55 protein-coding genes and 3 tRNA genes (1 of these 58 only partly in view) are annotated in these 56,727 nt (G+C 70.3%); 26 read left to right on the top strand and 32 right to left on the bottom strand.

Going from position 1 to position 56,727, the window contains the following annotated elements; translation table 11 throughout:
* Positions 1-153: 153 nt before the first annotated feature.
* From ABZ565_RS29695 to ABZ565_RS29705, 3 genes are read right to left on the bottom strand one after another with little or no spacing between them, the layout of a single operon-like run.
* Positions 154-849: a TrmH family RNA methyltransferase gene (locus ABZ565_RS29695; protein WP_361033515.1), complete on the bottom strand. Its 696-nt coding sequence runs from the start codon at positions 847-849 to the stop codon at positions 154-156.
* Positions 846-2,090: an HTTM domain-containing protein gene (locus ABZ565_RS29700; RefSeq protein ID WP_361033518.1), complete on the bottom strand. Its 1,245-nt coding sequence runs from the start codon at positions 2,088-2,090 to the stop codon at positions 846-848. The genes ABZ565_RS29695 and ABZ565_RS29700 overlap by 4 nt, the downstream gene beginning before the upstream one ends.
* Entirely contained in the window at positions 2,087-2,797 is a 711-nt protein-coding gene (locus tag ABZ565_RS29705; RefSeq protein WP_361033521.1) for a DUF5819 family protein, read from the bottom strand. The genes ABZ565_RS29700 and ABZ565_RS29705 overlap by 4 nt, the downstream gene beginning before the upstream one ends.
* Positions 2,798-2,900: 103 nt before the next feature.
* Here ABZ565_RS29705 and paaA point away from each other — a divergent pair, with 103 nt between their 5' ends.
* The 5 genes from paaA to ABZ565_RS29730 are packed head-to-tail and all read left to right on the top strand — an operon-like array spanning position 2,901 to position 6,458.
* Positions 2,901-3,920 carry a 1,2-phenylacetyl-CoA epoxidase subunit PaaA gene (gene paaA / locus ABZ565_RS29710; RefSeq protein ID WP_361033524.1) on the top strand — a complete coding sequence of 340 codons (1,020 nt, stop codon included), beginning with the start codon at positions 2,901-2,903 and terminating at the stop codon, positions 3,918-3,920.
* Positions 3,917-4,207 carry a 1,2-phenylacetyl-CoA epoxidase subunit PaaB gene (gene paaB, locus ABZ565_RS29715; RefSeq protein WP_073966613.1) on the top strand — a complete coding sequence of 97 codons (291 nt, stop codon included), beginning with the start codon at positions 3,917-3,919 and terminating at the stop codon, positions 4,205-4,207. Before paaA ends, paaB begins: the two co-directional genes overlap by 4 nt.
* Positions 4,204-4,905: a 1,2-phenylacetyl-CoA epoxidase subunit PaaC gene (gene paaC / locus ABZ565_RS29720; protein WP_361033527.1), complete on the top strand. Its 702-nt coding sequence runs from the start codon at positions 4,204-4,206 to the stop codon at positions 4,903-4,905. The genes paaB and paaC overlap by 4 nt, the downstream gene beginning before the upstream one ends.
* Positions 4,899-5,399 (top strand): 1,2-phenylacetyl-CoA epoxidase subunit PaaD, encoded by a 501-nt coding sequence (gene paaD / locus ABZ565_RS29725; RefSeq protein WP_361033530.1) that lies wholly within the window; start codon positions 4,899-4,901, stop codon positions 5,397-5,399. The genes paaC and paaD overlap by 7 nt, the downstream gene beginning before the upstream one ends.
* Positions 5,400-6,458, top strand: a complete 1,059-nt coding sequence (locus tag ABZ565_RS29730; protein WP_361033533.1) for a 2Fe-2S iron-sulfur cluster-binding protein — start codon at positions 5,400-5,402, stop codon at positions 6,456-6,458.
* 34 nt (positions 6,459-6,492) lie between these two features.
* Here ABZ565_RS29730 and ABZ565_RS29735 read toward each other — a convergent pair whose 3' ends face one another.
* The 4 genes from ABZ565_RS29735 to ABZ565_RS29750 form a co-directional block, all read right to left on the bottom strand.
* A complete protein-coding gene (locus tag ABZ565_RS29735; protein WP_361033536.1) occupies positions 6,493-6,837 on the bottom strand; it encodes a rhodanese-like domain-containing protein in 345 nt (114 codons plus the stop codon).
* A 68-nt stretch (positions 6,838-6,905) separates the two neighbouring features.
* Entirely contained in the window at positions 6,906-7,913 is a 1,008-nt protein-coding gene (locus ABZ565_RS29740) for a hypothetical protein (protein ID WP_361033539.1), read from the bottom strand.
* Positions 7,914-8,084: 171 nt separating this feature from the next.
* Positions 8,085-9,584 carry a DUF2252 domain-containing protein gene (locus ABZ565_RS29745; protein ID WP_361033542.1) on the bottom strand — a complete coding sequence of 500 codons (1,500 nt, stop codon included), beginning with the start codon at positions 9,582-9,584 and terminating at the stop codon, positions 8,085-8,087.
* 140 nt (positions 9,585-9,724) lie between these two features.
* A complete protein-coding gene (locus ABZ565_RS29750) occupies positions 9,725-10,831 on the bottom strand; it encodes a hypothetical protein (protein WP_361033545.1) in 1,107 nt (368 codons plus the stop codon).
* Between the two features lie 110 nt (positions 10,832-10,941).
* Here ABZ565_RS29750 and ABZ565_RS29755 point away from each other — a divergent pair, with 110 nt between their 5' ends.
* Positions 10,942-11,391, top strand: coding sequence for a MarR family winged helix-turn-helix transcriptional regulator (locus ABZ565_RS29755; RefSeq protein ID WP_361033548.1), 450 nt, complete (start codon positions 10,942-10,944; stop codon positions 11,389-11,391).
* Between the two features lie 97 nt (positions 11,392-11,488).
* Here the strand turns inward: ABZ565_RS29755 and ABZ565_RS29760 are convergent.
* A tRNA-Leu gene (locus tag ABZ565_RS29760) sits at positions 11,489-11,571 on the bottom strand.
* A 359-nt stretch (positions 11,572-11,930) separates the two neighbouring features.
* Between ABZ565_RS29760 and ABZ565_RS29765 the strand changes: the two genes are divergently transcribed.
* The 6 genes from ABZ565_RS29765 to pknB all read left to right on the top strand — a co-directional run bounded on the left by ABZ565_RS29765 (position 11,931) and on the right by pknB (position 20,019).
* The gene (locus ABZ565_RS29765; protein WP_361033551.1) at positions 11,931-12,803 is read left to right on the top strand and encodes a DUF3662 and FHA domain-containing protein; all 873 of its coding nucleotides are present in this window, start codon (positions 11,931-11,933) and stop codon (positions 12,801-12,803) included.
* Positions 12,804-12,813: 10 nt separating this feature from the next.
* On the top strand, positions 12,814-13,326 hold the full coding sequence (locus ABZ565_RS29770; protein WP_018101923.1) for an FHA domain-containing protein: 513 nt from the start codon (positions 12,814-12,816) through the stop codon (positions 13,324-13,326).
* Between the two features lie 129 nt (positions 13,327-13,455).
* The gene (locus ABZ565_RS29775) at positions 13,456-14,964 is read left to right on the top strand and encodes a Stp1/IreP family PP2C-type Ser/Thr phosphatase (protein WP_361033555.1); all 1,509 of its coding nucleotides are present in this window, start codon (positions 13,456-13,458) and stop codon (positions 14,962-14,964) included.
* 23 nt (positions 14,965-14,987) lie between these two features.
* Positions 14,988-16,400, top strand: a complete 1,413-nt coding sequence (locus tag ABZ565_RS29780; RefSeq protein WP_361033558.1) for an FtsW/RodA/SpoVE family cell cycle protein — start codon at positions 14,988-14,990, stop codon at positions 16,398-16,400.
* Positions 16,397-17,860: a penicillin-binding transpeptidase domain-containing protein gene (locus tag ABZ565_RS29785; protein ID WP_361033561.1), complete on the top strand. Its 1,464-nt coding sequence runs from the start codon at positions 16,397-16,399 to the stop codon at positions 17,858-17,860. Before ABZ565_RS29780 ends, ABZ565_RS29785 begins: the two co-directional genes overlap by 4 nt.
* 167 nt (positions 17,861-18,027) lie before the next feature.
* Positions 18,028-20,019, top strand: coding sequence for a Stk1 family PASTA domain-containing Ser/Thr kinase (gene pknB, locus ABZ565_RS29790; RefSeq protein WP_361033564.1), 1,992 nt, complete (start codon positions 18,028-18,030; stop codon positions 20,017-20,019).
* Positions 20,020-20,096: 77 nt separating this feature from the next.
* Here the strand turns inward: pknB and ABZ565_RS29795 are convergent, their stop codons facing one another.
* The 5 genes from ABZ565_RS29795 to ABZ565_RS29815 all read right to left on the bottom strand — a co-directional run bounded on the left by ABZ565_RS29795 (position 20,097) and on the right by ABZ565_RS29815 (position 23,845).
* Positions 20,097-20,825 carry a class E sortase gene (locus ABZ565_RS29795; RefSeq protein ID WP_361033567.1) on the bottom strand — a complete coding sequence of 243 codons (729 nt, stop codon included), beginning with the start codon at positions 20,823-20,825 and terminating at the stop codon, positions 20,097-20,099.
* 33 nt (positions 20,826-20,858) lie between these two features.
* A complete protein-coding gene (locus ABZ565_RS29800) occupies positions 20,859-22,166 on the bottom strand; it encodes a class E sortase (RefSeq protein WP_361033570.1) in 1,308 nt (435 codons plus the stop codon).
* A complete protein-coding gene (locus ABZ565_RS29805) occupies positions 22,163-22,801 on the bottom strand; it encodes an aminodeoxychorismate/anthranilate synthase component II (protein ID WP_164399256.1) in 639 nt (212 codons plus the stop codon). The genes ABZ565_RS29800 and ABZ565_RS29805 overlap by 4 nt, the downstream gene beginning before the upstream one ends.
* Positions 22,798-22,983 carry a hypothetical protein gene (locus tag ABZ565_RS29810; protein WP_073966629.1) on the bottom strand — a complete coding sequence of 62 codons (186 nt, stop codon included), beginning with the start codon at positions 22,981-22,983 and terminating at the stop codon, positions 22,798-22,800. Before ABZ565_RS29810 ends, ABZ565_RS29805 begins: the two co-directional genes overlap by 4 nt.
* Before the next feature lie 94 nt (positions 22,984-23,077).
* Positions 23,078-23,845, bottom strand: a complete 768-nt coding sequence (locus ABZ565_RS29815; RefSeq protein WP_361033575.1) for a DUF881 domain-containing protein — start codon at positions 23,843-23,845, stop codon at positions 23,078-23,080.
* Between the two features lie 141 nt (positions 23,846-23,986).
* Between ABZ565_RS29815 and crgA the strand changes: the two genes are divergently transcribed.
* Positions 23,987-24,241 carry a cell division protein CrgA gene (gene crgA / locus ABZ565_RS29820; protein WP_361033578.1) on the top strand — a complete coding sequence of 85 codons (255 nt, stop codon included), beginning with the start codon at positions 23,987-23,989 and terminating at the stop codon, positions 24,239-24,241.
* A gap of 306 nt (positions 24,242-24,547) precedes the next feature.
* Here the strand turns inward: crgA and ABZ565_RS29825 are convergent, their stop codons facing one another.
* Positions 24,548-25,447 (bottom strand): rhomboid family intramembrane serine protease, encoded by a 900-nt coding sequence (locus ABZ565_RS29825; RefSeq protein ID WP_361033677.1) that lies wholly within the window; start codon positions 25,445-25,447, stop codon positions 24,548-24,550.
* A 155-nt stretch (positions 25,448-25,602) separates the two neighbouring features.
* Positions 25,603-26,130, bottom strand: a complete 528-nt coding sequence (locus ABZ565_RS29830; RefSeq protein WP_361033581.1) for a peptidylprolyl isomerase — start codon at positions 26,128-26,130, stop codon at positions 25,603-25,605.
* Positions 26,131-26,464: 334 nt separating this feature from the next.
* Between ABZ565_RS29830 and ABZ565_RS29835 the strand changes: the two genes are divergently transcribed.
* Together ABZ565_RS29835 and ABZ565_RS29840 are read left to right on the top strand one after the other, a co-directional pair.
* Positions 26,465-27,205: a DUF5324 family protein gene (locus ABZ565_RS29835; protein ID WP_361033584.1), complete on the top strand. Its 741-nt coding sequence runs from the start codon at positions 26,465-26,467 to the stop codon at positions 27,203-27,205.
* A 163-nt stretch (positions 27,206-27,368) separates the two neighbouring features.
* Positions 27,369-28,076: a response regulator transcription factor gene (locus ABZ565_RS29840; protein ID WP_361033587.1), complete on the top strand. Its 708-nt coding sequence runs from the start codon at positions 27,369-27,371 to the stop codon at positions 28,074-28,076.
* Here ABZ565_RS29840 and ABZ565_RS29845 read toward each other — a convergent pair.
* From ABZ565_RS29845 to ABZ565_RS29870, 6 genes are all read right to left on the bottom strand, one after another.
* A complete protein-coding gene (locus ABZ565_RS29845; protein ID WP_361033590.1) occupies positions 28,062-29,720 on the bottom strand; it encodes an ATP-binding protein in 1,659 nt (552 codons plus the stop codon). The two genes, ABZ565_RS29840 and ABZ565_RS29845, sit on opposite strands and share 15 nt — an antisense overlap.
* A gap of 14 nt (positions 29,721-29,734) precedes the next feature.
* Entirely contained in the window at positions 29,735-31,021 is a 1,287-nt protein-coding gene (locus tag ABZ565_RS29850) for an ABC transporter permease (RefSeq protein ID WP_361033593.1), read from the bottom strand.
* Positions 31,018-31,704 (bottom strand): ABC transporter ATP-binding protein, encoded by a 687-nt coding sequence (locus ABZ565_RS29855; RefSeq protein WP_361033596.1) that lies wholly within the window; start codon positions 31,702-31,704, stop codon positions 31,018-31,020. The genes ABZ565_RS29850 and ABZ565_RS29855 overlap by 4 nt, the downstream gene beginning before the upstream one ends.
* Before the next feature lie 167 nt (positions 31,705-31,871).
* Positions 31,872-33,059, bottom strand: a complete 1,188-nt coding sequence (locus tag ABZ565_RS29860; RefSeq protein WP_361033599.1) for a peptidoglycan-binding domain-containing protein — start codon at positions 33,057-33,059, stop codon at positions 31,872-31,874.
* A 12-nt stretch (positions 33,060-33,071) separates the two neighbouring features.
* Positions 33,072-33,644 (bottom strand): hypothetical protein, encoded by a 573-nt coding sequence (locus tag ABZ565_RS29865; protein ID WP_361033602.1) that lies wholly within the window; start codon positions 33,642-33,644, stop codon positions 33,072-33,074.
* A 176-nt stretch (positions 33,645-33,820) separates the two neighbouring features.
* Positions 33,821-33,893 (bottom strand) — tRNA-Ala (locus ABZ565_RS29870).
* Between the two features lie 168 nt (positions 33,894-34,061).
* Between ABZ565_RS29870 and ABZ565_RS29875 the strand changes: the two genes are divergently transcribed.
* The gene (locus ABZ565_RS29875; protein ID WP_143622091.1) at positions 34,062-34,610 is read left to right on the top strand and encodes a helix-turn-helix transcriptional regulator; all 549 of its coding nucleotides are present in this window, start codon (positions 34,062-34,064) and stop codon (positions 34,608-34,610) included.
* Between the two features lie 57 nt (positions 34,611-34,667).
* Positions 34,668-36,050: a serine/threonine-protein kinase gene (locus tag ABZ565_RS29880; protein WP_361033605.1), complete on the top strand. Its 1,383-nt coding sequence runs from the start codon at positions 34,668-34,670 to the stop codon at positions 36,048-36,050.
* Positions 36,051-36,089: 39 nt separating this feature from the next.
* On the opposite strand, the gene ABZ565_RS29885 is transcribed toward ABZ565_RS29880, so the two are convergent.
* Both ABZ565_RS29885 and ABZ565_RS29890 read right to left on the bottom strand, forming a co-directional pair.
* Positions 36,090-37,406, bottom strand: coding sequence for a hypothetical protein (locus tag ABZ565_RS29885; protein WP_361033680.1), 1,317 nt, complete (start codon positions 37,404-37,406; stop codon positions 36,090-36,092).
* Between the two features lie 345 nt (positions 37,407-37,751).
* Complete coding sequence (locus tag ABZ565_RS29890; protein ID WP_221939369.1) at positions 37,752-37,886, bottom strand: DLW-39 family protein; 135 nt, start codon at positions 37,884-37,886, stop codon at positions 37,752-37,754.
* Positions 37,887-38,181: 295 nt separating this feature from the next.
* Here ABZ565_RS29890 and ABZ565_RS29895 point away from each other — a divergent pair, with 295 nt between their 5' ends.
* Both ABZ565_RS29895 and ABZ565_RS29900 read left to right on the top strand, forming a co-directional pair.
* Positions 38,182-38,565, top strand: coding sequence for a DUF6344 domain-containing protein (locus ABZ565_RS29895; protein WP_361033608.1), 384 nt, complete (start codon positions 38,182-38,184; stop codon positions 38,563-38,565).
* 171 nt (positions 38,566-38,736) lie between these two features.
* Complete coding sequence (locus ABZ565_RS29900) at positions 38,737-39,060, top strand: hypothetical protein (protein WP_361033611.1); 324 nt, start codon at positions 38,737-38,739, stop codon at positions 39,058-39,060.
* Positions 39,061-39,135: 75 nt separating this feature from the next.
* Here the strand turns inward: ABZ565_RS29900 and ABZ565_RS29905 are convergent.
* The 9 genes from ABZ565_RS29905 to dnaA all read right to left on the bottom strand — a co-directional run bounded on the left by ABZ565_RS29905 (position 39,136) and on the right by dnaA (position 51,797).
* Positions 39,136-39,212, bottom strand: a tRNA-Ile gene (locus ABZ565_RS29905).
* Between the two features lie 76 nt (positions 39,213-39,288).
* Positions 39,289-39,888: a DUF3566 domain-containing protein gene (locus ABZ565_RS29910; protein WP_361033614.1), complete on the bottom strand. Its 600-nt coding sequence runs from the start codon at positions 39,886-39,888 to the stop codon at positions 39,289-39,291.
* A 93-nt stretch (positions 39,889-39,981) separates the two neighbouring features.
* Positions 39,982-42,636, bottom strand: a complete 2,655-nt coding sequence (gene gyrA, locus ABZ565_RS29915; RefSeq protein WP_361033616.1) for a DNA gyrase subunit A — start codon at positions 42,634-42,636, stop codon at positions 39,982-39,984.
* Positions 42,637-42,682: 46 nt separating this feature from the next.
* Positions 42,683-44,770, bottom strand: coding sequence for a DNA topoisomerase (ATP-hydrolyzing) subunit B (gene gyrB / locus ABZ565_RS29920; protein WP_361033619.1), 2,088 nt, complete (start codon positions 44,768-44,770; stop codon positions 42,683-42,685).
* 377 nt (positions 44,771-45,147) lie between these two features.
* The gene (locus ABZ565_RS29925; protein WP_361033622.1) at positions 45,148-45,711 is read right to left on the bottom strand and encodes a DciA family protein; all 564 of its coding nucleotides are present in this window, start codon (positions 45,709-45,711) and stop codon (positions 45,148-45,150) included.
* On the bottom strand, positions 45,708-46,838 hold the full coding sequence (gene recF, locus ABZ565_RS29930) for a DNA replication/repair protein RecF (protein ID WP_361033625.1): 1,131 nt from the start codon (positions 46,836-46,838) through the stop codon (positions 45,708-45,710). The genes ABZ565_RS29925 and recF overlap by 4 nt, the downstream gene beginning before the upstream one ends.
* Before the next feature lie 82 nt (positions 46,839-46,920).
* Positions 46,921-47,799 (bottom strand): phosphogluconate dehydrogenase (NAD(+)-dependent, decarboxylating), encoded by an 879-nt coding sequence (gene gnd / locus ABZ565_RS29935; protein WP_361033628.1) that lies wholly within the window; start codon positions 47,797-47,799, stop codon positions 46,921-46,923.
* A gap of 128 nt (positions 47,800-47,927) precedes the next feature.
* Complete coding sequence (gene dnaN, locus ABZ565_RS29940; RefSeq protein WP_018101898.1) at positions 47,928-49,058, bottom strand: DNA polymerase III subunit beta; 1,131 nt, start codon at positions 49,056-49,058, stop codon at positions 47,928-47,930.
* A gap of 936 nt (positions 49,059-49,994) precedes the next feature.
* Positions 49,995-51,797, bottom strand: coding sequence for a chromosomal replication initiator protein DnaA (gene dnaA, locus ABZ565_RS29945; RefSeq protein WP_361033632.1), 1,803 nt, complete (start codon positions 51,795-51,797; stop codon positions 49,995-49,997).
* Between the two features lie 382 nt (positions 51,798-52,179).
* On the opposite strand from dnaA, the gene rpmH reads away from it, so the two are divergent.
* The 7 genes from rpmH to ABZ565_RS29980 all read left to right on the top strand — a co-directional run.
* Complete coding sequence (gene rpmH, locus ABZ565_RS29950; protein ID WP_006348049.1) at positions 52,180-52,317, top strand: 50S ribosomal protein L34; 138 nt, start codon at positions 52,180-52,182, stop codon at positions 52,315-52,317.
* A gap of 21 nt (positions 52,318-52,338) precedes the next feature.
* Positions 52,339-52,710: a ribonuclease P protein component gene (rnpA, locus tag ABZ565_RS29955; RefSeq protein WP_143622322.1), complete on the top strand. Its 372-nt coding sequence runs from the start codon at positions 52,339-52,341 to the stop codon at positions 52,708-52,710.
* Positions 52,707-53,066 (top strand): membrane protein insertion efficiency factor YidD, encoded by a 360-nt coding sequence (yidD, locus tag ABZ565_RS29960; RefSeq protein WP_361033636.1) that lies wholly within the window; start codon positions 52,707-52,709, stop codon positions 53,064-53,066. Before rnpA ends, yidD begins: the two co-directional genes overlap by 4 nt.
* Before the next feature lie 3 nt (positions 53,067-53,069).
* Entirely contained in the window at positions 53,070-54,332 is a 1,263-nt protein-coding gene (gene yidC / locus ABZ565_RS29965; protein ID WP_361033639.1) for a membrane protein insertase YidC, read from the top strand.
* Between the two features lie 14 nt (positions 54,333-54,346).
* The gene (locus tag ABZ565_RS29970) at positions 54,347-54,856 is read left to right on the top strand and encodes a R3H domain-containing nucleic acid-binding protein (RefSeq protein ID WP_361033642.1); all 510 of its coding nucleotides are present in this window, start codon (positions 54,347-54,349) and stop codon (positions 54,854-54,856) included.
* Positions 54,857-54,966: 110 nt separating this feature from the next.
* Entirely contained in the window at positions 54,967-55,683 is a 717-nt protein-coding gene (rsmG, locus tag ABZ565_RS29975; RefSeq protein WP_073966654.1) for a 16S rRNA (guanine(527)-N(7))-methyltransferase RsmG, read from the top strand.
* Positions 55,684-55,892: 209 nt separating this feature from the next.
* Positions 55,893-56,727, top strand: the 5' portion of a protein-coding gene (locus ABZ565_RS29980; RefSeq protein WP_361033683.1) for a ParA family protein. The gene runs 242 nt beyond the window's last position; only the first 835 of its 1,077 coding nucleotides appear in the window; it begins with the start codon at positions 55,893-55,895; its stop codon lies off the right edge, out of view.

Here is a 56,727-nt window from a genome sequence, read left to right on the forward strand (position 1 = left end):
GGTCCATCCCGCCCACCCGGGGTATAATCCCAGCCTCGCCGGCGTTTGAGGCGCGGGGTCCGGGGCGGAGCCCCGGTTACGGGAAGGGGCGGGTAGGGGAAACGGCCCGCCGCAGGCGCACCCACCCCCACCCCGCCCCGACCCGCCCCCACCTCACCCAGGAATCACCGCATACCGCGCCACCCACGCATGCATGGCAATCGCGGCGGCCGCCCCCGCATTGATCGACCGCGTGGACCCGAACTGCGCGATGGAGCACACCACCTCCGCACACCGCCGAGCCTCCTCCGTCAACCCGGGCCCCTCCTGCCCGAACAGGAGGACACACCGCCGAGGCAGCACCGTCCGCTCCAACGGCACCGCCCCCGGCAGGTTGTCGATCCCAACGATCGGCAGGCCCTCCGCCGCCGCCCAGGCGGTCAGGCTCGCGGTGTCGGGGTGGTGCCGGACGTGCTGGTAGCGGTCGGTGACCATCGCCCCGCGCCGGTTCCAGCGCCGCCGCCCGACGATGTGCACCTCCTTGGCCAGGAACGCGTTCGCGGTCCGCACGACGGACCCGATGTTGAAGTCGTGGCCCCAGTTCTCCACGGCCACGTGGAAATCGTGGCGGCGCAGATCGAGGTCGGCGACGATCGCCTCACGGGTCCAGTAGCGGTACCGGTCGCCGACGTTGCGCCGGTCGCCACCGGCCAGCAGCTCGGGGTCGTACCGCTCGTCCTCGGGCCAGGGCAGCGGATGCGGCCCGACGCCGATCTCCGTCCCGAACCCCTCGTCGTACTGCACGGGCTCGTCGCCCACGGGCGCGCCGTTGCCGCTGGTCTCACCGGTGCTGCCGGTCTCACTGCTCACCCGACGAGGGTATGGCTCCCGTCGCCGTCGGGCTCCGGTGCCTCCGGGCCGTCGGCGGCGCGCGGCGCCGGCACCCGCCCCCGCCGCCGGAACAACCGCTCATGCCCGGTGGCCACCCGCCCGCCGAGCCACACCAGGAAGGCGGTCGGCAGGAAGACGGCGTCCGCGGTGATCATGGCCATCGAGAAGAACGGCAGCCCCAGCAGGAGCGCGATCCCCGCGTGCTCACAGATCATGGCGCCGAGCAGGAAGTTCTTCACGCGCCGGTTGAAGAGGGTGAACGGGAAGGCCACCTGCACGATGACCGTGGCGTACGACAGCACCATGACCATGACGCCGCTGGAGGACAGCAGGTCCGACAGGGCGGGCCACGGGGTGAAGTACTCCAGTTTGAGCGGGTAGTACAGCGCGGTCCCGTCCTGCCAGCGCGAGCCCTGGATCTTGTACCAGCCGGCCGTCGCGTAGATCAGGCAGACCTCGGCCATGATCACGACGAGAGTGGCGTTGTGGGCGAGGTTGGCGATGACGTCGAGAAGGGTGCGGAGCTCGTTGCCCGGCGCGTACCGGTTCGCGGCCCACCAGGCGCCCTGGCCGATCCACAGGCACCACAGGAGGAGCGGCAGCCACACGGTGCCACCCAGACCACCCGCCACCGTGGCCCCCACCAGGACGGCCCCGAGCACCACCCACAGCACGATCCCGGCCCGCTCCCCGGGCACCCGCCGCCCACCGGCCTCCTGGCCGGCGTACACCGACGCGCGGCCCCGCGCCCGCCGGGCGTCCAGCGACCAGACCTGCCCGCAGCGGGTCAGCACCAGGTAGATGGACATCAGGTGGATGACGTTGTCGCCGCCGTCGCCCATGAAGATGCTGCGGTTCTGCAGCGAGAGCACTCCGGCCATGAAGACCACGGAGACGGCGCGGGTGTGCCAGCCGAGCATCAGCAGGAGGGACGAGAGCAGCGCCAGCGCGTAGACGATCTCGAACCAGAGGGCGCTGTCCGACCACATGAGGGTCGTGAACGCCTGGTTCCCGGATATCAGCTGCCGCGCCAGGTCCCAGCGCCAGGGCGCGTCGGGGCCGTACATCTCGTGCCGGTGGGGCAGCTCACGGAGCAGGAACATCAGGAAGGTGGCCGAGAAGCCGATACGGATGACGGCGCTCTGGTACGGGCCGAGGGCCGAGGCCGTGACGCGCTGGATGGAGCCGGCGAGGCCGCGGCCCGGCTGAGGGGTGCTCACTGTCCCGCCCCCTCGGGCAGGTCGTCGGCGCTGACCTTCCACCAGGGCAGGACGCGATAGGACGGACCGGTACTGATCTTCTCGTCGCTCCACTCGGGCGCCGCGACGGCCCGCACTTCGGACCTGACCTGAATCCTCAGGATGGTCCCGCCGTCGTCCTGGCCGCCGAGACGCAGCATCACGAGGCGGCGGACGTACTTCTCGGACAGGGTGCCGCGCAGGCCGTTGGCCCGGTTCTTGTCGTCGTGCGATCCGACGTAGAAGTCCCAGGCCCGGCGGAGTTCGTTCTGCTGGACGTGGCTGGGCAGCGGATTGCCGCGTATCGCCCGGCCGTCCTCGGCGGAGAGATCCCGCCACGCCGTCGTACGGGGGCCTTCGGGGCCGGCCGTCTCGGTGCGCACCTGAACGGCCACGTTCTGCTGCAGCGGGTTGGGAGCGAAGAGCTTCCAGTTCTGCTCGAACTCGGGGTACACCCAGTCGTCCACCGCCGCGCCGTGCTGCTTGGTCAGCGTGTTGGAGGGGGCGACGTGCAGAAAGACCATGGCCAGCTGCATGCAGGCGAGCACCCCGAAGGCGGCGAGCGCCACAGCGGCGACGATCTGGTACGGAAACGAGAGCCCGGCCATTCCGCCGGGCGCCGCGGCCGCCTCGACGGCGGGAGCGGGTCCGCCCCCGCCGCGGGCGTCCCTGTCGTCGTCCGAATCCATCCCGCCCCGATCGCGTCGGTTATCCACAGGGTTGACACCCTACGGGCCCCGGACTCACCATTGAAGACGTTGAACCGAACGATCGGTCGGTAGGGAGTCCGGGATGGCGGCAGGGACTGCGAGCCAGACAGCGCAGACGGCAGCAGGCGGCGATGCGGGGCCCGACGCGGCCCTCCAGGCCGCCTTCGACGCGGCGGTGGCGGCCGACGAGCGCATCGAGCCGCGTGACTGGATGCCCGACGCGTATCGCGCCTCGCTGGTCAGGCAGATGGCCCAGCACGCCCACTCCGAGATCATCGGCATGCAGCCGGAGGCCAACTGGATCACCCGAGCCCCCTCGCTGCGCCGCAAGGCGATCCTCATGGCCAAGGTGCAGGACGAGGCGGGCCACGGCCTGTATCTGTACAGCGCGGCCGAGACCCTGGGCACCGGTCGCGACGAGCTGCTCGACAAGCTCCACGCGGGGCGCCAGCGCTATTCGTCGATCTTCAACTACCCGACGCTGACCTGGGCGGACGTGGGCGCCATCGGCTGGCTCGTGGACGGCGCCGCGATCACCAACCAGGTGCCCCTCTGCCGCTGCTCCTACGGTCCCTACGCCCGCGCGATGGTCCGCATCTGCAAGGAGGAGTCGTTCCACCAGCGCCAGGGTTACGAACTGCTCCTCGCGCTGAGCAACGGCACCCCCGCACAGCACGAGATGGCCCAGGACGCGGTGAACCGCTGGTGGTGGCCCTCCCTGATGATGTTCGGCCCGCCGGACGACGCCTCGGCCCACTCGGCGCAGTCGATGGCCTGGAAGATCAAGCGGCATTCCAACGACGAGCTGCGGCAGCGGTTCGTGGACATCTGCGTCCCCCAGGCCGAGGCGCTCGGCCTGGCCCTCCCCGACCCGGACATCCGGTGGAACGAGGAACGCGGCAGGCACGACTTCGGCGCGATCGACTGGACCGAGTTCCAGGAGGTGCTGAAGGGCAACGGACCGTGCAACGAGCAGCGCCTCACCCAGCGCCGCCGGGCGCACGAGGAAGGCGCCTGGGTCCGCGAAGCCGCCGCCGCATACGCCCGCAAGCACACGCCCGGCGCGGACCCGGCCGTACGGAACGGAAAGGCGACAGCATGAGCAGCTCGACGGACTGGCCGCTGTGGGAGGTGTTCGTCCGCTCGCGGCGCGGGCTCTCCCACACCCACGCCGGCAGCCTCCACGCGCCGGACGCCGAAATGGCCCTGCGCAACGCGCGCGACCTCTACACCCGCCGGTCCGAGGGGGTCTCCCTGTGGGTCGTGCCCTCCTCCCAGATCACGGCCTCCTCGCCGGACGAGAAGGACTCGTTCTTCGAACCGGCCGGGGACAAGCCCTACCGGCACCCCACGTTCTACGAGATCCCGGACGGGGTGAAGCACCTGTGACCGCGGCCCTCGCCCTGGGCGACGACGCGCTGGTGCTGTCGCACCGGCTGGGGGAGTGGGCCGGCCACGCCCCGGTGCTGGAGGAGGAGGTCGCCCTCGCCAACATCGCCCTCGACCTGCTGGGCCAGGCCCGCCTGCTGCTGTCGCTCGCTGGGGACGAGGACGAACTGGCCTACCTCCGCGAGGAGCGCGCCTTCCGCAACGTCCAGCTGGTCGAGCAGCCGAACGGCGACTTCGCCCACACCATCGCCCGGCAGCTCTTCTTCTCGGTCCACCAGCAGGGGCTGTACGAGCAGCTGGCGGCCGGCGCGGGCCCGTTCGCGGGGATAGCCGCCAAGGCGGTCAAGGAGGTGGCCTACCACCGGGACCACGCCGAGCAGTGGACGCTGCGCCTCGGTGACGGGACGGACGAGAGCCACGAGCGGATGCAGCGGGCGGCGGACGCGCTGTGGCGCTTCACCGGCGAGCTGTTCCAGCCGGTCGAAGGCGTCGACATCGACTGGCAGGCGCTGCACAGCCGCTGGCTGGAGGCCGTCACCGATGTCCTCGGCCGGGCCACCCTGGCCGTGCCGACGGGCCCGCAGTCCGGCGCTTGGACGGCGGGCGCGGGCCGGCAGGGCATCCACACGGAGTCCTTCGGCCGGATGCTCGCCGAGATGCAGCACCTGCATCGCAGCCACCCGGGGGCGTCATGGTGACCTGGACCTCCGTCGAGGAGGAGCTGCTGAGCATCGCGGGCTCCGTTCCGGACCCGGAGCTGCCCGTGCTGACCCTGGAGGACCTGGGTGTGGTCCGGGGCGTGGAGGTGCACGACCCGGACCGCGTCACGGTCAGGCTCACGCCGACGTACACCGGCTGCCCGGCGATCGAGGCGATGTCCGCGGACATCGAGCGCGTATTGCACGACCACGGCGTGGCACAGGTGTCCGTGGAGACGGTCCTGGCGCCCGCCTGGTCGACGGACGACATCAGTGCCGAAGGGCGCCGGAAGCTGGCGGAGTTCGGCATAGCCCCGCCCCGGCCGCACGACACCGCGTCCGGCGGTCCGGTGCCGTTGGCCCTGTCCGTGCGCTGCCCGCACTGCGGCTCCACCGAGACGGAGCTGCTGAGCCGGTTCTCCTCCACGGCGTGCAAGGCGCTCCGGCGCTGTGTGGCCTGCCAGGAGCCGTTCGACCACTTCAAGGAGTTGTAGATGTTCCATCCGCTCCGGGTCAGCGGGATCGAGCGGCTCACGGACGATTCGGTGGCCGTCACCCTCGCCGTCCCGCCCGGTCTGCACGAGACCTTCCGGCACAAGCCCGGCCAGCATCTCAACGTCCGCTACACCGTGGGCGGCGAGGAGGTGCGCCGCTCGTACTCCATCTGCGCACCGGCCCCCGAGCCCTCGGCCGGTCCGGCGCTGCGGGTAGGCATCCGCCTCGTGGACGGCGGCGCGTTCTCCACGTACGCCCTCAAGGAGCTGCTGGTCGGGGACACGATCGAGGCGATGCCCCCGATGGGGCGCTTCGTTCTGACGCCCCGCGCCGGGCAGTTCGCGGCGATCGTCGGCGGAAGCGGCATCACCCCGGTGCTGTCCATGGCGGCCACTCTGCTCGCCCGGGAGCCGAACGCCACGTTCTGCCTGGTCCGCAGCGACCGGACGGCTGCCTCGACGATGTTCCTGGACGAGGTCGCCGACCTGAAGGACCGCTATCCGGACCGCTTCCAGCTGGTCACCGCCCTGTCCCGGGAGGAGCAGCAGGCCGGTCTGCCCTCGGGCCGGCTGGACGGCGAACGGCTCTCCGGACTGCTGCCGGCGTTGCTGCCGGTGGCGGAGATCGACGGCTGGTTCCTGTGCGGGCCGCTGGGCCTGGTCCGGGCCGCCGAGGTCGCGCTGCACGGGCTGGGCGTGGACCGCTCCCGCATCCACCAGGAGATCTTCCACGTCGAGGACACCCCCGCCGCGCCCGCGGGGCCCCGGGTCGAGACGCCCGTCGGCGGCACCCTGACGGCGACGCTCGACGGCCGGTCCGGCACCTGGCCGGTGGAAGGGGGCGAGTCGCTGCTGGAGACGGTGCTGCGCAGCCGCTCGGACGCTCCGTACGCGTGCAAGGGCGGCGTCTGCGGTACCTGCCGGGCGTTCCTGGTCTCCGGCGAGGTGCGGATGGACCGCAACTACGCCTTGGAGCCGGAGGAGACGGGCGCGGGTTACGTGCTGGCCTGCCAGTCCCATCCGGTCACCGAGGAGGTGGAGCTCGACTTCGACCGCTGACGCCTCCGGCGCCGGAGGACCGGGGCGGGCCGCGTCAGGCGACGAAGGCCGGGGTGCCGTTGTCGGTGACCATCGGGCGGCCCGCGCCGTCCCAGGCGAGCATGCCGCCGTCGATGTTGACGGCGTCGATCCCCTGCTGCACCAGGTACTGGGTGACCTGGGCGGACCGGCCGCCAACCCGGCACATCACATGCACGCGCCGGCCGTCCTCCACCGCCTCGGTCAGCTCACCGAAGCGGCCCACGAAGTCGCTCATGGGGATGTGCAGGGCGCCCTCGACGTGTCCGGCCGCCCACTCGTCGTTCTCCCGGACGTCCAGCACGAGGCCATCCGCCGGGACGGACGCGACATCGACCGTGGGAAGCGGGCCGAAATTCATGGGTCATGCCTTCTCTCGTCAGTGCGCTCACGGTCACCGAATCAGTGCGCTCGGGGCCACCGAAAACGCTACTGCACCAGAGCCGCGAGCTCCGCTTCCCGCTGCGAGACCTCGCCCAGCAGCTGTTCGGCGATCTGTTCCAGCAGCTGGTCCGGGTCGTCGGGTGCCATCCGCAGCATGGCGCCGATCGCACTCTCCTCCAGCTCGTGGGCCCACTCCGTCAGCAGCTCCTTGCGCCGGGTCAGCCAGTCCAGCCGGGCGTAGAGCTCGTCGGCCTCGCTCAGTTCCTGCCGCGGCGCGGCGGGTCCCGCCGCCCACTCCTCGGCCAGTTCGTTGAGCAGGGCCTCGTCCCCGCGGCCGTAGGCGGCGTTGACGCGTGCGATGAACTCGTCCCGCCTGACCCGCTCCGTCTCGTCCTGGGCCAGGTCCGGATGCGCCTTGCGGACCAGGTCGCGGTACAGCTTGCGCGCCTCGTCGGTGGGGCGCACCCGCTTGGGCGGGCGCACCGTCTGATCGGTCAGCATGGCCGACGCCTCGGGGGACAGGCCCTCGGAGTCCATCCAGTCGTGGAACAGCTCGTCCACGCCCGGCATGGGCATCACGACCGACCGTGCTTCCTCCGCCTTGCGCAGGTCCTCGGGGTCACCGGTCTTCGCCGCCCGCGCCTCGGCGATCTGCGCGTCGAGCTCGTCCAGCCGCGCGTACATCGGGCCCAGCCGCTGATGGTGCAGCCGGGAGAAGTTCTCCACCTCGACCCGGAACGTCTCCACCGCGATCTCGAACTCGATCAGCGCCTGCTCGGCCGCCCGCACCGCCTGGGCGAGCCGCGCCTCGGGCCGCTCCCGCGCCCCGCCCCCGGACGAGCCGTCCCCGGCCTCACCGGCCCCCGACGAGGCGCTCCCGGCCTCACCAGTGCCGGCGCCGGCCTCCGCCTCGTCCCCGCGGCCGGCGTCCCGCACCGCGTCCGGCACCGCATCCCGCACCGCGTCGTCCGGCCGGCCGGCGTCCGGCCGTGCCTCGTCCTGCGGGTCATCGTCGTTCCCGGAGATCGGCACCCCGGCGGCTTCGTGGCTCACCCGCCCAGCGTATGGCCCCGGCCCGCCACCGGGACACGCGGTCACCGCAGCAGGCGCCCCGCTCAGGCTGCAGGCGGCCGGGCAACCCGTCGGCAACCGGGCCGCCAGGGCACCCTCGCCGCCCCGTCACACACCCGCCGTGCCCCCCGCCACGCGCCCGCCACGCCCCTGCTACACGCCCCGCTCCGCCCCGATCCGCCCCGCCCCGATCGCCCGCACCAGCTCCCCGTGGTCCGCCTCCGTGCGGTCCGCGTAGGTCACCGCGAAGGCCGCCACCGCCTCGTCCAGCTCGTCGTTCTTGCCGCAGTAGCCCGCCAGCAGCCTCGGGTCCGCGCTGTGGGCATGGGCCCGGGCCAGCAGCGCCCCGGTCATCCGGCCGTAGTCGTCGACCTGGTCGGCGGCCAGGGCGGCGGGGTCGACGCTGCCCTTGCGGTTCCTGAACTGCCGTACCTGGAAGGGCCGGCCGTCCACGGTCGTCCAGCCCAGCAGATGGTCACTGACGACCTGCATCCGCTTCTGCCCGAGCACCACGCGCCGCCCCTCGTGCGCGACCTCCGGCACCCCGAACCCCACGGCGGCCAGATGCGGGCCGAGCACCGAGGGCCTGGCCTCCTTCACCTGGAGCACCAGCGCCTCCCCCCGGTGGTCCAGCAGCAGCACCACGTACGAGCGGGTGCCCACGCTGCCGGTGCCGACCACCCGGAACGCGACGTCATGGATCGCGTACCGGGCCAGCAGCGACAGCCGGTCCTCGGAGACGGTCCCCAGATAGTCCCCCAGCCCCGCCGCCACGGCCGCGGCCTCCACGTCCCCGACCCGGCGCAGCACCGGCGGCGCGTCCACGAAGCGGCGGCCACCGTCCTCGCAGGCCTCCGTGGACTTGGCCGCGAAGCGGGCACTGGTGTTGTTGCGGGCCTTCTCGGAGACCCGCTCCAGGGTGCCGAGCAGATCCCGCGCGTCGGTGTGGGAGACGAGTTCCTCGTCCGCGATGGCGTTCCACGCGTCGAGCGCGGGCATCCGGGCCAGCAGCCGCATCGTCCGCCGGTAGGCGCCCACGGTGTCGTACGCGGCCCTGCGGCAGGTGTCCTCGTCGGCCCCGGCCTCCCGGCCCGCGAGTACCAGGGAGGTCGCCAGGCGCTTGAGGTCCCACTCCCAGGGCCCGGCCACGGTCTCGTCGAAGTCGTTCAGGTCGATGACGAGGCCGCCCCGCGCATCGCCGTACAACCCGAAGTTCGCCGCGTGCGCGTCGCCGCAGAGCTGGGCGGCGACCCCGGTGACCGGGGTGCCCACCAGGTCATGGGCCATCAGCCCGGCCGCGCCGCGCAGGAAGGCGAAGGGGGTGGCGGCCATCCGGCCCACCCGTATCGGCGTCAGCTCCGGCACCCGGCCCCGGTTGGACTCCTCCACCGCGCGCACCGCGTCCGGCCGCCCGGCCGGCAGCTCCAGCGTCGCGTGCGCGGACCGGGGCACCCTCGCCCGCAGCGCCTTGCCCTTCCGCTTCGGCGTCCCCGCGGTGTCCACGTGTGCCTTGTCCGTACGGCGTGCGAAGCCCGGCACGGCCGGTATGCGCGGCCCGCCCGCGTGCGCCGGGCGCACGGCCACCGCCACCGCGTCCACACCGCTGAGCCCGGTCCGCTGTTCCGGCGGCAGTGCCGTCCCGGTTCCGTCCATGGCGCGCAGCCTCCCCCGCCCGGCACGAGCGCCGGGTACCTGCCTCACATCAACTGCCGCCGACGGTACCGCCACACACCGAACGCCGTCTGCCCCTGTGGACGACCCCGGGCGAGAGCCCTTCCCCGCTGGTCAGCCGCTCAGACGCCCACCGCTTCTTCCATCTCCTCTTCCTCCTCGGCCGACGACCGCACCGGAACGGAGGAGGGGACAGTGGAAGGGGTAGTGGAAGGGGCGTCGGAGGCGGGAGAGACGGCAGCCCTTCGACGCTTCCCCTCGGCCAGCCCGGCGAGCCCCGTCATGACCACACCCGCGGCGAACCAGAGGGCCAGCACCAGCACATGCCCGCCCAGCGCGTGCCCGCCGAAGTACACATGGCTGCGTACGCCCTCGACGAAGCCTGCCCCGTTCCAGAAGGAATGCAGCGCCCCGAAGAATCCGGGCTGGAGCTCGGGGCGGAAGATCCCGCCGGAGCTGGTGAAGTTGAGCATGACGAAGAGCACCATCACCCCGAGCGTGGTCCACCGCTTGAGGAAGGTGTGCAGGCCCACACCGATCAGCAGAATGCCCGCCGAGTAGAGCCACGCCATGGCCCAGAGCCCACCGAGGCCGTGCTCGACGAGTCCGAACAGCGGCCCCGCGAACACCGCCCCGATCGCGCTGACCACGAGCGAGGCGCCCAGGGCGAGCGCCGCGCGCATCCGGAGGCGCAGAACCGCTCCGGCCCCGCCGATCACGGCGACGGATGCGTAGGAGCCGATGCTGACGGCGACCAGCAGGAAGAAGATGCCCTGGCCGGTCGGGTCGCCATGGGCCGTGGGGGCGGTGTCCGTCACCTTCAGCGGGGCGCCCTGTCCGGCCGCGACCTGGGTGAAGACCTTCTCGACCGCTGTCGCGCTGGTGTCGGAGGAGGCGGAGGCGACGAGCAGTTCGGGGGCCGCGCCGGGGACGTAGGCGCCGTAGCTGTCCTGCGTGCGCAGGTGCTCGGCCGCGGTGCCGCGGTCGGGGACGGTACGCACGCTCAGCGCCCCGTCCCCCTTGTCCTGGAGGGTCTGCGCCAGCACCTGCGCGGACGGTCCCGAACCGACCACGTCGACCCGCAGGTCATGCGGTTGCGGAGCGTGGAAAGCGCCCAGGTAGGCGAGGCCCATGCCGATGCACATCAGCAACGGGGTGACGAGGTGGCTCAGTACGTGACGCAGCGCGCCCGCCGGAGAACCGGCGGCGGCGCTCGGGCCTGCGGACATGAGGGCTCCAGACGATCGGCCAGGTGGTTGGCTTTTACAACCCAACTAGTTGGCTTTTACAACTCCACTTTCGTTGTACTATACAACTGAACTTACGAGGAAGGCGACCCGTGCCAGACACCCCCGGAGAACGCGAGGAGTCGCTGGACGTCATCCAGCGCGAACTGACCGCCTTCGCCCGTCGCGCGCGGGCCGCCGCTGCCCGCCTCCACCCCGAACTGCCACTCGTCTCCTACACGCTGCTGGCGCACATCGACGACCAGCAGGGGTGCCGCGCGACCGACCTGGCGGCGCACTACATGCTCGACAAGTCCACCGTCAGCCGGCAGATCGGCGCCCTGGAGAGGCTCGGTCTTGTCGAGCGCCACCCCGACCCGGCCGACCACCGCATCCAGGTCCTTCACCCCACCGAAGCCGGGACGCAGGCCCTAGCCGCCACTCAGGCCAGCCGACGCGCCGCGTATCAGGAGCGCCTTGCGGACTGGACGGAGGACGACCTCGCCCGGTTCGCCGCGTACCTCCTGCGCTACAACACGACGGGCGACGCCCCGCACTCGTAAATCGGGCGTTTCACGTGAAACCAAACACACAGGGAAAGGACCGGCCGGACAAACCGAAGAAGCCCCCCAGGCCGAGGCCTGGGAGGCTTCCTTCTTGTGCGCGAGGGGGGATTTGAACCCCCACGTCCCTAAGGACACTGGCACCTGAAGCCAGCGCGTCTGCCGTTCCGCCACTCGCGCAAGAGTGGTGTTCCGGGCTCTCCCACTTTTCGGTGCGAGCGCCTGGCGACATCCGGAAGATTAGCACGCTGGACAGGGTGGATTCACATCCGTTGTTTCGCCGCCCGATCCCCGGGCACTCGCCGCACGCTCGGCCGACGTCGGCAGAACGTCCGAAAGGAACCGGGAACCCCCAGGGGTCGCCCCCCACTCCTCCTGAGTGCGCCCAAGGTGCGGGACACTGTGAGGAGGCCACCTCTACGATCCGTGTGAGGGGGGACACTCATCCACAGGGCAGACAAGGGGAACCAGCCGATTTCCCGACGCGTGGATACGATCAGTAAGCAGTACAGGGACGACGACACCGGAGGAGGTGCCCCATGGGAGTGATGAAGCGTTTCGAGCAGCGTCTCGAAGGCCTGGTCAACGGCACTTTCGCCAAGGTCTTCAAGTCCGAGGTCCAGCCGGTCGAGATCGCGGGTGCCCTCCAGCGGGAGTGCGACAACAACGCCACCATCTGGAACCGTGAGCGCACCGTCGTCCCCAACGACTTCATCGTCGAACTCAGCGCCCCCGACTACGAGCGCCTGAGCCCGTACTCCGGCCAGCTGGGCGACGAGCTCTCCGGCCTGGTCCGGGACTACGCCAAGCAGCAGCGGTACACGTTCATGGGGCCCATCAAGGTGCACCTGGAGAAGGCCGAGGACCTCGACACCGGTCTCTACCGGGTCCGCAGCCGCACCCTGGCGTCGAGTTCGTCACAGGGGCAGGGCACAGGCCAGGGCCAGAGCTACGGCGGCCAGTCCCCCCAGCAGGGGTATCCCAGCCGTCCCGCCCCGCAGGCCCCCGGCGGTTATGGCTACCCTCCCACCGCCGCCCCGCCCATGCCCGCCGGCCCGCCGCCGGGCGCCGGGCGCCACGGCGGTCCCGACCGGCGTCCGCCGGCCACCCCCGCCTCCCCGCCGAACGTGCAGGTGCGGCGCTGGATCGAGATCAACGGCACCCGCCACCAGATCTCTCGCCCGACGCTGGTCATGGGCCGCAGCACCGACGCCGATGTGCGGATCGACGACCCCGGCGTCTCCCGCCGGCACTGTGAGATCAGGACCGGAACGCCCTCGACGATCCAGGATCTCGGGTCTACCAACGGCATCGTGGTAGACGGGCAGCACACCACCCGCGCTACGCTCCGCGACGGCTCGCGGATCGTCGTGGGCAGCACCACAATCGTTTACCGGCAAGCCGAAGGGTGAAGCGGGGGCAATGTCAGAGCTGACCCTGACGGTCATGCGGCTAGGTTTCCTGGCTGTTCTGTGGCTGTTCGTGATCGTGGCCGTCCAGGTCATTCGCAGCGACCTGTTCGGAACGCGCGTCACGCAACGCGGCTCACGCCGCACCGCGAACGACGCGCGTCCGCCCCAGGGACGCCAGAACGCGGCACCGCCGCAGCAGCGCCAGCAGCCCGGGCGCCAGCGCCGGGGCGCGCCGACCAAGCTGGTCGTCTCCGAGGGCACGCTCACCGGCACCACGGTGGCGCTCCAGGGGCAGACCATCACGCTGGGCCGTGCCCATGATTCAACGATCGTGCTGGACGACGACTACGCGTCCAGCAGGCATGCCAGGATCTACCCCGACCGTGACGGCCAGTGGATCGTCGAGGATCTCGGGTCCACCAACGGCACGTACCTGGACCGGACCCGCCTCACCACCCCGACGCCCGTTCCGCTGGGCGCGCCGATCCGGATCGGCAAGACCGTCATCGAGCTGCGGAAGTAGTACGACAATGAGCGAGCGGAGCGAGCGAGCCGCGGGGGTCCGGGCATCGGACCAGGCCAGGCTCCCGACCGGAGGGTGGGCAGTGTGGCTCGAGACCGGCTGTACCCCGAACCGACGGGTGAGGTGCGCATGAGTCTGTCCCTGCGCTTCGCCGCCGGATCGCACAAGGGCATGATCCGGGAGGGCAACGAGGACTCCGGCTATGCCGGCCCCCGCCTTCTCGCGATCGCCGACGGCATGGGCGGCCAGGCGGCCGGTGAGGTCGCCAGTTCCGAGGTGATCTCCACCCTCGTCCAGCTCGACGACGACGTCCCGGGCTCCGACATCCTCACCTCGCTCGGTACGGCGGTCCAGCGGGCCAACGACCAACTGCGGATGATGGTCGAGGAGGACCCTCAGCTGGAGGGCATGGGCACCACGCTCACCGCCCTGCTCTGGACCGGCCAGCGCCTGGGCCTGGTGCACGTCGGCGACTCGCGCGCGTACCTGCTGCGCGACGGCGTGCTCACCCAGATCACGCAGGACCACACCTGGGTCCAGCGGCTGGTGGACGAGGGCCGGATCACCGAGGAGGAGGCCACCACCCACCCGCAGCGCTCCCTGCTGATGCGCGCACTGGGCAGTGGCGACCACGTCGAACCCGACCTCTCCATCCGTGAGGTCCGGGCCGGCGACCGCTACCTGATCTGCTCCGACGGGCTCTCCGGCGTCGTCTCCCACCAGACGATGGAGGAGACGCTCGCCAGCTACCAGGGCCCGCAGGAGACCATCCAGGACCTGATCCAGCTCGCCCTGCGCGGCGGCGGACCGGACAACATCACCTGCATCGTCGCCGATGTCTTCGACGTCGACAGCAACGACACCCTGGCCGGGCAGCTCAATGACACCCCGGTCGTCGTCGGCGCGGTCGCCGAGAACCAGGCGGCCCAGCTGAACGACGGCGGCGCGATGCAGACGCCCGCGGGCCGTGCGGCCGGCCTCGGCCGTCCCGTACCGCCGCCCTCCGGCAGCTTCGGCCCGCCCGGCAGCGGCGACGACTCCGGCTACGACGGGGTGCCCGAGGGGTCCTTCGGGTCGTACTCCGACGACGACTTCGTCAAGCGCGGCGGCGGGCGCAAGTGGCTCAAGCGGTCCCTGTTCGTGGTGCTCGCGCTGGCCGTCGTCGGCGGCGGGCTCTACGGCGGCTACCGCTGGACCCAGACCCAGTACTACGTCGGCGCGAAGAACGACAACGTCGCGCTGTACCGGGGCATCAGCCAGGATCTCGGCTGGCTCTCGCTCTCGAAGGTCGAGACCGACCATCCCGAGATCGAACTCAAGTACCTCCCGCCCTACCAGCGCAAGAAGGTCGAGGCGACGATCGCCGAGGGCAGCCTCGCCGACGCCCGCGAGAAGATCACCGAGCTCTCCGTCCAGGCGTCCGCCTGCAAGAAGGACGAGCAGCGCCGCGCAGCCGAGAAGGCGCACGGCGACGAGGGACAGGCACAGGGCACGGACACCGACGCCACCAAGGCGTCCAAGTCCGGCAAGACATCCGGTGGCGACACCAAGTCCGAGCAGACTTCCACGACTCCCACTCCTGGGCCCAGCCTCTCGGAGGAAGAGAAGAAGCTGGTCCCGCAGTGCGGTAAGAAGTAGAGCCGTAGGGGGCCTTCAGCACCATGAGCGTTGTCACCAACACGACCACGATCGGCGCGATCGACGCGCCGAGCCGGCGCAACACCGAACTGATGTTGATGGTCTTCGCCATCGCCATCTCGGTGTTCGCCTACGCCAACGTGGGCCTGGCCATGGACGGCAAGCTGCCGTCGGGCATGTTCGGCTACGGGGCGGGGCTCATCCTGCTCGGCGGTGTCGCCCATCTCGTGGTGCGGAAGTTCGCCCGGTACGCCGACCCGCTGCTGCTGCCACTGGCGACGCTGCTCAACGGGCTGGGGCTGGTGCTGATCTGGCGGCTGGACCAGTCGCCGAAGCTGATCAGGGACGCCAAGAGCGCCTTCGGGGTGTTCACCCCGTCCGCCCCCCGGCAGCTGATGTACTCGGCGGTCGGTGTGGCGCTGTTCGTCGGCGTGCTGCTGCTGCTGAAGGATCACCGCATCCTGCAGCGCTACACGTACATCTCGATGGCGGTCGCGCTGTTCCTGCTGATCCTTCCGATGTTCTTTCCGGCCAAGTTCGGAGCGAGGATCTGGATCAACATCGCCGGTTTCTCCATCCAGCCCGGGGAGTTCGCGAAGATCATCATCGCGGTCTTCTTCGCCGGCTATCTCATGGTCAAACGTGACGCGCTGGCGCTCGCCAGCCGCCGCTTCATGGGACTGTACCTGCCGCGCGGACGCGACCTGGGTCCCATCCTGGTCATCTGGGCGCTGTCGATCCTGATCCTGGTCTTCGAGACCGACCTCGGTACGTCGCTGCTGTTCTTCGGCCTCTTCGTGATCATGCTGTACGTCGCCACCGAGCGGACCAGCTGGATCGTCTTCGGCCTCCTGATGTCGGCGGCCGGAGCCGTGGGCGTCGCGACCTTCGAACCGCACGTAGAGGCCCGTGTGACCGCCTGGCAGGACCCGTTCAAGTGCTTCCAGACGAACAACGCCTGCGAGCAGATCGGCAACGCCATCATGTCGTTCGGGTCGGGTGGCACGATCGGCACCGGCTGGGGCCAGGGCCACTCCGACCTGATCGGCTTCGCGGCCAACGCCGACTTCATCCTCTCCACCGTCGGTGAAGAGCTCGGCCTGGCCGGGATGATGGCCGTCCTGCTGATCTACGGCCTCATCGTGGAACGCGGTGTCCGCACGGCGCTCGCCGCCCGCGACCCGTTCGGCAAGCTCCTCGCGATCGGCCTCTCCGGCGCCTTCGCGATCCAGGTCTTCGTCGTCGCCGGCGGCGTCATGGGCCTGATCCCGCTCACCGGTATGACGATGCCGTTCCTCGCGGCCGGCGGTTCGTCCGTGATCGCCAACTGGGCCCTGATCGGCATCCTCATCCGTATCAGCGACACCGCCCGGCGCCCCGCGCCCGCCCCCGCACCCTCGACCGACGCCGAGATGACCCAGGTGGTCCGCCCGTGAACAAGCCACTGCGCCGGATCGCGATCTTCTGCGGCGTCCTGATCTTCGCTCTGCTCGCGCGGACCAACTACCTGCAGTACGTGAAGGCCGACGACCTCAACACCCGCGACGAGAACCGCCGCGTGCGCATCGAGCGGTACGCCCATGAGCGCGGCAACATCATCGTGGACGGCAAGTCGATCACCGGGTCCGCCGAGACCAAGGGCAGCGACTTCAAGTACAAGCGGGTCTGGAAGGACGGCCCCATGTGGGCCCCCGTGACCGGCTACTCCTCGCAGGCGTTCGGCGCCACCCAGCTGGAGAACCTCGAGGACGGCATCCTCACCGGCAACGACGACCAGCTCTTCTTCAACCGGACGATGTCGATGTTCACCGGGGAGGAGAGGACGGGCGGCAACGTCGTCACCACGCTCAACGGCGCGGCCCAGAAGGCCGCCTTCGAGGGTCTCGGCAAGAAGAAGGGCGCCGTCGCAGCCCTCGACCCGCGCACCGGCGCCATCCTGGCGCTCGCCAGCACCCCGTCGTACGACCCCTCGTCCTTCGCGGGCAACGGTCAGTCCGACAGCAAGGCGTGGCAGTCCCTGAAGGACGACAAGAACAAGCCCATGCTCAACCGGGCGCTGCGCGAGACCTACCCGCCGGGCTCGACGTTCAAGGTCGTCACCGCCGCCGCCGCCCTGGAGAACGGGCTCTACACGGACATCGACGCGGCCACGAAGTCGCCGCTGCCCTGGAACCTCCCGCTGACCAGCCCCCCTCAGCCCCTGCCCAACGAGGGCAGCATCCCCTGCGAGAACGCCTCGCTCCGCGAGGCGCTGCGCTACTCCTGCAACACCGTCTTCGGCAAGATCAGCGATGACCTGGGCAACCAGAAGATGATCGACGAGGCCGGCAAGTTCGGCTTCAACAAGGAGATCTTCACTCCGGTCCGCTCGAACGCCAGCGTGTATCCCGAGGACAACCGGCCGCAGAACGCCATGGCCGGCATCGGCCAGGCGTCCAACCGCGCCACCCCGCTCCAGATGGCGATGGTCGCCGCCGCCGTCGCCAACGACGGCAAGCTCATGCAGCCGTACATGGTCGCCGAGCGCAAGGCGCCCAACCTGGACGTGATCTACACGCACGAGAAGGAAGAGTTCAGCCGGCCCCTCTCGGCGGAGAATGCCCAGAAGCTCCAGGAAATGATGAAGACCGTCGTCAAGGAGGGCACCGGCAAGAACGCCCAGATCCCGGGCGTCACGGTCGGCGGCAAAACCGGCACCGCCCAGCACGGCGTGAAGAACAGAGAGAACCCGTACGCGTGGTTCATCTCGTACGCGAAGACCGACTCCGGTTCGCCGGTGGCCGTAGCCGTCGTCGTGGAGGACAGCGACGCCACCCGCGACGACATCTCCGGTGGCGGCCTGGCCGCCCCGATTGCGAAGGCGGTCATGAAGGCGGTCATCGACAGCGAGAAGTGACACCGCTCACACTCGGCCGCGAAAGCGCCTCTGTGGATACCGGTCGGATATCAGGTATCGCCTCCCGGCCGATCAGCTGATGCGCGGCCGGTAGCGTATGCGCGAACAGCACACCGCCGGACCGCACACCGGTGCGGTCAGGACTGACGGAGAGGGCTGGAACAGTTATGGAAGAGCCGCGTCGCCTCGGCGGCCGGTACGAGCTGGGCTCGGTGCTCGGCCGTGGTGGCATGGCCGAGGTCTACCTCGCCCACGACACCCGGCTCGGCCGCACCGTCGCCGTGAAGACGCTCCGGGCGGACCTCGCCCGCGACCCGTCCTTCCAGGCCCGGTTCCGCCGTGAGGCCCAGTCCGCCGCCTCGCTCAACCATCCGGCGATCGTCGCGGTGTACGACACCGGCGAGGACTACGTCGACGGGGTCTCCATCCCGTACATCGTCATGGAGTACGTCGACGGCTCGACGCTCCGCGAGCTGCTGCACTCGGGACGCAGGCTGCTGCCCGAGCGGACGCTCGAAATGACGGTGGGCATCCTCCAGGCGCTGGAGTACTCGCACCGCGCGGGCATCGTGCACCGGGACATCAAGCCGGCCAACGTCATGCTGACCCGGACCGGACAGGTCAAGGTCATGGACTTCGGCATCGCCCGCGCCATGGGCGACTCCGGTATGACGATGACCCAGACCGCCGCCGTCATCGGCACCGCCCAGTACCTCTCCCCTGAGCAGGCCAAGGGCGAGCAGGTCGACGCGCGGTCCGACCTCTACTCGACCGGCTGCCTGCTCTACGAGCTGCTGACCGTCCGGCCGCCGTTCATCGGCGACTCCCCGGTGGCGGTTGCGTACCAGCACGTACGGGAAGAGCCGCAGCCGCCGAGCAACTTCGACCCCGAGATCACGCCCGCGATGGACGCGATCGTGCTGAAGGCGCTCACCAAGGACCCCGACTACCGCTACCAGTCCGCTGACGAGATGCGCGCCGACATCGAGGCGTGCCTCGACGGCCAGCCGGTCGCCGCGACGGCGGCGATGGGCGCGGCGGGCTACGGCGGCGGCTACCCCGGCGGGTACGACAACGACCAGCCCACCACCGCCCTGCGCCCCGCCGACCAGAGCGGCGAGCGCACGTCGATGCTGCCGCCGGTCAACCCGGACGACGGCGGCTACGGCTACGACGACCGCCCCGACCGCCGCAGGCAGAAGAAGAACCACACCTCGACGATCCTCCTGGTCGTCGCGGGCATCCTGGTGCTGATCGGCGCGATCCTCATCGGCCGGGCGGTGTTCCCGGGCGACGGCGGCGACGACGGCGCGTTCGACGTGCCCACCATGGTCGGCATCACGGTCAAGGACGCTCAGAAACTGGCCGACAACGCCAACATCGTTCTCAAGGTCGGCCCGAAGGAAGAGTGCAAGGAGCAGCCCAAGGGCAAGATCTGCCGCCAGACACCTGAGGACGGGCAGATGAAGGAGCAGGAGACCGTCACGGTCTTCGTCTCCAGCGGCCCGCCGAAGGTCGAGATTCCGGATGTGACCGACCAGTCCGAGGATGACGCCCGCAAGAACCTCGAGGCCAAGGGCTTCACGGTCAATGTCACCTCGGTCGAGTCCGACCAGGCCGATCCCGGCACCGTTCTGGAGCAGTCCCCCAAGGGCGGCGAGAAGGCCGAGGAGAACTCCGAGGTCACGATCAAGGTCGCCACGGAGAAGCTGCTCACGATGCCTCCGGTCACGGACCGTTCGTACGACGAGGCGGTCTCCCAGCTGAACGGGGTCGGCTTCAAGAACATCGGCCGCAGCGAGGTCGACTCCGACAAGCCCGCGGGCCAGGTGGTCGAGCAGACCCCCGCGGCCAACGAGAAGGTCGGCAAGGACACCTCGATCATCCTGAAGGTCTCCAAGGGCCCGCCCGAGCCGGAGAAGGTGACCGTGCCGGGTGACCTGATCAACAAGAGCTACCAGGACGCGAAGGCGCAGCTGGAGGGTATGGGCCTGGTGGTCGCGCTCCAGCCCGGTTCGGTCGACAAGCCGGACGCCAAGGTGATCCTGAGCTCCCCGATGCCCAACCAGGAAGTGGAGAAGGGCGGCACGGTCACCCTGACCACCGTCGAGGGTGGCGGCAACATCTTCGGCGGCCCGAACGGCGGCAGGGGTCACTGACCCGCTCCGCACCCGGTACGCATGGGAGGGCCCCGGTCACCACCACGGTGACCGGGGCCCTCCCATGCGTAAGCCTCTCAGCGCAGCTCCGCCGGGATCGTGCGGTCGCGGTCGACCTTCTCCGTACGGACCAGTTCGCCCCAGACGATGTAGCGGTACGTGGACGTGTAGACCGGGGTGCAGGTCGTGAGCGTGATGTAGCGGCCGGCCTTCTTCACCCCGGCGTCCTTCGGGACCGGGCCCAGCACGTCGACGTTGTACTTGGACGTCTCCGGCAGCTCGCTGAAGACCTTGTAGACGTACCAGGTGTCCTTCGTCTCGAAGACGATCGCGTCCCCGGTGCGCACCTTGTCGATGTTGTGGAACTTCGCCCCGTGACCGTCCCGGTGGGCGGCCAGCGCGAAGTTGCCCTCCTTGGCGGAGGGGAGCGCGGATTTCACCGGATCGGTGTAGTAGCCGGCGACACCGTCGTTGAGCGTTTCGGTGTCGGTGCCCTTCTTGACGAGCACCTCGCCGTTCTTCATCGACGGAACGTGGAGGAAGCCGATGCCGTCCTTGGTGTCCAGCGCGCCGGGGCCGTCGGCCCACTTGTCGCGGACGGTGTGGCCCTGCTTGGCGGCTTCGCGGTCGGCGAGGACATTCGTCCACCACAGCGAGTAGACGACGAAGAGGCCGAGCACCAGACCTGCGGTGATGAGCAGTTCACCGAAGACACTGACGGCGGTCGCGAGGGGATGGCGGCCGCCCTTCCGAGCGGGTGGCGCGGACTCGTCGGTCCGCTCCTGGTCCTCGGTCGTCGCTGTCATAGCACCGCCCTGTCGTCATGGCGTCCGGCCCGTTCAGTCCGCGAGCACGTCGGGTTTCCCCTTGCTGCGCGGCCGTTCGTCGACCATCTTGCCCCAGACGATCAAACGGTACGTACTCGTGAATTCCGGTGTACACGTCGTCAAGGTGATGTACCGGCCGGGCTCGGTGAACCCGGACTGCTTCGGCACCGGCGCGATCACGGAGACGTTGGAGGGCGAGGTCTGCGGGAGCACGCTCGTCATCTCGTACGTGTAGTACGCCTCCCGGGTCTCGACCACGATCGGGTCGCCGGGCTTCAGGCGGTTGACGTAGCGGAACGGTTCGCCATGAGTGTTGCGGTGGCCGGCCAGCGCGAAGTTGCCCTCCTTGGCGGAGGGCATCGCCGTCTTCAGCGGCTTCTCGCTGTAGTGCCCGACCATGCCCCGGTCGAGAACCTTCTCCTTGCTGGTGCCCTCGGCGATCGGCGTGACGACGTCCAGCTTGGGGATGTGGAGGATGGCGAAGCCCTGCCCCGGCTCGAACGCCTCCTGCTTCTCGGGGGTCTTCTCGTTCTTGGCCCAGTCGTCCTGGATCTTGTGCGTCTCCCGGCCGGCGATCTGGTCGGCGCGCACATTCGTCCACCAGAGCTGGTAGGTGACGAACAGCAGCATCAGGACGCCCAGGGTGATGAAGACTTCGCCGATGCCCCGGCTGATGACGATCGCGGGGCTGTCCTTGGCGGCCTTGGCCGCCCGGCGCGCCTCCATACGGGTCATGGGCTTCGCGGGCGCCGCGCTTTCCGGACCGGGCCGCGGTGCGGGGCGCCGTCGGCCACGCCCCTTCGCGGCGCGCCTGCGCTCGGCGCGGCCGCCGGTGGGCGGTGGCGTGGGTGCGACCGCGTCGGGTCCGGCCTCGTCGGCCGCGGTGGGCGCCTCCGGCTCCGGGCGGGGCATCGGCACGACCGGGTCGCCCGGATCTATTCGGCCGAAGACCTCGGTGGCCGGCTCCACGGACTCGTCGGCCGGGGGCCGCGGAGCGGCTGCGGGGTCCGGGTCGGCGGGAAAGTACGGGTCGGGCGCGGGCGGCGATGCCGCCAAGGGCTGCTGTACGGACCCCTGGTGGCCGTACCAGTCCCGTTGGTACCCGCCGGGGTCGTACCACTCCTGCGGGGCCTGCTGGGGGCCCTGTGGCTCGTACGGAGCCTGCTGCCGCGGAGCCATGGGCTCCGGCCCCGGCAGCGGGTCGTTCAACGGGTCCGCCAGCCGGTGGACCGCCGCCTCGAACGCGCCCGGGTCCTCGTACGCCCGCGGATCGTGCGGGTCGTCCTGCCCGGCCCCGGCTCCGTGGCGGGGTGGGGTCACGCGACGGCCTTGCCCACCACCGGAGCGAGCCCCGCCGACCTCTCGACGGCTCCGGTGTCCCCGCAGCGCACCAGCCAGTTGGCCAGCATCAGGTGGCCGTGCTCGGTGAGCACCGACTCCGGGTGGAACTGCACGCCCTCGACGGCCAGCTCCCGGTGGCGCAGGCCCATGATGATGCCGTCGGCGGTCCGCGCGGTGACCTCCAGCTCGTCGGGCACGGTGTCCGGTTCGGCGGCGAGCGAGTGGTAGCGGGTCGCGGTGAACGGCGAGGGCAGGCCGGCGAACACGCCCGTGCCCTCGTGGAGCACCGGGGAGGTCTTGCCGTGCAGCAGCTCGGGGGCGCGGCCGACGACACCGCCGTACGCCACCGCCATGGACTGCATGCCCAGGCAGACCCCGAAGACCGGGACGCCGGTCGCAGCGCAGTGCCGCACCATGTCGACGCAGACGCCCGCGTGCTCCGGGGTGCCGGGGCCGGGGGAGAGCAGGACGCCGTCGAAGCCGTCCTGCGCGTGGGCCGTGGTCACCTCGTCGTTGCGCAGCACCTCGCACTCGGCGCCGAGCTGGTAGAGGTACTGGACGAGGTTGAAGACGAAGCTGTCGTAGTTGTCCACGACCAGGATGCGGGCGCTCATCGGGCGGCCCCCGCCGGTGCGCTCGCTCCGTCGACCGTCACGTCACCGAACGGAAGCAGCGGCTCCGCCCACGGGAAGACGTACTGGAACAGCACATAGACGACCGCCAGGGCGAGCACGAGCGAAATGAACGCACGCACCCACACGTTGCCCGGCAGATGCCGCCAGATCCAGCTGTACATCCAGACCCTCCATTCGGTACCGGGTCCAGACTAAAGGGCTCGGGGCCCGGCGTGGGATGCCTGTGGAAAGCTGTGCGGCGCCTGTCGCGGTCTGCTACTTCACCGGCTCCGCGTAGTGCAGGTCCACCGTGCCCGAGTAGCCGGGAAGGGTCGCGGCCTCCTGCTCGTCCACCTTCCAGCCGAGCCCGTACGCCTCCACGTACAGCAGGTAGTTCTGGATCGCCGGCGAGGCGTCGAGCGCCCGGCGCAGCGCACTCGGGTCGCCCACGGCGGTGATCTTGTACGGGGGTGAGTAGACCCGGCCCTGGAGGATCAGGGTGTTGCCGACGCAGCGCACGGCGCTGGTGGAGATCAGCCGCTGGTCCATGACCTTGACGCCCTTGGCGCCGCCCTGCCACAGGGCGTTGACGACCGCCTGGAGGTCCTGCTGGTGGATGACCAGGTCGTTGGGCTGCGGGTCGGGGTAGCCGGGGCTGGCGGTGGCGTTGGGCGGGGCGTCGTCGAGTGTGACGGAGACGGCCCGGCCGGACAGTTCGGTGGTGCCCGCGGTCCGCTCCAGCGCCTTGAGGCGGGCGGCCTCCGCCTTGGTGCTGCCGTTGTCGCGCTGGGCGAGGCTGTCGACGTCCTCGCGCACGGATGCGGCGGACTCCTCCAGGGCGGCGTTCTTCTCGCTGCGCTGCTGGATGAGGTCGGAAAGCTTCAGCAGTGAGGCGTCGGTGCGGATATTGGTGCCCTTCGCCGTATTCGCGCTGGTCACGAAGATGAGTCCGGCAAGGGCGAAAACGGCAGCCGTGAGCACTCTGACCGGGTGCCGGAAGGTGCGGCGGACCGGTCCGGGGGGAGAGTCGGCAGAATTGCTCAACGTACCCTTATCTCCTTCGGTGCCACGGAAGGACTACGCTAACGGACGCCCGGGGGAGGCCACATTCCCCCTCGCGCCCCGCCCCGGCGCCAGCCACAGTTCCCTGCGCGGTCACGCAGCGCATCGACAGGAGAGTTCCTCGTGCCGAAGTCACGGATCCGCAAGAAGGCCGACTTCACGCCGCCCCCGGCGAAGCAGGCGACCAACATAAAGCTGACCAGCCGCAGCTGGGTTGCGCCCGTGATGCTGGCGCTCTTCCTGATCGGGCTGGCCTGGATCGTCGTTTTCTATGTGACCGACGGCGATCTGCCGGTGGAGTCGCTGGGGAACTGGAACATCGTCGTCGGCTTCGGTTTCATCGCCGGCGGCTTCGGCGTCTCCACGCAGTGGAAGTAGTCCGCGCGACCGCGTAGAACCACACGCCGACCCCGCTCCGCAACCCCTGCCCTGAGTTACCCACAGCGTTATCCACAGGTGGGGGAAAAGGTCAGACGATCTGTGGATAACTCTCAGGCCGTTGACGCCGGTGTGACTGCGACCGCCCCCGCCCCGGGGCGGGACGCCCCTTGTCCCGACTGGGAAAACCCAGCTCAGGGACAAGGGGCGCTGTTGTGCCCGCGATATGCACAAGATCCGGGTCGCCTGTGGAACCCTGTGGACAACTTCGGTCACAAATGGTCCACACGCGCCCTTCAGGCACCCCTAGGTGAGGGCGGCCGTCCTGCCCACCACGATCAGGACGACCGCCGCGAGCACCAGGACGCAGGTCCCGAACTGCACCGGATCGCGCCGCTCACGCGGGGCGTGCACCATGCCGATTCCGATCAGGACCCCGGCGATCAGTCCCCCGACATGCGCCTGCCAGGCGATCCCGCCCCAGGGGTTGAAGGTGATGATCAGGTTGAGCACGAAGATCGCGACGACCGGGCGCATGTCGTAGTTCAGCCGGCGCATCAGTACGGCGGTGGCGCCCAGCAGACCGTAGACGGCACCCGATGCCCCGAGCGCGAGCTGGTTCGGTTCCGCGAGCCAGTAGGTCAGGGCACTGCCCGCCAGCCCGGAGATCAGATACAGCGCGAGGAAGCGGACGCGGCCCAGCACCGCTTCAAGGGGGCCGCCGAGCCACCACAGTCCCAGCAGGTTGAAGGCGATGTGCCACACCGCCTGGTGCAGGAACATCGACGTCACCAGCCGGTACCACTCGCCCTGCGAGACCCCCCCGAGCGGCCCGCCCTCGTGGATGATGGCCCGGCCCACGAGGCCCAGGTCCTCGACCAGCGCGCCGTTCAGCCGCACCGCGACGAACACCGCGACGTTGATCCCCAGCAGGATCTTGGTGATCAGCCGGGGGTCCGCCGCGACGACGCCCCCGGCCAGCGTGCGCGGCCGGGCGGCGGACGCGCCGTGCCCCGTACCGGACCCCTGGCGGACGCAGTCCGGGCACTGGAAGCCGACCGACGCGTCGACCATGCAGTCCGGGCAGATGGGGCGGTCGCAGCGGACGCACCGGACCGCCGCCTCCCGGTCCGGGTGGCGGTAGCAGTGGGACGGTCCCTCGACGGGCGGGGGCGGTCCGGACGCACCCGGCGGCTGCTGGTCCATCGGTCCCATGGCTTCCCGGTCCCCTCGGTCCTCGTCGTCGTGCGGGTGCGCACGACACCGCCCCGCGCGTCCGTTCTGTCATGACATACGGATGGACGGGGCGGTTGGTTCCCGAACGTGGAATCGGAGAGTGAGCGGACGGCCGCGAAGGGCGATCAGCGCGTCTCGACGGTGACCGACTCGATGACGACGTCCTGCACCGGCCGGTCGGTACGCGCGTTGGTCGCGGTGGCCGCGATGGCGTCCACCACCTCCCGGCTCTTCGCGTCCTCCACCTCACCGAAGATCGTGTGCTTGCCGGTGAGCCAGGCCGTCGGCGAGACCGTGATGAAGAACTGCGAGCCGTTGGTGCCCGGGCCGGAGTTCGCCATGGCGAGCAGATACGGCTTGGTGAAGGCGAGATCGGGGTGGAACTCGTCCGCGAACTTGTACCCGGGGCCACCCGTACCGTTGCCCAGCGGGTCACCGCCCTGAATCATGAATCCGCTGATCACGCGGTGGAAGACGGTGCCGTCGTACAACTTGTCCGTGGTCGCCTCACCGGTCGCCGGGTGGATCCACTGGCGCTCCCCGTTGGCGAGCTCCACGAAGTTCTTCACCGTCTTCGGCGCATGGTTCGGCAGGAGCCGGATCCGGATGTCGCCCTGATTGGTCTTCAAGGTGGCGTAAAGCTGCTCGGCCACGATCTGCCTTCCGTGAGTCTGCACGTGTGCTCTGCGCGTCTGCGCTGCGCGCCGGCCCGCACCGCTGACAGGGCCGGTCCGACGCTCCGATCCTTGCACGGGCGGCCCCCGCGGCGTCCGAAGCGAGGGCCGGTGCCTCCGCGCCCCGCGGCACGGACGATGCGGCCAAGTGCGTGACGAACCGGCGCGATCCCCGACGAACCATGGCATGGTCGTCGGAAGGTACCGAATGACCCGGATGCCCGCCCCACATGCCGCACAGCGCCCACGCAGGCATGATCTCGAATTGGGTGGAAAGGCGGAGTACCTACCCGCCACCAAGGAGGAGGATCCCGTGACCCGCATCGACAGCGTGCGTGCCGCAACCGACTCGGCGAGGGACAGCGTGCAGCACGCCGCGGAAGTGGTGGCGCCCTACGCCGACTCGGCCAAGGACCAGGCCGTTCACTATGCGCACGAGGCCCGCACGCTGCTCGCACCGAAGGTGTCGAAGGCAGCCAAGCAGGCCCGTGTGCAGTACGGCGCGCACGTCGCCCCGCGTATCGAGCTCGCCCGCACACACGTACCCCCCAAGGTTGACGAGGTCGCCCAGCGCGCCGCGCTCCGCACCCGTCAGGCGGCCCGCAGTGCCGCGGACTACACCGTCCCGCGCATCGAGAGCGCCCGGGCCGCCGCCCAGCCGGTGGCGGAGGAAGCCGCCGCCCGCAGCGCCGCCGCGGTGGCCGCCCTGCGCGGCCAGGTCACGGCGAAGCAGATCCGCAAGCTGGCCCGGAAGCACGACCGGCGGGCCAGGGCCGGCAAGGCGTTCAAGGGCCTGGCCGTGACCGGCGTCCTCATGGGCGCCGGCTACGCGGTGTGGCGCTGGTGGGACAAGCAGGCCAACCCGGAGTGGCTGGTGGAGCCGCCCGCCCCCACCGAGGTCGACGACCGCGCCCCGCTCTCCTCCGTCGACGGGAGCCCGCACGCCTCGACGCTCCTGGACCCCGAGGTCGAGGCCAAGCAGGCCGACGCCGAGGCGGCCGGCGAGGACGGTCCGGACGCCGCGGGCGGCACGGACCTGGACGACCGCCCCTGACCCGCGCACACCGCAGGACAGGCGCACCAGGACGGGCGCCGGAGGACCGCACGGTCTCCCGGCGCCCGCCCGCGTACCCGGGGCCCCTTCCCTCCGCACCCGGCTCCGCGCGGTCGTTCTGTACTACCGTTCGGGGACCGGCAGGAGGCCGTGGAGGGGGAACGTGAGCGCGCGCATTCTGGTCGCCGAGGACGACGCGAAGCAGTCCCGTCTGATCCGGATCTATCTCGAAAGAGAAGGACACGCCGTCCAGGTGGTCGCGGACGGACGGGCGGCGCTGGAACGGGCGCGCTCGGCCCGGCCCGACCTCATCGTCCTCGACGTGATGCTCCCCCTGGTCGACGGCCTCGACGTGTGCCGCATCCTGCGCACCGAGTCCGAGGTGCCGATCCTGCTGCTCACCGCACGGGTGGCCGAGGAGGACATGCTCCTCGGCCTCGATCTCGGCGCCGACGACTACCTCACCAAGCCGTACAGCCCGCGGGAGCTGACCGCCCGGGTGCGGGCGCTGCTGCGCCGCTCGGGACGGTCCGGCGGTGGCGACGGGCCCGCGGTACTGCGGGTCGGCGAGGTGGAGCTGGACACCGCGCGCTTCGAGGTCCGGGTGGCGGGCCGGCCGGTGGAGCTGACCGCGAAGGAGTTCGCCATCCTGGAGACGCTCGCCCGGGAGCCGGGCCGGGTCTTCACCCGCGCCCAGATCATCGAGCGCGTCTTCGGTTTCGACCGGGACGTGCTGGAAAGGACCGTCGACGCCCATGTGATGAACATGCGGCGGAAGCTGGGGACGGGCCCGGACGGCCCCCGCCATGTGGAGACGGTCTACGGCAGGGGCTACCGCCTCGCGGACGGTCCCGTCTCAGCGCCCTCCTGAGGTTTCACCCTCTGTCTGGGATTGGCCGCCCCGCGCCGGGGGAAGAGCGACCGCGACCGTCGTGCCCTCCCCGACCGTGCTGCGCACCTCGATGGCGCCCCCGTGGTCGGCGACGATCTGGCGGGCGATCGAAAGGCCCAGACCGCTGCCTCCGGTGGCCCGGTCCCGCGAGGCGTCCGCCCGCCAGAACCGGTCGAAGAGCCGTGGCAGGTCCTCGGCGGCTATCCCCGTGCCCGTGTCGCGTACCTCCACGACGGCCCGGTCGCCGTCCCCGGGGAGGGCCAGGGTCACGGTTCCCCCCGGGGCGGTGGCGCGCAGCGCGTTGCCGACGAGGTTGCCGACGACCTGGCGCAGCCGGTCCGGGTCGGCCCGCACATGCACCGGCCGTGGCGCCTCCAGGGCCAGCGTGATGCCCGCGCCCCGTGCCTGGGGGAGGTGGGCGCGGTGGCTCGTCTCCAGCAGCTCGCGGAGGTCGACGTCCCTGTGGTGGTAGGCCAGCGTGCCCGCCTCGGCCAGCGCGAGGTCCCGCAGGTCGTCCACGATCCGCTGCTGCAACAGCGCCTCCTCGTGGAGGGATTCGATGAGTTCGGGGGTCGGTTCGAGGACCCCGTCGCTCAGGGCCTCCAGATAGCCCCGGAGATTGGCCAGCGGGGTGCGCAGCTCGTGCGCGATGTCGCCGGTGAGGCGGCGCTGGTGCTCCTCGCTCGCCTGGAGCGAGTCGGCCATGCGGTTGAAGGCCCCGCCGAGCTGCGCGATCTCGTCCCGTCCTGACGCGGGCACCCGCCGCCCCAGGTCGCCCTCACCCAGCCCCTTCGCGGCGAGCGTCAGGGCGCGTACGGGGCGCAGGACGGCCCTGCTCAGCAGCAGCCCGCCCAGGATGACCACGAGGGCGACGCCCGCGGCGACGGCCACGGTGGGCGCGACGGCCAGGGTGGGCGGCGACTCGTCCCGGAAGCCGAGCCCGACCTCCAGGCGGGGCGGGGCCACCGAGGCGACGCGCTCGCCGAAGACCCGCTGCAAACAGTCGGAGAACCGTTTCTCGGACTCGCACGGCCGCAGCGCGTCGAGGTCCCGGGGGGTCAGCGAGTCGTACGCGTCCGTGGGTTCCGGACACTGGGCGGGCCTGCGGTCCGCGCGCACCGTCGGCACACCGAAGGCACCGGTCCCGGTGACGGCCTCGGCCCCCGCGCGGGTCAGGCAGGCCGCGTCGGCGGCGTACGAACGGTAGGCGGCGACGGCGGAGGCGGTCTGCTTCATGGAGGCCCGCCGCACCTGTCCCCCGGCGAGCCGCAGCGTGGGGCGCGCGTCGACCAGCACAGGCGGCCGGCCGCTCACCGCACGCGGTGCACGGCCGGCCAGGGTGTCCGAGTCGGCGAGCAGCGCGCCGGTCTCCGTGGCCACCCGGATGCGCTGCCCGGTGCCCTTCGCGAGCGCCGCGACCGTCGGCGCGAGCCCGTCCCAGGTGGCGTGCGCCAGCCCGTACGCGCGCAGCTCCCCGGCGATCCGGGAGGTGTCCTGCTGACCGGCCGTGACGGTCTCCCGCACCTGGCGGTTGGCCTGGCGCAGGGTCAGCCAGGCGGTGGCCACCGTCGCGGTCATCGCGATCAGCATCAGCAGGCCGAGGGCCCGGATCCGGAAGCTCACCCTGTCCCCTCTCGTTAGGTGCCGGCCAGCGCCTGGGTCGGCGAGAGCCTGCTGGCCCGTACCGCCGGATACAGCCCGGCGGCCGCGCCGATGACCAGGGTCGATCCGATGCCCGCCGCGCTCGCCCACGCGGGCACGACCGTAGGCCAGTCGCGGCTGAGGGCGTACCCCGAGGTGATCAGCGTCCCCAGGACCGTTCCGGCGAGTCCGCCGATGAGCGACAGGAGCAGTGACTCCATCACGAACTGCGTGCGGATCTGCGCCCGGGTCGCACCGAGCGCGCGGCGCAGCCCTATTTCGGTACGCCGCTCCAGTACGGAGATCACCATCGTGTTGCCGACCCCGACCCCGCCGACCAGGAGGGCCACCCCGCCGAGCCCCAGCAGCAGCCCGGTGAGCGCGGACTCGGTGGCCTCGCGGGCGGCGAGCGCGTCCGAGGGCCGCGAGACGCGCACCTCTCCGGGCTTCTCCGGGTACGCCGTGGCCGCGAGCACGTCCCGCACGGCGGCGACCCGGCTGTCCTCCGCCCGTACGTAGACCGTGGACGGGTGGCCGTCGAAGCGGAGGTAGGTCCGCGCGGCCGGCCGGCCGACCAGGGCGGCGCTGTCGAGCTCCGGAGCGAGCGGGACCGGGTCGAGGACACCGATGAGCGAGAACCACCGGGCGCCGATCCAGACCCGGGTGCCCGGCCGGTACACGTCCAGCCGCTGGGCGGCCGTCGCACCGAGCACGACCGCCGGGTACTCCTCGGTGGCGGAGTCCAGCCAGCGGCCCTCGCGGAGACGGCCGCCGACGGCGGGCAGCAGCCCCGTGTCGGCCGCCAGGACGCTCAGCGAACCGGTGCGCCCGACGGCGATGCGCTCGTTGCGGTAGACGTGAGCGCCGGTCTCGCCCGTGGCGGCGACCTCCCGCACCGGCGGGATGCGGCGGACCATCACCACGGTCTCCTCCGGGAGTTCGGCCTTCTCCCCGGAGAGGGATTCGCCGGGGGCGACCCGCAGCAGGTTGGTCCCGAGCGCGTCGAGCCTGCGGTCCACCTCGGCCTGGCCGGAACCGGAGATGCCGACCACCGCGATCATGGCGGCGACCCCGATGGCGATCCCGAGGGCGGAGAGGAAGACGCGGAGGGGGCGGGTGCGCAGCCCGGTGGAGCCGAGCCGTACGACATCGGCGGGGCGGAGCCGGGCGGGGCGCGGGCGGAACGGGCCCCGCCTTCGGTTTCGCGCCTGCCGGGGCGGGAACGGCGAGCGGTCCCCGGCCTCTTCCCGGGCCGGCCCGGGCGTATGCGTGCGGTCCGTCATCGGGGTTCCCCGGTCGTCGTGGCACGGGTGACGTCACCGGTCAGCCGGCCGTCGCGCATGTCGAGGCGGCGGGGGAGCCCGGCGGCGATCTCCCGGTCATGGGTGATGACGACGACCGTGGTGCCCGCCGCGTGCAGCCCGTGCAGCAGTTCCAGCACGGCCGCCCCGGAAGCGGAGTCGAGGTTCCCGGTCGGCTCGTCGGCCAGCAGGACCGAGGGGTCGCCGACCACCGCGCGGGCGACCGCGACCCGTTGCCGCTCACCGCCGGAGAGCTGGTGCGGCAGGTGGTGGACGCGGTGGCTGAGCCCCACCCGGGCGAGCGCGGCGGCTGCCCGGGCCCTGCGGCGGCGCAGCGGCACCCCCGCGTAGAGCAGGCCGTCACCGACCGCGTCGAGCACCGGGACGCCGACCGCCAGGTGGAACTGCTGGAAGACGAAACCGATCCGGGTGGCCCGGAGCGCCGAGACCTCCCGGTCGGACAGCTTCGCCACGTCGTGGCCGTCGATCAGCACACGGCCGGAGGACGGCCGGTCCAGGCTGCCCATCAGATGGAGCATGCTCGACTTGCCGGAGCCCGAAGGGCCGACGACGGCGACCAGCTCCCCGCGTCCGATCCGCAGACTGACGTCACGGACCGCGTGCACCCCGCCCGGATACGTCTTGGAGACGGCGTCGAATTCCACGACCGCCGAAGGGTCCGCGCGGGGGGCCTCAGAGGCCCCGCTGGACGCCGACGAGCCCGCACCGTACGCCGAAGAGTCCCGGCCGGGCACCGAAGCGTCCCCGCCGTGTGCCGAAGCGTCCCCGCCGTGTGCCCAGGAGTCCCCGCCGTGTGCACAGGAGTCCCCGCTCACTCCGGAATCCTCACCTTCAGGCCCTCGCGGACCGCCGGACCGCTCACCTCCACATCCCCGTCCGCGAACAGCCCGGTCTTCACCGCGACGAACGTGCCGTCCGCCTTCTCCAGGCCGTGGCCGCCCTCCGCGAGGGCGACCAGGGTGGCGACCGGGACGGTCAGCACGTTCTCGGCCCGCCGCCCCACGTATGCGACGGTCACGGGCCCGCTCTCCCATTTCCCCACGGCCTCCTGGTCCTTGATGGTGAGGGTCACCGGCACCGTCGCCGCCCGCTCGCCCGTGCCGCCGCCCCCCTCGGCCTCGTCCGCCTGCTTCCCCACGGACGCCACCCGCCCCTTCACGGCGGTCTCGTCGGGCAGCCGGATCGTCACCCCGGCGCCGCGCACGGCCCACGACGCCTCGGCCGCCGAGGCGTTGACGACGACCTTGTGGGTCGTGCCCGTGTAGCTGAGAGCGCCCTCGCCGACGGCGGCGCCCAGCCGGACGCCCGGTCGGCCGATCCGTATCCGCCCGGCGCTGTAGACGACGTCCCCGACGCCGACCGTGCCGGTCTGCGGCAGACCGAGCGACTTCTGCCAGCGTTCGACCGCCGCGGCGGTGCCCTCCGTGAACGTCTCGTCCACCGTGAAACCCGTGTAGCCGAGGGCGGCGAGGTTGGTCTCGAACTGCATGACGTCCATGCCCCGTACAGGCGCGGGCTCCTGGGCGGCCGGATGCGCACCCTTGCCGGGCTCGCCGGGCTCGCCGGGCTCGCCGGACTCACCGGACTCGTCGGACTCGGGGGCGGCCGGGGCGGTCCGAGCCGGCCCCAGGTCGCGGTACATCGGCAGCGCCCCGTAGAGCAGCACGGTCGGGCGGTCGTCGACGCGCAGCAGCGTGTCACCGCGCTCCGCCGTCGTGCCGGGGGCGGGCAGCCAGGTCACCGTGCCCGTCGCCTTGACCGGCAGCGGGATCTCGGGGCCATATCCCAAGGTGCCGTCCACCGTGGTGCGTTCGGTCAGCGTCGCCCGGGTGACGGGGACGGTCGAGCCGGCCCGGGGGAGGGCTTCCGGCCCCTCGTCCCCGCCGCCGCCGAGCCCGAGGGCTCCGGCCACCGCGACCACCGCCGCGACGACCGCACCGGCGACGACGAGAGACGCCCGCCGTCCGCGGGCCCCACGCTTCTCATCGAGGTCTGTCACCGTCTCCACCGCTCAGCCCTTGCCCGGGCCCGGATTCTCGGGGACGCCGATGAGCGGCCCGCAGATCCGGGCGGCCCGCTTGGCTCCGGCCGCGCTCTGATCCCACTCGCCCTGGCCGAGGCCGTCGGGGCCGGGGTCCGGGAAGTCGGCGGCGCCGTTCTTCTGCATGCAGGCGGCGTAGTCGCGCTTCACCTTGATCTGGGCGGCCGACAGCTTGGGCTGGTTGCCCTTCTCGATGCTCTCGGGCACGGCGGAGACGTACCCGGCGCACTTCTCCTGGGCGGCCCTGAATTCCGGGTCCTGCTTCAGTTCACGCCGCTGGTCGCCCGCGCCGAAGTCGATGAAGCCCTTCGCGTCGGGGTCCGGCGCGTCGACGCCGTGTTCCCGCAGGCACTTCACGTACGCGCGCTGCGCCTTCACGTACGCGGCCACGTAGTCCGTGGCCTTTCCCCCCTCGGCCGGTGCCGACACCTTGCCTCCGCCGGCCGTCGGAACCTCCGCGCCGCCGTCGCTCCCGCCGCAGCCGGCCAGCACGAAGGCCATGACCGAGGCCGCGACGGCCGGCCGTACCCGGTTCGTCCTCATCGTTCTCCCGCTCTCCCTGTCGGCCCGGCCGCGGGTGCGGCGGGCAGGGCGAACGTAGGAGCGGAACGATGAAGAACCTTTGAAGAACCTGTCCGCCTGCCGTGCGGTCCGGCACGGGCCGATGCAAAGAGGCCCCCCGACCCGCGTTTCCGCAGGTCGGAGGACCTCTGGGGATGTGGAGCCTAGGAGATTCGAACTCCTGACATCTGCCTTGCAAAGGCAGCGCTCTACCAACTGAGCTAAGGCCCCGACAGCACGCAGCCCGAACACCTCGATGTTCCGGCCACCGCCGCAGAACAGAGTACCGGCTCACCCCCGTGATCCTGCAAAAATTCGGGGACTCCCCGTGCGCGACCACGCTCCGTAAGATGCTGGTCGAGGTTCGCAGCAGCGAAGCGAATGCGAAGGGGAGACGCAATGGATGCAGCGCAGCAAGAGGCCACGGCCAGAGCCAGAGATCTTCAGCGCAGTTGGTACGGAGAGCCGTTGGGGGCGCTCTTCCGCCGGCTGATCGACGACCTCGGTCTCAACCAGGCCCGCCTCGCCGCGGCACTCGGGCTGTCCGCTCCGATGCTCTCCCAGCTCATGAGCGGTCAGCGCGCGAAGATCGGCAACCCGGCGGTCGTCCAGCGGGTCCAGGCCCTTCAGGAACTGGCCGGCCAGGTCGCCGACGGCAGCGTCAGCGCCGCCGAGGCCACAGCCCGCATGGAGGAGATCAAGAAGTCCCAGGGCGGCTCGGTCCTCTCCGGCACCGGCCAGACCACGTCGAGCGGCGGGGCGCCCACCGTGCGACGGGTGGTGCGGGAGATCCAGTCGCTGCTGCGCTCGGTCGCGGCGGCCGGTGACATCATCGATGCCGCGGACTCCCTCGCCCCGACGCACCCGGAACTGGCAGAGTTCCTCCGGGTGTACGGAGCGGGGCGCACCGCGGAAGCGGTGGCGCACTACGAGAGCCACCAGAGCTAGGCCCCGCACGGTACGGGGGCACGGGCCGGAACATGAACGGGGAGCGGGCGCAGCGCCATGGGTGAGGTCTTCGCCGGACGGTACGAACTGGTCGATCCGATCGGACGCGGTGGCGTCGGTGCCGTATGGCGCGCCTGGGACCACCGGCGCCGCCGCTATGTGGCGGCCAAGGTGCTCCAGCAGAGCGACGCGCACACGTTGCTCCGCTTCGTCCGTGAGCAGGCGCTGCGCATTGAGCACCCCCATGTGCTGGCGCCGGCCAGCTGGGCCGCCGACGACGACCAGGTCCTGTTCACCATGGACCTCGTCAGCGGCGGTTCGCTGGCCCATGTCATCGGCGACTACGGCCCGTTGCCCCCTCGGTTCGTCTGCACCCTGCTCGACCAGCTGCTGTCCGGCCTCTCGACGGTGCACGCCGAGGGCGTCGTACACCGGGACATCAAACCGGCCAACATCCTCATGGAGGCCACCGGTAAGGGTCGGCCGCATCTGCGGCTGTCCGACTTCGGCATCTCCATGCGCAAGGGCGAACCCCGTCTCACCGAGACCAACTATGTGGTGGGAACGCTCGGTTACTTCGCGCCCGAGCAGATGATGGGCGCCGAACCGGACTTCCCGGCGGACCTCTTCGCGGTGGGCCTGGTCGCCCTCTATCTTCTCCAGGGCACCAAGCCCGACTCGCAGGAGCTCATCGAGCACTTCGCCGCCCATGGCACGCCCACTGCCCCCGACGGCGTCCCGGAGCCGCTGTGGCAGGTCATCGCGGGGCTTCTGCAACCGGATCCGCAGAACCGCTTCCGTACCGCCACGGGTGCGCGCAAGGCCCTGAACGCCGCCGTCGAGATGCTTCCCGAGCCCTCGGACGCCGAGGAGCCGGTCGAGGTCTTCGACCAGATCGGCCCGCTGCCCGAGGGCTTCGGCCCCGACGGCCCCCTGCGCTCCGGCGGGCCGGCGGCAGCGCAGTCACCGGGCCCCCGTACCACCGGTCAGCCGACCGCGTCGCCCCAGGAAGCCCCGGCTCCCCAGCCGGCGGTGCCCCAGCCGACCGGCCCGCACCCCGGCGGGCAGCAGCCACAGCCCTACCCCTCCGCGCCGGCTTCCATGTCCGAGACGGGCAGCTTCCATCTCCCGCCTCCCGGGCCGGCCGTTCCCGCACACCACGCCCCGCAAACCGCAGCGCCCGCGGCCCCGTACGGCTACCCGAACCCGGTCGGCTACACCGACCCCGACGCGGCCCCCGCGGCCGCACCGGCCCCCGGTCCGCACGACCAGTCCTTCACCCACCCCTACACGAACCCCCAGCAAGGGGCGGCCCCTTTCCAGGCCCCCGCGTCCGCCCCGGGAACGCGTCCGGGACCGTCCCCGAAGGTGGCGGTCCCGGTCCTGCTGGTGGCGCTGGTCTGCTTCGCCGTGGGCGTCTGGGCGCTGACCCAGGCCTGAGTACGAGGGCGGCCGCCCCGCCTGCCAAGGCCGCCCCGCCTACCAGGCCTGGGGCGGCCCGCCGTACGGGGACTGCGCGGCCGGTGCGGCGGCCGCGCGGCGTCGCGCGATCAGGGTCCACGCCCCCAGCCAGAGCACCAGCACGGTGCCGGCGCCGATTCCGGCCGCCGCGACCAGCTTCATCGTGCCGCGCTCGCTCCGGGCCTCGGCGGCCTGCGCCCCGCTCTGCCCTTCCCGCGCCGCGTCCTTGTCGCCCTGGGTCACGGCGAAGATGCCGGCATCCCCCTTGTACGGCGACTTCCCCGCCTCGCCCTTCACGCTGATCTTGAGGGTCAGCGCGATCGGCTTCTGCCCGTACGCCTTCGCGACGTCCGGGCTCAGCGATACGGAGAGGTAGTACCAGCCCGCGAACCGCATCCCGCCGACATCGTCGCTGGAGTCGTACCGGTTCCGGTACGCGACCGGGGGCAGCGGGTCGAAGGAAACGGAGACCGGCTTTCCCGAATAGGACGGGGGCAACGCATCGGCGACATGCCCCAGCGCGGGATTCTCCAGTGACACCGCCAGCGCGCTGCTGACGTACGCGCTCTTCTCGGAGGTGCTGTTGCTCAGTTCCGCCGTGGCGAACAACTGCTGGTCCCAGTCCACCGGCACCCGGTAGAAGAGGGTCTGCCCGGGCTCGATCCGGTCCTTCCACTCGCCGGTCTCCAGGCTCGTGGCGTCGTAGTAACCGGCGCCCCCGCGCCGGGTGTTGTCCGTGGCGGCGGCGGGCGGCTGCGGCGAGGCGGAGGGCCAGGACGTCGGGGCCGTGGTCGGCGCGGACGAGGCGAGCTCCGGCTCGGAGGCGTAACGCAGCTCCAAGTCCCACTCCCCCTGGTCGGAGGTCGCCTTGCTCTCCCGCTCGATCAGTACGTAGTACGTACCGGCGTCCTGGCAGGTGCCGTCCTTGTCGACCCGCCGGGAGGCGTAGGCGGCGATGGGGCGCGGGTACTGCGCGGTCCCGAATACGGCGCCCTGCGAGCTGCACTCGTCGTCCGAGCTGTCCCGGATGCTGACCGTGATCCCGTCCCCGTACGCCACCTTGCCACTGCCCTTCGGGACGACGACGGCGGAGACATAGGCGTTCGTCTTCGCGTCCAGGTCCAGCCGGTAGTACAGCTTCTGCCCGCTCCGGATCGCGCTCTTGTAGGCCCCGCCCGGATTCAGCTTCGCCGCCTCCGCGCTGATCTCGGCACCGCCGACCGACTCGGCGTCCGGATCGAAGGTGTACGAGCCGGGGGCACCGGCCGCGTACGCCTGTCCCGGCAGAGCCGCCACCGCGAACACCACCGCCACCGCCGCGAGCGCCCCCCGCATCCTGCTGCGCCGCCTCATCACGCGCTTCCCCTCGTTATTCGTGCGGCTGCCCTTCGACGGCCGTGTACACATCCGAACACGGCCGGGAGCGCGGCCATGGCGGCAGCCCCCGCGCCCGCGACCGCAACGACGGCCCATCCTGCCCCGCCCGCACCGTCACTGTCTGCGGCACAGCCGAATCGCCCCGCTTGTCCGCTCCCCCGCCTTGCTCGCGCCGCAGCATCGTTGCTCGCGCAAGCTATTGATTCGCTTGCGTGAACTCAAGAGCACACCCGTCACGGTCCCGCAACAGCACGAAGCCCCGGCCGCGTCAGCGGCCGGGGCTTCCTACCAGGCTGTTCCGTCTCAGGCACCCGAACCTGCGGGCACGGAGTCGGTCGCCTCCGTCCACAGATCCTGCTCGGCGCGATCCGCCTGGATCTGGCGGTACACGAGGAGCCCGCCGATGGCGGCCAGTGCGACCAGGAGAAGCTTCTTCACCGCGCGACCTCGTCCTTCGTTGGCGTAGGGGACTTCTGCCGCCCGACTATACACACCGGCCGATATCGACCGGTGACCTCCCCGCAACCCAATTGGCGCCTGCCGACGTGCGGCGGGATCCCCGCTGTGCGTGCCCCTCGGAAGCACCCACCGGAAGCCGGGGCGGGCCGGTTGAACCATACGAGTGGTGTTCATCTGAAGATCGGCGCATGCGCGGCGTCGGTCCACGAAATCGCGGGCCGGATCCACATCATCGGAAAGGTAAGCAAACCGGACCACCCGAAAGTGAGGGGCCATGAGCACCATCACGGCCAAGAACATCTGGACCGCCTTCGTCACCGCGTTCTTCGCACTCCTCGCGGCCCTGGGCCTCGCGAGCTCCACGGCCACCGCCACGCAGGCCACGACCACGAACACGAACACGGAGCCGGCGGCCACGGCCCACGAACACACCCCCGCCGCCCGCGCAACCGCGACCGGACCTTCGGTGCGATGGACCCTTCCGCGTGACCGCGCACTGCCGCCCACGATGAAGCAGCGCATCCGGGCCGAGGCCCACGGCTCCTCACCCGCCACCCGGCATCTGTCCGCCGACACCAGGAACACCGTGAACACCACGGGCTCCGCCCGCGCCTCGCACGGCACTCCGGCACAGGACGCCTCGCTCCTCCCACCGTGACAGCGCCGCCGCACCTGATCCCCTGAGCCCCCGGGCCGGTTCACACCGGACGGGGGCTTTCCCGTGTGCCCGCGCGGACACACATGCCGATTGAGTACGGGTACTCACGCCCGGAGCAGGGCCGGCCACAAGCATGGGGGCCACCAAGTACCGCTACTCCGGGGGGATCCCATGCACGCGCGCGCCCTGCTCCGCCTGACCTTCGCCAACCCGGTCTCCGCCGTCTACCTGGGCGTCGTCGGCGCCTCCATCGCGTTCGAGGCGGCCGCCGCGGTCTTCGGGGACCCCGGTTTCGTCGGGGTCTGGCCGTTCCTCCTCACCGCCCCGGCCTCCCTGCTGTTCGCCATGGTGGGCGCGGCGGTGGGAGGCCCGGCCGAGCTCTCGTACTGGTTCCTGGCCGGCGGAGTCGTCGTCAGCGCCCTGGTCCAGGCGTTCGCCCTCGGCGCGCTCACGGAGACCGTCCGCGGCCGGTTCCGGCGTACGGCCACGAGATAGGACCCGAGGCGATCACGTAATCGCCTCCGGCAACGCCGAAGGCCCCCCACCGTTTCCGGTGGAGGGCCTTCGTGCTGGTGGGGCTAACAGGATTTGAACCTGTGGCCTCATCCTTATCAGGGATGCGCTCTAACCAACTGAGCTATAGCCCCGCCGCGCTTTTCCGTCGCGCTGACTTCTGAAGATTAGCGCACGTCGGGGCCAGTCCCAAAATCGATACCCGCCGGGCTACTCGTCCTCCGCCAGCGTGAGCTCGACACCGCCCACGAAGCCCGCCGACAGGTTGTAGATGAAGGCGCCCAGGGTCGCCAGCGCGGTGGCCAGCACCACGTCGATCACCGCGATGACCGAGGTGAAGATCAGGACCCGGGGCAGCGACAGGAACGCCTGGAGGTCGAAGCCGTTGCCCTCGTTGGAACCGGTCGCCTCGCTGATGGTGCCGCCCACGGTGGAGAAGACGCCCATCGCGTCCATCACCATCCACAGGACCGCCGATGCCACCACCGTGCAGATGCCGAGCGCGATGGACAGCAGGAAGCTGACCTTCATCACCGACCACGGATCGGCCTTGGACACGCGCAGGCGCGCCTTGCGGGTACGCGGAGTGGTCCGCGCCCCCGTCCGCGGCTTGCGGGCCGTCTGGGCCGGTCCCACGCCCTGCTGGGGGCCGTAGGGCCCCGCACCGCCCGGCGTCCCGCCCGGAGGCGAGGGGTAGGCCTGCGGCGGGTGGTACGGGCCCGCCTGACCGGGTGCGGGTTCCCGCTCGCCGGGCAGCGGCCCGGTCGCGTAACCCTCGTATTGGGGCTGAGGGCCCCGCGTATCCGTCACAGTGCCCCCTTGGGAGTCCGTGGCGGGGCCACGGGCACCGTTACCTCCCGCTCCGGAAGCGGCCGAACCGGCGCCCGTGGCTCCACTCACGCTCTACTCCTCGTGCTCCCCGGTCGAGGACGAGGTGTCCTCGACATTGCTGTCGACCGTGCTGCCGGCGGCCTCGTCGGCCGTGGTCGCCTCGGTCGTCCCGCCTTCGGCGTCGCTGTCGACGGGTCCGTCGACCTCGTCGGCCTCGCGGCCCGCCTCGGCGTTGCGGGCGATGCCGACGACGGCATCCCGCTTGCCCAGATTGATCAGTTGGACGCCCATGGTGTCACGGCCCGTCTCCCTGACTTCGTTGACTCGCGTACGAATCACACCACCGCCGAGCGTGATGGCGAGGATCTCGTCCGTCTCCTCGACCACCAGCGCGCCGACCAGCGAGCCCCGGTCCTCCACGATCTTGGCGGCCTTGATGCCGAGGCCACCGCGACCCTGGACGCGGTACTCGTCGACCGGGGTCCGCTTCGCGTAACCGCCGTCGGTGGCAGTGAACACGAAAGTACCGGGCCTGACGACATTCATCGAGAGCAGTTCGTCTCCCTCGCGGAAACTCATGCCCTTGACGCCCGAAGTGGCGCGGCCCATCGGCCGCAGCGCCTCGTCCGTCGCGGTGAACCTGATCGACTGGGCCTTCTTGCTGATGAGCAGCAGGTCGTCGTCGGCCGAGACCAGCTCCGCGCCGATCAGCTCGTCGTCGGCGCCGTCCGCGGTCTCGCGCAGGTTGATGGCGATGACACCACCGGAGCGCGGCGAGTCGTAGTCCTTCAGCGCGGTCTTCTTCACCAGGCCGCCCTGGGTGGCCAGGATCAGATAGGGCGCGGCGTCGTAGTCGCGGATCGCCAGGATCTGCGCGATCCGCTCGTCCGGCTGGAAGGCCAGCAGGTTCGCCACGTGCTGACCGCGCGCGTCCCGGCCGGCGTCCGGCAGCTCGTACGCCTTGGCCCGGTAGACCCGGCCCTTGTTGGTGAAGAACAGCAGCCAGTGGTGCGTCGTGGACACGAAGAAGTGGTCGACGATGTCGTCTTCCTTGAGCTTCGTGCCGCGCACGCCCTTGCCGCCGCGCTTCTGCGAGCGGTAGTCGTCCGTCTTGGTGCGCTTCACATAGCCGCCGCGGGAGATCGTGACGACGATGTCCTCCTCGGCGATCAGGTCCTCGATGGACATGTCGCCCTCGAAGGGCACCAGCTTGGAGCGCCGGTCGTCGCCGAACTTGTCGACGATCGCCGCCAGCTCCTCGCTGACGATCTGCCGCTGCCGCTCGGGCGAGGCCAGGATCTGGTTGTACTCGTTGATCTTCGCCTGGAGCTCGTCGTGCTCGGCGGTGATCTTCTGGTGCTCCAGCGCGGCCAGCCGGCGCAGCTGCATCTCCAGGATCGCGTTCGCCTGGAGGTCGTCGATCTCCAGCAGGCCCATCAGGCCCTCACGGGCGATCTCGACGGTCTGGCTGCGCCGGATGAGGGCGATGACCTCGTCGATGGCGTTCAGGGCCTTCAGCAGGCCGCGCAGGATGTGCGCCCGCTCCTCGGCCTTGCGCAGCCGGAACTTCGTACGCCGGACGATGACCTCGATCTGGTGCGTCACCCAGTGGCGGATGAACGCGTCGATCGACAGGGTGCGCGGCACCCCGTCCACCAGCGCCAGCATGTTGGCACCGAAGTTGGTCTGCAGATCGGTGTGCTTGTACAGGTTGTTCAGGACGACCTTGGCGACCGCGTCCCGCTTCAGTACGACGACCAGGCGCTGCCCGGTACGGGAGGAGGTCTCGTCGCGCACGTCGGCGATGCCGCCGACCTTGCCGTCCTTCACCAGGTCGGCGATCTTCTGCGCGAGGTTGTCGGGGTTGGTCTGGTACGGGAGCTCCGTGACGACCAGGCACTGGCGGTTCTGGATCTCCTCGACCGCCACGACCGCGCGCATCGTGATCGAGCCGCGGCCGGTGCGGTACGCCTCCTCGATGCCCTTGCGGCCGACGACCAGCGCGCCGGTGGGGAAGTCCGGGCCCTTGATCCGTTCGATCAGGGCGTCCAGCAGCTCTTCCTGCGAGGCTTCCGGGTTCTCCAGGTACCACTGGGCGCCGGACGCGACCTCGCGCAGGTTGTGCGGCGGGATGTTGGTCGCCATGCCGACCGCGATGCCCGCGGAGCCGTTGACCAGCAGGTTCGGGAAGCGCGCCGGGAGGACCGTCGGCTCCTGGTTGCGGCCGTCGTAGTTGTCCTGGAAGTCGACGGTCTCCTCGTCGATGTCCCGGACCATCTCCATGGACAGCGGCATCATCTTGCACTCGGTGTACCGCATGGCGGCGGCCGGGTCGTTGCCCGGGGAACCGAAGTTGCCGTTGGAGTCCACCAGCGGCATGCGCATCGACCACGGCTGGGCCAGGCGGACCAGGGCGTCGTAGATCGAGGAGTCGCCGTGCGGGTGGTACGTACCCATGACGTCACCGACGACGCGGGCGCACTTGTAGAAGCCCTTCTCGGGCCGGTAGCCGCCGTCGTACATCGCGTACAGCACCCGGCGGTGGACGGGCTTGAGTCCGTCCCGCACGTCGGGCAGCGCACGCGAGACGATGACGGACATCGCGTAGTCGAGGTAGGAGCGCTGCATCTCCGTCTCGAGCCCGACGGGCTCGACACGCATGCCCACGCCCTCGACGGGCGGTACCTCTTCGGGCGTCACGGGTGCGGGGGTGTTCTCATCGGCCATTGCTGGTCAAAGTCCTTTCGCGCTGCGGCTTGCTTGTACGGCCGACTCAGATGTCGAGGAAGCGGACGTCCTTGGCGTTGCGCTGGATGAACGAGCGCCGCGCCTCGACGTCCTCACCCATGAGCACCGAGAACAGGTCGTCCGCCTGCGCCGCGTCGTCCAGCGTGACCTGGCCGAGCACCCGGTGGTCGATGTCCATCGTGGTGACGCGCAGTTCCTCGGCGTTCATTTCGCCGAGGCCCTTGAAGCGCTGGATCGAGTCTTCCTTGATCCGCTTGCCGTTCTGCTTGCCGAGCGCGACCAGGGCGTCCCGCTCGCGGTCCGAGTACGCGTACTCGGAGTCGTCGCGACCCCACTTGATCTTGTACAGCGGGGGGCGCGACAGATAGACGTGGCCGGCCTCGACCAGCGGACGCATGAAGCGGAACAGGAACGTCAGCAGCAGGGTGTTGATGTGCTGGCCGTCGACGTCGGCGTCCGCCATCAGGATGATCTTGTGATAGCGGAGCTTCTCGATGTCGAAGTCCTCGTGGACCCCGGTGCCGAACGCCGAGATCAGCGCCTGGACCTCGGTGTTCTGGAGGATCTTGTCGACCCGGGCCTTCTCGACGTTCAGGATCTTGCCTCGGATCGGCAGGATCGCCTGGTACATCGGGTTACGGCCCGACTTGGCCGAGCCGCCTGCGGAGTCACCCTCGACGATGAAGATCTCGCACTTGGTGGGGTCGTTCGACTGGCAGTCGCTGAGCTTGCCGGGGAGCGAGGCGCTCTCCAGCAGCCCCTTGCGCCGGGTCAGGTCGCGCGCCTTGCGGGCCGCCACGCGGGCGGTCGAGGCGGCGATGCCCTTGCGGATGATGTCGGCCGCCTCGTTGGGGTTGCGGTCGAACCAGTCCGTCAGCTGCTCGTGGACGACCTTCTGCACGAAGGTCTTGGCCTCCGTGTTGCCCAGCTTGGTCTTCGTCTGGCCCTCGAACTGCGGCTCGCCCAGCTTCACCGAGATGATCGCGGTCAAACCCTCGCGGACGTCCTCACCGGTGAGGTTGTCGTCCTTCTCACGGAGCAGCTTCTTGTCGCGGGCGTAACGGTTGACCAGGGAGGTCAGCGCGGCGCGGAAGCCTTCCTCGTGCGTACCGCCCTCATGCGTGTGGATCGCGTTGGCGAAGGAGTAGACGCCCTCGCTGTACTGCGTGTTCCACTGCATCGCGATCTCGACGGAGAGCAGACGGTCCTTGTCCTCGGCCTCGACGTCGATCACCGACTGGTGGATGACATCGCCCTTGCGGGAGTTGAGGTACTTGACGAAGTCGACGATGCCGTTCTCGTAGTGGTACGTGACCGAGCGGGCCACTTCCTCCTCGGGAACGTCCACCGCCTCGGCGCTGTCCGCGCCGGCCGTCGCCTTCGCCGACTCGCGCTCGTCGGTCAGCTTGAGGGTGAGGCCCTTGTTGAGGAAGGCCATCTCCTGGAAGCGGCGCGAGAGCGTCTCGAAGGAGTACTCGGTCGTCTCGAAGATGTCGCCGTCGGCCCAGAAGGTGACGCTCGTGCCCGTCTCGTCGGTGGCCTCGTTACGCGCCAGCGGGGCGGTCGGGACACCGAACTTGTAGTCCTGGGTCCAGCGGTACCCGTCGGTCTTCACCTCGACCGCCACCCGCGTGGACAGGGCGTTGACGACGGAGACACCGACGCCGTGCAGACCACCGGAGACGGCGTAACCGCCACCGCCGAACTTGCCGCCCGCGTGCAGGACGGTGAGCACGACCTCGACGGCGGGCTTGCCCTCGGACGGCACGATGCCGACCGGGATGCCACGGCCGTTGTCGATCACGCGCACCCCGCCGTCGGCGAGGATCGTGACGTCGATGGTGTCCGCGTGCCCGGCCATGGCCTCGTCGACCGAGTTGTCCACGACCTCCTGCACGAGGTGGTGGAGACCGCGCTCACCGGTCGAGCCGATGTACATGCCGGGTCGCTTGCGGACCGCGTCCAGGCCCTCCAGCACGGTGATCGCGCTGGCGTCGTACGAGGGCTGTGCCTCGGCCGGGGCGGGAGCGGCGTCGCCCTCCCCCTGGGTGGACGGAATGTTCTCGTTGGGGTTGCCGGAATCGGCCACGAAGCGCCCTTTCTGGCACAGCACAGGCCGTTCTCCGGGCAGGCGGGAGCGGCTGCGTCGTTCGGCTTGTATCGACGAATCCCGCCAGACGCGGGATTGTTCATCAGTCTACCGGTAGCGCCGACCCGAATGGGGGTTTGCGGGCACCTGAGTACGCATGTGCCGCCCTGAATGAGCGGCTGACGACTCCCCATATCCGGGACGGGGCCTCAAGGGGCTCACGCAGGCGTTGAGCGCTTCGGCCTGTCAGCCCTCCGCTACGGTGAGGGACGCCCGCTCACCACCACCTGGTTTCACGTGCCACGTAATCGGGCCCCCGGGCGCCCTGGACGCCCCGCGCCCCCTCCGTACGCACCGGCCCCCATCCGCGTACGGGCTGGAAAAGCCCAGGTCGCGGCGGGTCAGCCGTAGGTGTCGCCCGGGCCCGTGCTCCCCGGGGCACGCAGCGGGCCGAACCTGTGCTGCGGCCCGCCGGGACCCAGCACCTTGATCATCCGGACCGTGCCGTTGCCCAGGTCCGCGTTGAGCCGGGCCACCAGCTGGGGAGCCAGCAGCCGCAGCTGCGTCGCCCAGGCCGTCGAATCGCACTGCACCGTCAGCACCCGCTGGTCCGGCTCCTCGTCGTACCGCACGGGCACACAGTGCAGGGCGAGGTCGTCACCGACGATCTGCGGCCAGCGGCCCATCACCCCGCCGACCGCCGCCGGGGTCTCCCAGCCTCGCTCGGTGATCAGCCGGTTGATCGCGGCGCCCAGCGGCAGTGGGTCGCGGCCGTCCCGCCGCGCCCCGGAGCGCAGCCCGCCCCCGCGTCTGGCCTGCTTCTTCTGCTGCGCCGCCTCGCCGCGCGCCCGCGCCTGCTCCTTGGCCGCGCGCAGCGCCACCCGGGCCAGGTCCACGCCGGACGGCTCGGCCGGCTTCGCCCGGTCCTCGGAGCCCGGGGCCTTCTCCTCACCGGCGCCGCTCACACCCGCTCCACCTCGCCGGCGGACACCGCGTACCGCGTCCCCGCGAGCGCCCCAGGCACGTCGTCGTCCACCGCCGCGGTCACCAGCACCTGTTCGGCCGGCGCCACCAGCTCCGCCAGCCGCTCCCGGCGGCGGGCGTCCAGTTCGGCGAACACGTCGTCCAGCACCAGCACCGGTTCGTTGCCCTCGCCGCGCAGCAGCTCGTACGAGGCGAGACGCAGCGCCAGCGCGTACGACCAGGACTCCCCGTGGCTCGCGTACCCCTTGGCGGGCATCCCGCGCAGGCCCAGCACCAGGTCGTCGCGGTGCGGGCCGACCAGCGTCACTCCGCGCTCGATCTCCTGCTTGCGGACCCCGGCCAGGGCCTCGATGAGCTGTCCGTACAGCTCCTCACGCGTGCGTGCGGGGCCGGCCTCGCCGCCGACGGAACTGCGGTAGTCCAGCGCCACCGGGCCGCCGCCCGGCGCCACGTCCCCATACGCCTTGTCGGCCAGCGGCTGGAGCGTGGCGATCAGGTCCAGGCGCTGGGTCAGCAGCTCCGCGCCCACCGCGGCCAGGTGCTGGTCCCACACGTCGAGCGTCGACAGGTCCAGGGAGCGCCCGCCGTGCCTGCGGGCCATCGCGGCGGACTTCAGAAGTGTGTTCCGCTGCTTGAGCACCCGCTCGTAGTCGGATCGCACCCCGGCCATCCGGGGCGACCGCGCGGTGACCAGCTCGTCCAGGAAGCGCCGGCGCTCGCCGGGGTCGCCCTTCACCAGGGCCAGGTCCTCCGGAGCGAACAGCACCGTCCGCACGATGCCGACCACGTCACGTGGTCTGACCTGCGACGATCTGTTGATCCGGGCACGGTTCGCCTTGCCCGGGTTGAGTTCGAGCTCGACCAGCTGCGAGCGCTCGCCCTGGGTGACGGCCGCCCTGATCACCGCCCGCTCGGCGCCCATGCGGACGAGCGGGGCATCGGAGGAGACGCGGTGGCTGCCGAGCGTGGCGAGATAGCCGACGGCCTCCACCAGATTCGTCTTGCCCTGGCCGTTGGCCCCCACGAACGCGGTGACGCCCGGGTCGAGGGACACCTCGGCCCGGGCGTACGAGCGGAAGTCGGCCAGCGACAGATGCGTGACGTGCATGGTGTGCGCCGACCTTCCCGGCTTCCTGCTCCGTGCTCCGACGGCGGGAGGGGCGGTAGGCCCTCCCGCTCCTCGTTGCGGGTTACTTCTTGTTCTCGACCGCGTGGCCGCCGAACTGGTTGCGCAGCGCGGCGATCATCTTCATCTGCGGGGAGTCGTCCTGGCGCGAGGCGAAGCGCGCGAAGAGCGACGCCGTGATCGCGGGCAGCGGCACCGCGTTGTCGATCGCGGCCTCCACCGTCCAGCGGCCCTCGCCCGAGTCGGCCGCGTAGCCGCGGAGCTTGTCGAGGTGCTCGTCGTCGTCCAGGGCGTTGACCGCCAGGTCGAGCAGCCAGGAGCGGATGACCGTGCCCTCCTGCCAGGAGCGGAAGACCTCGCGCACGTCGGTGACGGAGTCGACCTTCTCCAGGAGCTCCCAGCCCTCGGCGTACGCCTGCATCATGGCGTACTCGATGCCGTTGTGGACCATCTTGGCGAAGTGGCCGGCGCCGACCTTGCCCGCGTGGACCGCGCCGAAGTCGCCCTCGGGCTTCAGGGCGTCGAAGATCGGCTGGACCTTCGCCACGTCCTCGGCGTCGCCGCCGTACATGAGCGCGTAGCCGTTCTCCAGGCCCCAGACGCCACCGGAGACGCCGCAGTCGACGAAGCCGATGCCCTTGCGGCGCAGCTCCTCCGCGTGCTTCTCGTCGTCGGTCCAGCGGCTGTTGCCGCCGTCCACGACGATGTCGCCGGGCGAGAGGAGCTCGGCCAGCTCGTCCACGGTGGACTGGGTCGCGGCTCCGGCCGGGACCATCACCCATACGACCCGGGGGCCCTTGAGGTTGCCCACAAGCTCTTCCAGGCTGTGGACATCGGCGAGATCCGGGTTGCGGTCGTAACCGATGACGGTGTGGCCTGCGCGGCGGATGCGCTCGCGCATGTTGCCGCCCATCTTGCCGAGGCCGACGAGACCGAGCTCCATCAGAGATTCCTTAGCGTTGTGCCGATTCGTACCCAAGTCCGAGCCTACGCCCGGAAGGGGACAGGACGCCGGGCGTGCTCGGCGCTGAACACGCCCGTCGGGCCCCGCCGGGGCGGGGCCGGGGGAGGTCAGCCGGAGAGGCGGACCGGCATGATCAGGTACTTGTACGCGTCGTCCGCCTCGGCATCCACGGCCGGGCGGCCGCTGAGCAGCGCCGGCTTGGTGGAGGTCGTGAACGAGAGCTGGGCGACCGGGGAGTCGATGGCGCTGAGGCCGTCGAGCAGGAAGGTCGGGTTGAAGGCGATCGAGATGTCGTCGCCCTCCAGCACGGCGTCGACCCTTTCCACAGCCTGTGCGTCGTCGCTGGAGCCGGCCTCCAGGATCAGGACGCCCTGCTCGAAGGTCAGCCGGACCGGGGTGTTGCGCTCGGCCACCAGGGCGACGCGCTTGACGGCCTCCACGAACGGGGCGGTCTCGATCACGGCGACCGAGTTGAACTCGGTGGGGAAGAGCGTGCGGTACTTCGGCAGGTCGCCTTCGAGCAGTCGGGTGGTCGTACGCCGCCCGGCGCCCTCGAACCCGATGAGCCCTTCGCCCGAGCCCGAGCCGGACAGCGCCAGGGTGACCGTGTCACCGCTGGTGAGGGCCTTGGCGGTGTCCAGCAGCGTCTTGGCGGGCACCAGGGCGACGGCGGAAGCCTCCGGGTCCTCCGGCTTCCAGAGGAACTCACGGACCGCGAAACGGTAGCGGTCGGTGGAGGCGAGGGTGACGGTGTCGCCCTCGATCTCGATGCGGACGCCGGTCAGGACGGGCAGCGTGTCGTCGCGGCCCGCGGCGATGGCGACCTGGGCGGCGGCGGAGGCGAAGACCTCACCGGGGACGGTGCCGGTCGCGGTCGGCATCTGCGGAAGCGCCGGGTACTCCTCCACAGGAAGGGTGTGGAGGGTGAATCGCGAGGAGCCGCAGGAGACGGTGGCCCGTACACCGTCTGTGGAAATCTCCACCGGACGGTTGGGGAGGGCGCGGCAGATGTCGGCGAGCAGCCGGCCGGAGACGAGGACGGTGCCGTCCTCCTCGACCTCGGCCTCCACCGAGACCCGTGCCGAGACCTCGTAGTCGAAGCTGGAGAAGCTGAGCGCGCCGTCCTCGGCCTTCAGCAGAAGGCCCGCGAGAACGGGCGCCGGCGGACGGGCCGGAAGGCTGCGGGCCACCCAGGCCACCGCCTCCGCGAGTACATCGCGCTCCACCCGGATCTTCACCGGAACCGCCTCCTGCTGTTTTCGCCCTGTCGGCCTTCGTCGTCTGGTCGGGTCGCTCCGCCGAAGAGAGGGGGAGGACGCCGGGGACCAGTCTGACGCACCGCACCGACACTCGTTGCTGCTCGGGGTCAAATCGCGGCGAGCAGCCCGGAGCGCTCCGAGGGCGAGTTGTGCACAGGCCCCACTTCGAAACGGATTCCGAGCTAACTATGAGTGGTGGTAGTAGTAGGCCCTGTGGAAACCGTGGATAACCCCGTTTTCGCAGCTCAGAGCCGGTTTTTTATCCACCGACCCTGTGGGTGGAACCGGTGGACAACCCGGGCTTTCTGTGGACAGCCGGAAGTTGTGCACAACCCGTACACAGGGGAGGGCGGTTTCTCCCCAGGTCTGTCCCCAGCTTTACCCCCGTTCCCCACAGGCCAACCCTGCCTCTTGGTGTGACGCCTTTCACTCGGGCTGGTGACGGGGCCTGTCGTGTTGCCGAACAGTGGACAGCGGTGTGGAGAAGCGGGCTCTTGCTGGGGAAAACGGCCTCGGACCTGTGGGCAGTCGGTGGACAACCCCGGGCCCGGCCTGTGGACGAAAATTTTGTCCACAGGCTGTGGATCATCGTTGACCACAAATCCCCAACCCGCTGAGCTGGCCTGATGCTCTCCCGAAGGTTCTGCCTGTGGATGCAGTATGGACAACTTTTGGATCCCCAGGCTGTGGAGGGAAAAAAGTGCCCGGATCTGTGGAGAACACCCGTGACCTCCCGATTAATCGAACAGACCGGGACCTCCAGCAGCGGGACCGGTGGACGGCCGACCGGTGTCCGGAGCCCTGCGCAGGGGGTTGCGAGCCGGCTTTCGGGGAACACAGGAGGGCGCTGTGCGGACTCCTGACGAGTCCGCACAGCGCCCTCGGGGTACGTGCGGGTGTCGGCGCGGGGCGCCGTCAGCCGTTCTTGATGCGGTTCGTGAGCTCGGTGACCTGGTTGTAGATGGAGCGCCGCTCCGCCATCAGCGCCCGGATCTTGCGGTCCGCGTGCATCACCGTCGTATGGTCCCGGCCGCCGAACTGCGCACCGATCTTCGGCAGTGAGAGATCCGTCAGCTCGCGGCACAGGTACATGGCGATCTGCCGGGCCGTCACCAGCACCCGGCTGCGCGACGATCCGCAGAGGTCTTCCACCGTCAGGCCGAAGTAGTCCGCGGTCGCCGCCATGATGGCGCTCGCCGTGATCTCCGGGGCCGTGTCCTCGCCACCCGGGATCAGATCCTTCAGCACGATCTCCGTGAGCCCCAGGTCCACGGGCTGCCGGTTGAGGCTCGCGAAGGCCGTCACCCGGATGAGAGCGCCCTCCAGTTCACGGATGTTGCGCGAGATACGGGAGGCGATGAACTCCAGCACCTCCGGAGGCGCGTTGAGCTGCTCCTGCACCGCCTTCTTGCGCAGGATCGCGATCCGGGTCTCCAGCTCGGGGGGCTGGACGTCGGTGGTCAGCCCCCACTCGAAACGATTCCGCAACCGGTCCTCCAGAGTGACCAGTTGCTTCGGCGGCCGGTCGGAGGAGAGCACGATCTGCTTGTTGGCGTTGTGCAGTGTATTGAAGGTGTGGAAGAACTCCTCCTGCGTCGACTCCTTGCTCGCCAGGAACTGGATGTCGTCGACGAGCAGGATGTCGACATCGCGGTACCGCTTGCGGAAGGTGTCGCCCTTGCCGTCGCGGATCGAGTTGATGAACTCGTTGGTGAACTCCTCGGAGCTCACGTACCGCACCCGGGTGCCCGGGTAGAGGCTCCGCGCGTAGTGCCCGATGGCGTGCAGCAGATGGGTCTTGCCGAGTCCCGACTCCCCGTAGACGAACAGGGGGTTGTACGCCTTCGCGGGCGCCTCGGCCACCGCCACGGCCGCGGCGTGCGCGAAGCGGTTCGAGGCACCGATGACGAAGGTGTCGAAGAGGTACTTCGGGTTCAGCCGGGCGTGCGGCTCGCCGGGGCCGGGGGCCGGTGCGGGCTGTGCGCCCATCGGGCCCGGGGCTCCCCCGGGACGGCCGGTGCCGGCGCCGGGACGGTGCTGCGGCTCCGGGTGCTCGGGGCGGGAACGCTCGCCGTGCTGCGGGTCGTACCCCTGGCGCTCCGGCGGCTGCGGGCGGTAGTCGTGCTGCGGCTGCTGCGGGGAACGGCCGCCGTACGGCTCGCGCCACTGGTCGGGGGACGGTTCGCGGTCCTGGAATCCGCCGAGCCGGGGCTGCTGCCAGGACAGGTCCTCCTGGGTTCGCGGCCAGGCGCCGGGCTCCGGGCGCTGCTGCTGGTAGTCCGGGTAGGCGGGCCGCGCGCTGGGCATGCCGTCGTCCGAGGACCGGGTCCCGTAGCCGTCGTACCCGTCGCCGTGCCGGCCCTCGTCGTGCTGCGGGCCCTGGTAGCGGTGGGACGGCTGGGGGGACTGGTGCATCGGGGGCGCCGGCGGGCCCGGCGGTTCGCCCGCGGAGTCGTCGACCGTGATCGCGATCCGGATGGGGCGCCCGCACTCGCGGCTCAGCGTCTCGCTGATGAGGGGGGCCAGGCGGCCTTCGAGGACCCGCTTGCCCCACTCGTTGGGAACGGCAAGCAGCGCGGTGTCGGCCACCAGGGCGAGCGGCTGGCAGCGCTCGATCCACTGCTTGTCCTTCGGCTCGATGCCCTGCTGCCCCTCCCCGAGGAGCTGCTCCAGCACTCGCGGCCACACTGCGGCAAGATCGGCAGGTACGTCAGCCACAGGGCACGCTCTCTCGCTGGTCCCACGAATGTGTGGTTCTCGGGACGGTATGGGTCGGGGTGGGTGAGGACCGGCAGGCGGGAAGAAAAAGAACCGGAGTTCAGCCACGGTAGTCAGCCCGACCCGCGACGTTCAAGTCGTTGTCCACAGCCTGTGCACAATGGGGGGTCCGACAGGGTCGGTTTGACCGGATGGCGCAGCCGCGCGTACCGTGACCAGGTCGAGTTGTCGATGGCTGCTGCCGCCTGCCTCCGATGGGCAAAGATCACGATCTGTGATTGTGAATGCGGTGCACTAGGGCGTTTACGCGAGTCTCTCGTGGGCGCACGGTGACAGCCAGGCGATGTCCCGCCAACACACGAGTCATTTCTGGAGCCCCCGAGTGAGCAAGCGCACCTTCCAGCCGAACAACCGTCGTCGCGCGAAGACCCACGGCTTCCGGCTGCGTATGCGTACCCGTGCCGGCCGCGCGATTCTCGCGTCCCGCCGTAGCAAGGGTCGCGCCAGCCTGTCCGCCTGATCGCGTACAGGTCGTCATGACGTGCTGCCTTCCGAGAATCGGCTGAGGCGGCGCGAGGACTTCGCGACCGCGGTACGACGAGGACGCCGGGCCGGTCGTCCGCTCCTCGTCGTCCATCTACGAAGCGGTGCAACCGACCCGCACGTGCCTGGGGAGAACGTTCCCCCGCCGCGTGCGGGTTTCGTTGTCAGCAAAGCCGTGGGTGGTGCGGTCGTCCGCACAGCGGTGAAGCGCAGGCTTCGCCACCTGGTCCGAGAACGGCTTGCCCTGCTGCCCCCCGGTAGCCTGGTTGTCGTACGAGCGTTGCCCGGAGCGGGCGACGCCGGCCATGAACAGCTGGCCCGAGACCTGGACGCCGCCTTGCAGCGGCTGCTGGGAGGGGGCGTGCGATGAAGTACCCGCTGCTGGCTCTCATCAAGCTGTACCAGTGGACGATCAGCCCACTTCTCGGGCCTGTCTGCCGTTACTACCCGTCGTGTTCCCACTATGGATATACGGCGATCGACCGGCACGGAGCGATCAAGGGCACGGCGCTGACAGCCTGGCGCATCCTGCGATGCAATCCGTGGTCACCCGGCGGCGTGGACTACGTACCACCACGCAAACGTCCGCGGTGGCACGAACTGCTGCGCAGCGCCCTACGCGGCAGCAAGGGCGGGGACTCCGCCGCTGACGTGCCTCCCGGGGGTTCGGCCACCGAGCTCCCGAGTTCGGCCGCAGAGACTTCGCCCAAAGCTCAAGGAGCCTGATTAGTGGACACGATTGCCAGTCTGTTCAGCTTCATCACTTGGCCCGTCTCCTGGGTCATCGTCCAGTTCCACAAGTTGTACGGGGCGATCTTCGGCCCTGACACCGGATGGGCCTGGGGTCTGTCCATCGTGTCCCTCGTGGTGCTCATCCGTATCTGCCTGATCCCGCTGTTCGTCAAGCAGATCAAGTCGACGCGGAACATGCAGCTGCTCCAGCCGAAGATGAAGGCGATCCAGGAGCGCTACAAGAGCGACAAGCAGCGTCAGTCCGAAGAGATGATGAAGCTGTACAAGGAGACGGGTACCAACCCGCTCTCCTCGTGCCTGCCCATCATCGCGCAGTCGCCGTTCTTCTTCGCGCTGTACCACGTACTCTCCGCGATCGCATCGAACAAGAAGATCGGCGTCATCGACCAGTCGCTGCTGGACAGCGCCCGGCAGGCCCACATCTTCGGCGCTCCGCTGGCCGCCAAGTTCATGGACAGCGCGGACAAGGTCGATGCCCTCGGCGCTTCGCTGACCGACGTCCGGGTCGTCACCGCGGTCATGATCGTGATGATGTCGGCCTCGCAGTTCTTCACGCAGCGCCAGCTGATGACGAAGAACGTCGACCTGACGGTCAAGACGCCGTACATGCAGCAGCAGAAGATGCTGATGTACATCTTCCCGCTGATCTTCGCGGTCATGGGCATCAACTTCCCCGTCGGTGTCCTCGTCTACTGGCTCACCACGAACGTCTGGACCATGGGTCAGCAGATGTACGTGATCAACCAGAACCCGACGCCGGGCAGCAAGGCCCAGGAGCAGTACCTCGGACGCGTGCTGAAGAGCGTTACCGCGCACGGTGAGGTCCGTGGCCGGACCCGGCGCAACACCGTCAAGCGGATCGTGGCCAAGGGCCCGGACCGCAATGACATCGAGCGCAAGTTCGTCGTCGGACTGGCCAAGCTGGGGCTCGCTCCCCAGGAGGACGGCACGGTGGCCAAGAGCGACACCGCCGTCGCCGAGGCCGAGGGCGGAGCCCCGCAGCGCCGCCAGCAGCCCAAGCGGCAGACGAAGGCGCAGCGCCAGACCGGTGCGGTCCACCAGGGCGGTGCCAAGGAGGACGACGCAGGCGAGCCGGCGTCCAAGACTTCCCTGAAGAAGAGCACCGCGCAGGACGACAAGTCGAAGCCGGCGGGCAAGACCGCGTCCGGCTCCTCACGCCAAGCCAAGTCCGGACAGCGCAAGGGCCCGCAGCGGCCCAAGCACCCGTCCAAGAAGTAAGAAGGAGTCCATCCGTGACGGAAGGCACCATCTCCACGGCCGCTGAGGGCAGCGACACCCTGACCCGCCTTGAGCAGGAAGGGGAGATCGCAGCGGACTACCTTGAGGGCCTGCTCGACATCGCCGACCTCGACGGCGACATCGACATGGACGTCGAGGCGGACCGGGCCGCGGTCTCGATCATCAGCGACTCGGCGCGCGAGCTGCAGAAGCTCGTGGGGCGCGACGGTGAGGTCCTGGAGGCGCTTCAGGAACTGACTCGGCTCGCCGTGCACCGCGAGACCGGTGACCGGAGCCGTCTGATGCTGGACATCGCCGGTTTCCGGGCCAAGAAGCGCACGGAGCTCGCCGAGCTGGGTGCCAAGGCGGCGGACAGGGTCAAGAGCACTGGTGAGCCGGTGAAGCTGGACCCGATGACGCCCTTCGAGCGCAAGGTCGTGCACGATGCGGTCGCGGCGGCGGGCCTGCGCAGCGAATCGGAGGGCGAGGAGCCGCAGCGCTTCGTCGTCGTCCTGCCGGCCTGACCGGCTCCTTACCTGTCGGCCCCGTCTGTTCGCAGACGGGGCCGATCTTTGTCAGCCTGATAGACAGCCACCCATGGTGCGGTAGTGCGGTACGGAAGGACGGTCCCCCCGTGACGGAGGAAGTAGCGCTTCCCCAAGCGCCCGACGAGGCCCGGGAAGTATTCGGTGAGTGCTTTCCCGAGGCTGTCCGGTACGCGGAACTGCTGGCCGACGCGGGGGTCACGCGCGGACTGATCGGGCCACGCGAGGTTCCGCGTCTGTGGGAGAGGCACCTGCTGAACTGCGCGGTGCTCTCCGAGGTCGTCCCCGAGGGGGTCACGGTCTGCGACGTGGGGTCGGGGGCCGGGCTGCCGGGCATTCCCCTGGCGCTGGTGCGCCCGGACCTGAAGATCACCCTTCTGGAACCGCTGCTGCGGCGGACGAACTTTCTCCAGGAGGTCGTGGAGCTGCTGGGGCTCGATCATGTGACGGTCGTCCGGGGCCGGGCCGAGGAGGTACTTGGCTCCCTGCAGCCGGTGCATGTGGTGACTGCCCGGGCGGTGGCCCCGCTGGACCGGCTGGCCGGCTGGGGCGTGCCCCTGCTGCGCCCGTACGGCGAGATGCTCGCGCTCAAGGGCGACACCGCCGAGGAGGAGATCAACGGGGCTCGGGCCGCGCTCAGCAAGCTGGGCGTGGTGGACACAGAGGTGCTGCATGTCGGCGAGGGCGTGGTCGACCCGACGTCCACTGTGGTCCGGGTGGTGGTCGGCGAGAGCCCGGGAGGTGTGAGGTTCGCCGCAAAGCGAGCCAAGGCAGCGCGGACCAGCCGGACGCGACGTCGTCGCTGAACCCTGCGCGGAGTGTCGTGGCTCTGTAGCTACCCTGCGGAGGCATCGTGTTTCACGTGAAACGTCGTTCTCTGCTGCATGGAATCATCGGCCGCGGTCATGAGGCAGCCGCCCCTCCCCATCGCAGGCCCGTTAGGGCTACGGAGTTGTCCACAGAAGTGGTTTCATCCACAGAAGAGCGGGCCTCGCTGGTTCACGACCCCGAAACCATGACAGGCTCTGCTCATTGCGAGCCTGAAGTCGAGGAGAGTGAATCCTTGCGGTCCGACGCCAACATCGCGGGGCCGATGACCGATCCGGTCCCCGGCCCCCGAACCGAATCGGCGGGGAACGGTGTTTCACGTGAAACACCGCCGCCGATGGACGACACACCCATCGGTCGTGCGGCACAGCTGGCGGTGGAGGCCCTTGGCCGAGCCGGCGAGGGACTGCCGCGACCCGAGCAGACCCGCGTCATGGTCGTGGCCAACCAGAAGGGCGGGGTGGGCAAGACCACCTCGACGGTCAACCTCGCCGCGTCGCTGGCACTTCACGGGGCACGGGTTCTGGTGGTGGACCTCGACCCGCAGGGCAACGCCTCGACGGCTCTGGGCATCGATCACCACGCCGAAGTCCCCTCGATCTATGACGTTCTGGTGGAGAGCAGGCCGCTCTCCGACGTGGTCCAGCCCGTCCCGGACGTCGAAGGTCTCTTCTGCGCCCCGGCCACCATCGATCTCGCCGGTGCGGAGATCGAGCTGGTGTCGCTGGTGGCGCGGGAGAGTCGACTCCAGCGTGCCATCCAGGCGTATGAGCAGCCGCTGGATTACATCCTGATCGACTGCCCGCCCTCGCTGGGCCTGCTGACGGTCAACGCGCTGGTGGCCGGTGCGGAGGTGCTGATCCCTATTCAGTGCGAGTACTACGCGCTGGAAGGGCTGGGTCAGCTCCTGCGGAACGTCGAGCTGGTACGGGGCCATCTGAACCCCGATCTCCATGTCTCGACCATCCTGCTCACCATGTACGACGGTCGGACCCGGCTGGCGTCACAGGTGGCGGAGGAGG

The sequence above is a fragment of the Streptomyces sp. NPDC016469 genome (assembly GCF_040632905.1).
In the GTDB taxonomy this organism is placed as follows: Bacteria; Actinomycetota; Actinomycetes; order Streptomycetales; family Streptomycetaceae; genus Streptomyces.

Coding starts and splice junctions, on each gene's coding strand:
- ABZ565_RS29705 (WP_361033521.1), bottom strand. CDS start 2,797: ATGGATTCGGACGACGACAGGGACGCCCGCGGCGGGGGCGGACCCGCT.
- paaA (WP_361033524.1), top strand. CDS start 2,901: ATGGCGGCAGGGACTGCGAGCCAGACAGCGCAGACGGCAGCAGGCGGC.
- paaB (WP_073966613.1), top strand. CDS start 3,917: ATGAGCAGCTCGACGGACTGGCCGCTGTGGGAGGTGTTCGTCCGCTCG.
- paaD (WP_361033530.1), top strand. CDS start 4,899: ATGGTGACCTGGACCTCCGTCGAGGAGGAGCTGCTGAGCATCGCGGGC.
- ABZ565_RS29730 (WP_361033533.1), top strand. CDS start 5,400: ATGTTCCATCCGCTCCGGGTCAGCGGGATCGAGCGGCTCACGGACGAT.
- ABZ565_RS29735 (WP_361033536.1), bottom strand. CDS start 6,837: ATGAATTTCGGCCCGCTTCCCACGGTCGATGTCGCGTCCGTCCCGGCG.
- ABZ565_RS29745 (WP_361033542.1), bottom strand. CDS start 9,584: ATGGACGGAACCGGGACGGCACTGCCGCCGGAACAGCGGACCGGGCTC.
- ABZ565_RS29750 (WP_361033545.1), bottom strand. CDS start 10,831: ATGTCCGCAGGCCCGAGCGCCGCCGCCGGTTCTCCGGCGGGCGCGCTG.
- ABZ565_RS29765 (WP_361033551.1), top strand. CDS start 11,931: ATGGGAGTGATGAAGCGTTTCGAGCAGCGTCTCGAAGGCCTGGTCAAC.
- ABZ565_RS29770 (WP_018101923.1), top strand. CDS start 12,814: ATGTCAGAGCTGACCCTGACGGTCATGCGGCTAGGTTTCCTGGCTGTT.
- ABZ565_RS29775 (WP_361033555.1), top strand. CDS start 13,456: ATGAGTCTGTCCCTGCGCTTCGCCGCCGGATCGCACAAGGGCATGATC.
- ABZ565_RS29780 (WP_361033558.1), top strand. CDS start 14,988: ATGAGCGTTGTCACCAACACGACCACGATCGGCGCGATCGACGCGCCG.
- pknB (WP_361033564.1), top strand. CDS start 18,028: ATGGAAGAGCCGCGTCGCCTCGGCGGCCGGTACGAGCTGGGCTCGGTG.
- ABZ565_RS29795 (WP_361033567.1), bottom strand. CDS start 20,825: ATGACAGCGACGACCGAGGACCAGGAGCGGACCGACGAGTCCGCGCCA.
- ABZ565_RS29805 (WP_164399256.1), bottom strand. CDS start 22,801: ATGAGCGCCCGCATCCTGGTCGTGGACAACTACGACAGCTTCGTCTTC.
- ABZ565_RS29810 (WP_073966629.1), bottom strand. CDS start 22,983: ATGTACAGCTGGATCTGGCGGCATCTGCCGGGCAACGTGTGGGTGCGT.
- ABZ565_RS29825 (WP_361033677.1), bottom strand. CDS start 25,447: ATGGACCAGCAGCCGCCGGGTGCGTCCGGACCGCCCCCGCCCGTCGAG.
- ABZ565_RS29850 (WP_361033593.1), bottom strand. CDS start 31,021: ATGACGGACCGCACGCATACGCCCGGGCCGGCCCGGGAAGAGGCCGGG.
- ABZ565_RS29865 (WP_361033602.1), bottom strand. CDS start 33,644: ATGAGGACGAACCGGGTACGGCCGGCCGTCGCGGCCTCGGTCATGGCC.
- ABZ565_RS29875 (WP_143622091.1), top strand. CDS start 34,062: ATGGATGCAGCGCAGCAAGAGGCCACGGCCAGAGCCAGAGATCTTCAG.
- ABZ565_RS29880 (WP_361033605.1), top strand. CDS start 34,668: ATGGGTGAGGTCTTCGCCGGACGGTACGAACTGGTCGATCCGATCGGA.
- ABZ565_RS29885 (WP_361033680.1), bottom strand. CDS start 37,406: ATGCGGGGGGCGCTCGCGGCGGTGGCGGTGGTGTTCGCGGTGGCGGCT.
- ABZ565_RS29895 (WP_361033608.1), top strand. CDS start 38,182: ATGAGCACCATCACGGCCAAGAACATCTGGACCGCCTTCGTCACCGCG.
- ABZ565_RS29900 (WP_361033611.1), top strand. CDS start 38,737: ATGCACGCGCGCGCCCTGCTCCGCCTGACCTTCGCCAACCCGGTCTCC.
- gyrA (WP_361033616.1), bottom strand. CDS start 42,636: ATGGCCGATGAGAACACCCCCGCACCCGTGACGCCCGAAGAGGTACCG.
- recF (WP_361033625.1), bottom strand. CDS start 46,838: ATGCACGTCACGCATCTGTCGCTGGCCGACTTCCGCTCGTACGCCCGG.
- gnd (WP_361033628.1), bottom strand. CDS start 47,799: ATGGAGCTCGGTCTCGTCGGCCTCGGCAAGATGGGCGGCAACATGCGC.
- yidD (WP_361033636.1), top strand. CDS start 52,707: ATGAAGTACCCGCTGCTGGCTCTCATCAAGCTGTACCAGTGGACGATC.